Source organism: Capnocytophaga sp. oral taxon 326 str. F0382 (genome assembly GCF_000318295.1).
GTDB lineage: Bacteria > Bacteroidota > Bacteroidia > Flavobacteriales > Flavobacteriaceae > Capnocytophaga > Capnocytophaga periodontitidis.
This window is the reverse complement of the sequence record NZ_KB291464.1, coordinates 1-57,671: the sequence shown is the minus strand read 5'-3', so window position 1 is coordinate 57,671 and position 57,671 is coordinate 1. Positions and strand designations below refer to the sequence as shown.

Here is a 57,671-nt window from a genome sequence, read left to right as displayed (position 1 = left end):
TTTGCAAAATAGATAAATCGACAAATAAATATGATTCAAAAAACAGAAATCCCCGAAAACTGGGCTGTCTATATCGGTAGAGTAGAAGATAAACCCGCTGTGTTTCGTGTCAATTTAGGTATAGGCGAAACCGATTCCCCTATAGAGGGTTATACCCAATGCGTAAGGCTAAACCTTGTCCTTAAAGCACCCGATGAGTATGGTTTTACTACCGATGAGGAAAGAGAACGTCTCTATAACATTGAAGATATTATAATGCCTTCACTAAAAGAGACCGATTTTTTAGCAGGAGTTGTAACTTATCAGGGCAATACAACTTGGTTTTACTACACCCAAGAGGCTCCTCTATTGGCAGTTAATATCGAGAAGGCTTTCACAAATATCACCGATTACGAACCTGAAATACGTATCGTAGATGACCCCAATTGGGAAATATACTCCGACTATCTTTACCCCAATATCTACGAACATCAAAGCATCAAAAACAGTGCAGTACGTCGCCATTGTGAGCAGTCTGGTGACCATACCGATCAAGAGCGCCCTATAGACCACTGGTTGTATTTCAACACTGAAAAGGATATGGCAGAAGCTATCGATAAGGTGAAAGCCTTAGGCTATGAAATACAAGAAAGTCGCAAAATAGAACCCGAAGAAGGCGATGACCCTAACGAAGATTTAGGCTACCAATTGATAATTACCAAAGTAAATACTGTAGAGGCTATCGACCCCGATACTTGGGACTTGATAGATGTAGCTCTTGATACCAACGGCCAGTACGACGGCTGGGAAACCGTTTTAGTAAAATAACAAATTGCCCGTGTGGCTCGCACCAAATTGACAAATTATCCAATGAATTTAGAAACCCAAAAAACAATCGTCCCCAAGAGTGCTAAAGACCTCTTTGCTCTCTTAGAAAAAATAGAAACCTTTGAACGCTTGATGCCCGACAACATCAGCAAATTTGAAAAACTAAGCGACACTTCTTTTGTGTTTGCCTTAAAAGGAATGCCTGAGATTTATTTAGAAAAGAAAAGTAGTACCCCCCATAGCCAGCTGGTATTAGGGGAAGCAAATGGTAAAATCCCCTTCCAGCTCACTACCAATATTGCTGAAATATCAGATAAAGAAAGTGAAGTGCAACTACTCTTCAAAGGGGATTTTAACCCCATAATGGCAATGATGGTCAAAACACCTATCAGTAAGTTTATAGAGGTATTAGTAACAAAAATGAAAGACTTATAATGGCAGGCAATAGCTTTGGCACACTTTTTAGGCTCACCTCCTTTGGCGAGTCGCACGGCGAGGCATTAGGAGGCATTATTGATGGCTGTCCCCCTAATATTCTTTTAAATTTTGAAGCCATACAGCACGAACTCGACCGCCGCCGTCCGGGGCAGTCAGCTATTGTTACTCAGCGAAAAGAGGGCGACAAGGTACGTTTCCTTTCGGGTATTTTAAACGGCAAGACTACAGGCACCCCTATTGGCTTTATTATTGAAAACGAAAATCAACATTCAGCCGATTATGCCCATATAGCCGAGGTATACCGTCCCAGTCACGCCGATTATGTATATCAACAGAAATACGGTATTCGTGACTATCGTGGAGGCGGACGCTCATCAGCACGCGAGACCGTAAGCCGTGTAGTAGCAGGAGCTATAGCCAAACAAGTACTCAAAGGAATACAAATCAACGCTTATGTATCGAGTGTAGGCGAGCTTTCCCTTACTAAACCCTATACCGACCTCGATTTGGCCATAGCTGAAACCAATGCCGTGCGCTGTCCCGATCCTATCTTAGCAGAACAAATGGAAGCCTATATCAAGGCTATTCGCAAAGAAGGCGACACAGTGGGCGGAGTAGTAAGTTGTGTAGTAAAAGGAGTGCTTATAGGTTGGGGCGAACCTGTGTTCGACAAGCTCCACGCACAACTCGGCAAGGCGATGCTCTCTATCAATGCTGTAAAAGGCTTTGAATATGGTAGTGGCTTTGCAGGTACTACAATGCGTGGTAGTCAGCACAACGACCTTTTCAATCCCGATGGCTCTACACAAACCAACTATTCAGGCGGTATACAAGGGGGCATCAGCAACGGTATGGATATTTATTTTAGAGTAGCTTTTAAGCCCGTAGCTACCCTTATGCAAGAACAACCTGCCCTCGATAGCAAAGGCAACATAGTAACAATGCAAGGTAAAGGCAGGCACGACCCCTGTGTAGTACCCCGTGCCGTACCTATTGTCGAGGCAATGACCGCAATGGTGCTATTAGATTTTTGTTTGTTAAATAAAAAACACTAAATTATTTTGATAGTTCAATAGAATTTTTATATCTTTGCAGTCTCAAATTGAAAACTAATTATATCTTAATAAAGAAATGGCACATAACATTAAAAAAGGCGTAATTCTTGGAAAAGAAGTACAAGAAGTATTCAAATACGCCAAAGAAAAAGGCTTTGCTCTTCCTGCAGCCAACGTTATCAGTTCTAACTCTATCAATGCTGCTTTAGAAACCGCTGTAGCAGTAAACGCCCCAATGATTATCCAATTCTCTAATGGCGGCGCTCAGTTTATGGCTGGTAAAGGTCTCTCTAACGACAACCAACGTGCTTCTGTTCTTGGAGCTGTAGCTGGAGCAAAACACGTTCACCAACTCGCCGAAGCTTACGGCGCTTCTATCATCTTGCATACTGACCACTGTGCTAAAAAATTGCTTCCTTGGTTAGACGGTATGCTCGAAGCTTCTGAAAAACACTTCAAAGAAACAGGAAAACCTCTTTTTAGCTCTCATATGATTGACCTCTCTGAAGAGCCTATCAAAGAAAATATCGAAACTTGCAAACGTTACCTCGAACGTATGAGCAAAATGGATATGACTTTGGAAATCGAACTCGGTATGACTGGTGGTGAAGAAGATGGAGTGGATAACTCTCACGTTGATAGCAACAAACTCTTTACACAACCTGAAGATGTAGCTTTCGCTTATGAAGAACTTTCTAAAGTAAGCTCTCAATTCACTATTGCGGCTGCTTTTGGTAACGTTCACGGTGTATACAAACCTGGTAACGTAAAATTAACTCCTAAAATCTTAAGAGATTCTCAAGACTACGTTTCTAAAAAATACAACTTAGGTCATAACGCCCTTGACCTCGTATTCCACGGCGGTTCTGGATCTACTCTCGAAGAAATCCGCGAGGCTATTTCTTACGGTGTTATCAAAATGAACATCGATACCGACTTGCAATACGCTTTCACCGAAGGTGTTCGCGACTATATGAAAGCCAAAGCTGCTTACTTGCAAGGTCAAATAGGTAACCCTGAAGGTCCTGAAGCTCCTAACAAAAAATATTACGATCCTCGTGTATGGCTTCGTGAAGGTGAAAAAACTTTCGTTACCCGCTTGAAAAAAGCTTTCGAAGATCTTAACAACGTAAATACTTTATAGTATTCCCTTGATAAACTTTGTCAAAAGGCTACTCAGTATCAGGGTAGATCTTTTGGCAAAGTTTTTGATTTACTAAAAAACAAATACTTTTTAAATAGAATTTTATGAGCAACAACAATTACAATCTAAACAACAATAGTAATAGCAATAATGGCTATAACTTAAATTTCAACAACAACTACAATACTAACTATCAGAACAACAACACTCCTGAATTAGTATCGTATGCAACTAATATAGAACAAGCTACTTTCTATCGTAAAACCTACTCTCACGTAGCAATAGCACTTTTGGCTTTTATAGTAGTAGAAGCTATTTTGATAAATACAGTGCCTGAAAGTTTAATTTTCTCTATGGTTAGTAGTCCTTTCGTATGGTTATTTATTTTAGGCGGGTTCTGGTTAGGCTCTATGCTTGCTAATAAATGGACTCAAGCACAAGATAAAAGTACCCAATATAGAGGCTTAGGCATTTATGTACTTTTAGAAGCTATCATCTTCTTACCGATGATTTATATAGCAATAGATCTTAGTGATGGCTTAGCTATCATTTCGCAAGCGGGTATCATTACCTTATCATTGTTTGCGGGACTTACCGCTGTAGTGTTTCTCACTCGTGTAGATTTCTCATTCTTGCGTAGTGTATTGGTAGTAGGTGGTTTTTTAGCCTTAGGATTAATCGTTGCAGGAGCTTTGTTTAGTTTTGACTTAGGACTTTGGTTTTCAGTAGCAATGGTAGCTTTAGCTGCTGGAGGAATTCTATACGAAACCTATAACATCAAAAACGTATATAGCACCGACCAATATGTAGCTGCAGCCTTACAATTGTTCTCATCAGTAATGTTACTATTCTGGTACGTATTGAGAATCTTACTATCAAGAAGAAACTAAGAATTAACCGATTTGCTAATTAGCTAATTTGCTAATGAAAAACAACTTATTGAAACTTTGCTAAAGGTCGTCCTTTAGCAAAGTTTTTGTTTTATAAAGTTTGCTAATTTATAAATTATATACTACTTTTGCACCTTATTATTTTGTTTATGAAAATAAAAGAATCTAAATATTACCACCCTGTTAATATCCTACAACTCGATAATGACGACCATATAGAAGTATGTGATAAATATTGCCTCCTTACTTTTTCAAATCCGTTTCGCTCTTTGCTCGATGATTTGATGGCTCACATCTATCTGGGAAGTGATGATTTAGTAATCCAACGTGATAAACTGAAACATTTTGAAAAATGCACAGATTATTACACTATAGACTATGCCTCTAAACAAAATGAACTTTACGAATCCGAAGAATGCTATTATCATCCTGACTTAGAAGTTTTTCTATTGATTGACAAAAATCTTTCTAATGAGTATGACAATCAGATTTTTGAAGATGGACTTTACAGAGTGAGTTGTGTACATTACCAAAATACCAATCCTAAAGCAAAGGAACATCTCAACGCCCTGTTTTCTGAATATATCGAAAAATATGTTTCTAAAGATTCTAAGGTATCTATCTTATTAAAAACCCAAGTGGGGCTCGAAGTGAGAACACATACTATCAAGCCTTATCGCATTGATTTCGAGACAATGTATAATGATGATTTCTTTGAGATACACAATAGAGTGAAAAACGCTCTTACCAATGAGAATAAAGGAGTCGTACTCTTTCACGGAATTGCAGGATCAGGAAAAACTAATTATATCAAATGGCTTACAAGTCAAATCCCTAATAAGAAATTTATCTTTGTGCCTACCTCAATGATTGGATCTCTTACCGACCCTGCCTTTATCGGTTTGCTAATAGACAATAAAAATTCAGTATTAGTACTCGAAGACTGTGAAAACTACATAGCCGAACGCACTGCTCTCAATAGCAATACTGATGTCGTATCCTCTATCCTAAACATTGCCGATGGTATGCTCTCCGATGTCTTGGAATGCCAATTGATATGTACTTTCAATTCCGATATTTCTAAAATAGACTCTGCCTTATTGCGCAAAGGAAGATTAATAGCCGAATATAAGTTTAAAGAACTAACTGTCGAAAAATGCAATAAGTATTTACAATCTACTGATAGAGACTTCATCATAGATAAACCTTATTCTTTGGCTGAACTCACCAATATAGATGTAAAAGAACTAAAAGAACAAAACAAACAAACTAAAATAGGTTTTAAATGATACGCATATTACTCACTTTTCTCTTCTTTTCAATAACCTTTGCTCAAGAAACTGGCAGCCGAATGTCGTTGCTCTTTATGGGGGATGTAATGGGGCATATCCCTCAAGTAGAAGGAGCTTACAATGCTGATACTAAGCAATATGACTATATGCCCGTGTTTGACAAAATTAAACACAAATTCGCTCAAGTAGACTTTGCAATTGCCAATCTGGAGGTTACTTTAGCAGGAAAACCTTACAAAGGATACCCTCAATTCTCCTCTCCCGATGCCTTGGCTGCCGCCTGTAGAGATAGCGGGATAGATGTGTTAGTAACTGCTAACAATCACACCTGTGATAGAGGTAAAAAAGGAATCATCCGCACTTTAAATGTGCTCGACTCTCTTAAAATAGCTCATACAGGCACTTTCCGCAACAAAGCTGAGTTTGATAAAAAAAACCTTTTAGTGCTTTCTAAAAATGGCATTTCAGTAGGTATTCTCAACTACACCTATGGCACCAATGGCTTACCCGTCCCCGAACCTACTGTCGTAAACCGTATAGACTTCAACCTGATGAAACAAGACATTGAGAAAGCTAAAAAAGCACAGCTCGACAAACTGATAGTAGTGATTCATTGGGGAATAGAATACCAACAAAAACAAAACAAAAATCAAGAAGAAGTAGCTCAATTCCTTTTTGATAATGGTGTCGATATCATCATAGGTGGGCACCCTCACGTGCTACAACCTATGTACTATTATCCACAAACAGGACTTCATAAGGAACAGCTTGTTGTCTATTCTCTCGGTAATTTTATATCTAACCAACGTAAATCTCCTTCCGATGGAGGCGCTATGGTAGAACTAACTCTCTTTAAGGACGAGCGAGGCACTCACATCGCCGATAAAGGATATTATTTAGTTTGGGTGAATCGTACCCTTAAAACTAATAAAAAATACCTTTTTGAAATATTGCCTTGCAAAGAATATGAAACAGCTTCCTACAAAGAGCTTTCCGAGACTGCCAAAGATAGTATGAATATCTTTATAGACAACTCGCGTAAACTATTTAAAAAGAATATTTTTATCAACGAAAAAGAATAATCATCATCAATCATTCACAATTATGAAAAATTTTTTATTTTTAGCATCAGCGATTTGCTTGATAGCTTGTAAAAATCCTGAAGCTCCAAAACCTGTGGGAGCTCTTCCTCCTTCATATCAATTACCTTGGCACGAAATGGAGTACTACGCTTTTATCCATTTCAATATGAACACTTTCACCGATATGGAATGGGGTACAGGGGGTGAAGATCCTACCTTGTTTAACCCCACCGAGTTAGATGTAAATCAATGGGTGAAAGTAATTAAAGATGCTGGTATGAAAGGGGTTATTATTACCGCTAAACACCACGATGGCTTCTGCTTATGGCCATCAAAATACACAGAGCATTCTGTAAAAAACTCCCCTTGGAAAAACGGTAAAGGCGATGTAATTAGAGAACTTTCCGATGCTTGCAAAAAAGCAGGACTCAAGTTCGGTGTATACCTCTCCCCTTGGGATAGAAACCACGCCGAGTATGGAAGACCCGAATATGTAACCTATTTCCATAACCAACTCCGAGAATTACTCACCAATTATGGCGAAATATTTGAAGTATGGTTCGATGGAGCTAATGGCGGTTCTGGTTATTATGGTGGTGCTAACGAAACCCGCACTATCGATGCTCATACATATTACCAATGGGATAAAACATTCGCTATAGTACGCGAATTACAGCCCAATGCCACTATTTTCGGCGATGAAGGTCCTAATATCCGATGGATAGGCAATGAGTTAGGCTATGGTACACCTACTAATTGGAATCCTTTTACCTCTAACCCTTCCTTACAAGGAAAAGACCACCTACATCACTTAGGCGAAGGCGATGAAAATGGCATCAATTGGATTCCCGCTGAAGCCGATGTGTCTATCCGTCCAGGTTGGTATTACCACGCACGTGAAGACCACCAAGTGCGTCCATTAGAAAAAATGGTTGATATATACTACGCTTCAGTAGGTCGTGGTTACAATTTATTGCTGAATCTCCCTGTTGATAGACGCGGTTTAGTACACGAAAACGACATCAAGAGATTAATGGAACTCAAAAAAGTTATAGAAGCAGATTTTGCACATAACCTCGTAACTGATGCCTCTATAACGGCTTCTAATATTCGCGAAAATCACAAGTTTTTCAGCGCTGAAAAAACTATCGACAACGATAAAAATACCTATTGGGCAACTGATGAAGGCCTAACCAAAGCTTCCATTGATATAAACTTTACCAAGCCTACAACCTTCAATCGATTTATGGCTCAAGAATACATCCCATTAGGACAACGCGTAAAGAAATTCAAATTAGAATACCAAAAAGATGGAAAATGGGAAACTATAGATGAACAAACTACTATTGGCTACAAGCGCTTATTGCGTTTTCCGCCTGTAACAGCTACTAAAGTACGCTTTACAATATTAGACGCCAAAGCCTCTCCTCTCATTAGCAACATAGGGTTGTATAATGCTCCTGCCCTATTAGTAACACCTCAGTTCAGCCGTGATAAAAACGGACAAGTAACTCTTACCCCAGCCGATGAATCTACCGAAATTTTTTACACTTTAGACGGCAGTAAACCTACCGATAAATCGTTGCGTTACACTACTCCTTTCTCTGTTACTCATCCTACAACTCTCAAGTTTGTAGCCTACGACCAAAGTAAAAAAATGTATAGTGAAGTAGCTTCTTATTCCTTAGATATTCCTAAAACAAAATGGAAAGTACTCTCTACTATCAATGATATTCAAAAAATAGTAGATGAAGACCCCATTTCTTGGTTTATCCAAGAAAAAAGCAAAACTCCTACAGCTGTTACTATTGATTTAGGAGAAATTTTAAACCTAAAAGGATTTATCTATTTACCTTCACAAGACCGTTGGGCAGAAGGAACTATCAGCCATTATATTTTTGAAGTAAGTACTGATAATATTCATTGGAAGAAAGTAAGCGAAGGAGAGTTTGGTAATATAAAAAACAATCCTATTGAACAACGTATTACATTTGCTGAAGAAAAAGCTCGTTACATCAAACTCACAGCTGTAAAAACAGTCGATGATACCAATAGAGTATCGTATGCCGAAATAGGAATCATTACACAATAAAGTAAAGTTATGTATCTTACAAACGGAAGATTATCACAAAGCCCAAAATGGCTTTATATTATAGTTCCAACCCTGTTCTTTGCTTTTACAGGGTTGAACTTTTTTGTAGCACGATTTTTAGACACTACAGCACTTATCCAGCAAGAAATTTCTCAAAAAGGAGAATTACAATTCTTATTTGAAAATTTAGTAGTCTTTGCTATTTTCTTAGGATTATTATTGTTATGGGTAAAATACGTTCATCGTCAGCCGTTAGTAGCCCTCATCACCGCCCGACCAAGCATCAGTTGGAAACGATTTTGGTTTGCTTTTGGGCTATGGGGAAGCATAACCATTGCAATGACTTGTGTAGACTATTTATTCATCAGTCCCAATGATTATATTTGGAACTTCCAATGGATACCTTTCTTAAAATTACTTGTAATAGTAGTATTGTTTATACCTTTACAAACAAGTTTTGAAGAAATATTCTTTAGAGGCTATTTAATGCAAGGCTTAGGACTTGCAACGCGCGGTGCGTGGTTTCCGTTGCTTTTCACCTCTATTACTTTTGGTTTAATGCATATAGCCAACCCCGAAGTAGAAATATTAGGCTACAGTTTACTTATTTATTACATCGGTACAGGTCTGTTTTTAGGTATCACAACCCTAATGGATGACGGTTTAGAATTAGCCTTAGGGTTTCACACCGCTAATAACCTTTTTACTGCCCTTTTAGTCACCTCCGATTGGACAGTATTTCAAGTACCTTCCATACTACGCGATATTTCAGAACCAACCTTAGGTTTCAGTATTTGGATGCCTTTAATATTGTGTTTTCCCCTTTTATTGTATATCTATGCTAAGAAATACAATTGGAAAGAATGGAAAAAGAAACTTTTTAATCCTTAGTAACTCTGTCGATTACATTTTCATTAGAGAGTATAATCAAAAGGTCATCTTTATTGAGTTTAACATTAGGGTCAGGGGTAACATTCATTTTGCCATCAGAATGTTTTACCGCAAGAATATTTATCTCATATTTGTGCCTCAAATTGAGTTCCATCAACGATTTTCCCACGTAACTTTTCGGTACTTTTACTTCGTAAATAAAATAATCTTCAGCAAATTTAAAATATTCTATAATGGTAGGTCTCAAAACCGAATAGGCTACTTTTTCGCCCATTAATTCTTCAGGAAATACTACTTGTGTAGCACCTATTTTGTATAAAACCTTTTCTTGGGTGTGGTTTACAGCTTTGCAAATCACATTCTTCACTCCCATTTCTTTCAACTGTAGTGTGATAAGAATACTTGCCTGAATATTATCACCTACACTTACAAAAGCAGTGTCAAAATCGTCTCGCACCACTTTTTTTAAAGCTATCTCATCTGTAGCATCTAAAATGATTGCTTCTTCAATCATTCCCTCGTTGAGAGCTTGTTTGATTACGCCTTCACGCGAATCTATTGCCAATACCGTGGCTTTGTTTTTATAGAGCGTTTTAGCTACCGATTTGCCAAACTCTCCTAATCCTATAACTAAAAAATTTTTCATAATCTATCCTATTAAAATATTTTCTTTGGGATATTTGTAATTTCCTTCAGCACGTGGTCTTGAAAAGGCAAGCATAATAGTAAGAGGCCCTACCCTACCAATAAACATCGTAAAAATCAATATTAACTTAGAAAAAGTACACAATTCTGGAGTAATTCCCGTTGAAAGCCCACAAGTACTAAATGCCGAAATAAGCTCAAAAGCTATTTTGGTAAATTCTATGTTAGGTTCTAAAGCGGTAAGAACGATAATCATCGTTAGCACATACATCATCGCTATAAAAACAAGAGCTGAAGCTTTGTTAAAAAGTTTCCAAGAAATACGCCTTTTAGAAAATTCAATATAATTCTTGTTAAACAACGCTGTTTTTATCCCTAAAAACAAAATACCAATAGTAGTAGTTTTAACCCCAGAACCTGTTGAATTAGGTGAGGCTCCTATAAACATAAAAGTTACACAAAATAGAATAGTAGCACTACTCAAATGTTCTAACGGAATGGTATCAAAACCTGCTGTACGCAAACTCACCGAATGAAAAAAACTAATAAGCAAACGATTGAAAGTACTCTTACCATATAAAGTGTAATAATTACCGTATTCCAAAGTAAAAAACAGAAAAGTCCCCGCTAAAAGCAATATAATTGTAGTAATAATCGAAAACTGTGAATTGATATCCAACCTCCGACGCTTTTTGCGTAAATATTCATACGATTGAATAATAGTAGTAAAACCTAAACCTCCAAAAATAATGAGTAAAGCAATCACCCCATTCACAAAAATATTATAGGTATAGCCCTCAAAACTATTAGAAAATAACGAAATCCCAGCATTACAAAATGCCGAAACCGAGTGAAATACCGCCATAAACAATGCGTGCGCAAAGGAATAGTCCTGAATAAATGAACAAAACAAAAATAACGCCCCTACAGCCTCAAAAAGTAGAGTTATAAGCACTACACGCTTAGTAATCGCATAAATATCATAAGTCTTGTTGTGGTTGAGCCCTTCAGCAACCAAACGTTTAGTATAAAATCCAATACGTTTAGCTATAAGTAACACCAAAACAGAAGAAATAGTAAGCACTCCCAATCCTCCAAACTGAATGAGCACTAACAAGATAAGTTTTCCCCAAATAGTGAATGTAGCCCCAATATTTATCACCGAAAGCCCTGTAACTGTCACTGCCGAAGTAGCCGTAAAAAATGCCTCTAAAAAAGATAGGTCTTTTTCTGCTATGTGTGCAAAAGGCATCATCAGCAGTAAAGCTCCTAACACTATCAAAGCAAAAAAGGAAAGCATTATTAGCGTATAAGGGGATATTCTTTTTAACATCTGTTACATTTATTTTCAGCAGGCAAAAGTACAAAATAATTTCAAAACACAAGACTAATTTGTTAATCAATAAGTTATTTTTACTAATCTTCTATTCAAAATACCAACTGTAAAATGTTAGTTAACTAAAGTAACCAAGTGTTTTTCAAAAGAAAATAACAACTATCTCTATCCAAAATAAAAATGAATTATTTAGGTATTAAAAATAAAAATACCTTTTTCGCTTGTTTTCTTAAATTATATTATTACCTTTGCAACTTATAACATTTAACACTAAAAAGTAAATAAAAAATGAATAAATCTGTTTATGTCATTGCTGCAAATACCCATAGTGGTAAGTCGGTAGTGAGTTTGGGAGGCTTGCCAACGATTAAGCGCAACACTGCCAAGGTAGGTTACTTTAGACCTATTGTAGAAAGTAAATCTAAAAAAGATACTTTCATCGAAACTGTTTTAGAACATTTTAAACTCGATATGAGTTATGATGATGCCTATGCCTACACACGTCAAGAGGTTATCGCTCTTAAAAACGAAGGTAATATAGGCGAAGTGTATGATACTATCATCAAAAAATACAAAGCCTTAGAAAGTAAGTTTGACTTTGTATTAGTCGATAGCTCAAGTGCCGTAGACGATAGCTATTTCGATGCAAACTTCAATGCTTCAGTAGCTCAAAGTCTCAACATTCCTGCATTGGTTGTTCTTAAAGATAATTTTGCTTCAGAAGATGAACTCGCTAACCAAGTACAAGCTACCCTAAACAATTTTATAGAAAAAGATGTTCGCGTACTCAGCGTGTTTGTAAACAAAGCTACTAATGCTACTGCTGCTACTATCAACCGTTTAGAACAGCGCTTCAGCGATACTACTTTTACCGTTATTCCGCGCAAAGAAGAACTCTCTCGCCCTACCATTCGCGAGATTGCTAACGCTCTCAATGCCGAATTCCTTTATAAAGGTGATAATATCGACGTTACCACCAAACGCACTATTGTAGGAGCTATGCAGTTATCTAACTATTTAGCCAAGCTAAACGAAGATACTTTGGCAGTACTCCCTATCGACCGCATCGACCTCATAGCAGGTTCTTTGGTAGCTAACTATTCTAACTTCTCTAACATCAAAGGGGTAGTGCTCTACGGCGACCTACCTCTCAACCCTTCTATGAGTAAGATTTTCGACGGTATCCAAAAGAATATCCCTATAATGGTAGCTAAAACTGATACTTTCGAAACTGCTAATATCATCGGTAATACCCAAGCTCATATCTACCCTGAAAATACTGAAAAAGTAAAAATGCTTCTTCAACTATTTGATGAAAATGTAGATGCCGAAAAACTCAACAACAGTATCGCTTCTTTCAAATCAGAAACTATTACCCCTCGTATGTTCCAATACAATATGGTACAGAAAGCTCGTGCCGGACAAAAACGCATCGTGCTCCCTGAGGGTACTGACGACCGTATTCTTACAGCTGCCTCACAATTAGCCGAAGATGAACTCGTTTACCTCACTATCTTGGGAGAACCCGAAGCCATTAAAACTCGCGCTAAAAACATTTTGGGCTTGAAATGGAACGAAGAACGTATCAGTATTATCAATCCCGCTGAGAGTGATAAATATGAGGCGTATGCCGAAAAACTATACGAATTGCGCAAGAGCAAAGGTTTGGAACTTTCACAAGCTAAAGATCTAATGCTCGATGCATCTTATTTTGGTACAATGATGGTATTCCTCGGTGATGCCGATGGTATGGTATCAGGAGCAGTGAATACTACTGGTCACACTATCCGTCCGTCTTTGCAATTTGTAAAAACTAAACCAGGGGTAAATACCGTTTCCTCTGTATTCTTTATGCTCTTGCACGACCGCGTATTGGTATATGGCGACTGTGCCGTAGTGCCTAACCCTACCGCTGAACAGTTGGCTGATATTGCTATCAGCTCTGCCGACTCTGCTATTGCCTTTGGCATCGAACCTAAAGTAGCCCTCCTCTCCTACTCTTCTGGTAATTCTGGTAGTGGTGCCGATGTTGATAAAGTGCGTGAAGCAACAGCCCTTGTAAAAGAGCGTCGCCCCGAGTTACTCGTAGAAGGACCTATACAATATGACGCTGCGGTAGACCCTAAAGTAGGAAAACAAAAAATGCCAAATTCACCCGTGGCAGGACAAGCCAATGTGCTTATTTTCCCAGACCTTAACACCGGTAACAACACCTATAAAGCGGTGCAACGTGAAACAGGAGGTTTAGCCATAGGCCCTATGTTACAAGGTTTGAAAAAACCTGTAAACGACCTCAGTCGTGGGGCTCTTATCCCTGATATTTACAACACTGTACTTATCACTGCAATACAATCAGAATTTTAGTATATCCTCCCTACCCCCTCTCTAAAAGAGGGGGAAACTAACGACTAATAACAAAAGACTAAAATGGAAATATTAATCATTAATTCAGGGAGTTCATCTCTCAAATATCAGCTTATCGACTCTAAAACAGGAGAATCAAAAGCAAAAGGAATTGTAGACCGCATCAATATTAACGGTAGCTACGTGAAATATGTAGCTGTGAAAAACGGCAAAGAAGTAGAAGTAAAAAAAGAGCAACCTATCCCTACTCACGAAGTGGGTATGAATTTGGTAGCTGAACTTCTTACAGACCCCGAAGTAGGCGTTATCCACAACCCTAACGAAATCAAAGGGGTAGGACACCGAGTAGTACACGGAGGTGAAAATTTCGTACAACCTACTGTAATTACCGATGAGGTAGTAGCCGAAATCAAACGCCTTATTCCTCTATCTCCTTTGCACAACCCAGGACATTTAGAAGGAATACGCGTAGCACAAAAACTTTTTGACAAAGCTACCCACGTAGCCGTGTTTGACACTGCTTTCCACCAAACTATGCCTGCTAAAGCCTTCCGCTATGCCATTCCTAATGAATACTATGAAAAATACGGATTGCGCGCTTATGGATTCCACGGTACCAGTCATAAATATGTAGACGCTCAAGCTCGTAAATACCTCAACAACCCACATATCAAAAACATTACTATTCACTTGGGAAATGGAGCGAGTATGGCTGCTGTAAACGAAAAAGGACAATGTGTAGATACCTCAATGGGACTTACTCCACTCGATGGACTCATTATGGGAACTCGCACTGGGCAGATAGATGCCTCTGTAGTTTTCTTCTTGGGACAAGAATTAGGTATGAACTATGAAGAAGTGAAAACACTCTTTAACAAGAAGAGTGGTATGCTTGGGCTCACAGGACATTCTGATGCTCGTGATGTAGCAGCTCTATATCGTTCAGGTGATGCCAATGCAGCTCTTTGCTATGAGATGTACGGCTACCGCATTCAGAAGTTTATAGGCGCTTATACAGCAGCTCTTAATGGTTTGGATAGTATTGTATTTACCGCAGGTTTGGGCGAAAACGATGCTCTTACCCGTTCATTTGCTTGTAAGAATATGGATTTCTTCGGAATCAAACTCGATGAGAAAAAAAACGAAGAACTCAATCATCCTACTAAACCCGTAGAGATTCAAGCTGCTGATAGCCGCGTGAAGATACTTATCATCCCTACTAATGAAGAATTGCAAATAGTAAATGAGATAGTAAATTTGGTTAAATAACAAAAATAACAAATCATTAGACTATACTGAGGCTTACCCAAAAGTCTCAAAATTGCCTTTATGACACTAAACTTTGCCAAAGTTTTACACTTTGGCAAAGTTAATTATACTGATAATCAATTATTATTAGTTATATTATAGAGGGTTAGCAAATCGCCCTCGCAAAACAAAACTCTTCGAATAGCCTCTTTTTTCATTAAATGTTTAAGCCATTAAAAAATACTCCTATTTCCCAACGATTCTTATAAAGATTAGCCATCTGAAGTTGACTTAAGGCATTAGTTAAGAAATTAATTCACATTTTCTCTTCTTCTACACAAAACTTTATAAGTCTTATTACTTTTAGGTATAGTAATACACCACGAAAACTTTCGCGATTACTTAGTATAGCAAAAAGTAGATTCCAACAAGAATAATGTTTAACATATATGCTGTCAGAATAGCTATCAACTATATTCTATTAAGCTTAATGCAATTGAAAAAAGATATTAGTTGTATAAAAATGTAATTATCTTAACACGTAGCTGATTGTTTTATTTGCAATATAAACAAAATATATTCAAGTATATTTGACTAAAAATCAATATAACTTACTAATAATTAGCTGGTTAAAAAGGATTTCTTTTTTTTTAAACAGAATAGTAGTAGACTTTATTATATCTAAAACCTAATTTTTTGTTAAAATATTTTTTCCATCGTATAATAATATTTCATATCTTTGCAACCGATATATTAAATAACGTCAGTTCAATATAACAAAACACTGATTTACAACTATGAAAATCAATAAATTACTTACATTGAACTCACGTTAAATAACAAAAGGCGATAACCCGAAAAGCCTTTAACAGAGTAGGGAAGTAATTTTAATTTTCAGTTTTTATGGAAGAAAATACAACTTCAACACAAGAACAAACAGTATCTCAGGCACAGCAACAAGCTCAACAAGTTGCTAAAGAAAACAATCCTCCTACTATCATTATCCAAAATACCCATTCTTCTAATAGTAATGGGATAGGTACAGCTGGTTTTATATTAGCTTTAATAGCTATCTTTTTAGTATGGGTTCCTTTCTTAGGATGGATCGTTTGGATTTTAGGACTTATTCTATCAGGAATAGGCGTTACCAAAACACCTAGAGGATTAGCTATCGCAGGACTTGCTATTTCTCTAATAGGTCTTATTTTCCTTATCCTTTTAGCTACTTTTTTTGTAGCAAGTACTGCTGTTTCTTAACTTATACTCAAACTAAAAATACCTCCAAAATTCAAATTTTGGAGGTATTTTTCATTATTTTCAAATTAAAAAAAATATAAAACTTTATTCAAACCCCGAAAAAATCAAGGATAAGTAATGCTTTTCTATTTTATAATCTTTTGATAATTAATTACTTTTATATTTTTCATATTTCGAAATCAAAAATAAATAAATATTTCTTTGGTAGTAAAAAAAAAAAGTAGTACCTTTGCAACCGCAAAAGAGAAAAAGATATAGATTAATGGCGAGGTAGCTCAGGTGGTTAGAGCGTTGGATTCATAACCCAAAGGTCACGGGTTCAAATCCCGTCTTCGCTACAAAATAGGCGTAATTAGTTTGATAATCAACTAATTACGCCAAGTTTTTTTTAAAATAGCTGTGTCAGTTTTTAGATTTCTCTATGTTCATTATCACTTTTTCAAATGTTCTGCTATAAGTTCTAATTCTTTATACCATTCTTCTCCAAATTTTCTAATAAGGGCTTCTTTTACAAACTTATAAATTGGCATCTCTAACTCTTTCCCTAAAGTACAAGCTTCATCACATATAGGACTCCAACGATGATAATTTACCGCTGTAAATGAACTATACTCTTGCAAACGTATGGGATATAAATGACAAGATATAGGTTTCTTCCATTCTATTTTTTTATCATTATATGCTTGTTCAATAGCACAAAGTGCCCAACCTTTTTCATTTCGTACTACATAAGCACATTCTCCCCTATTTATCAATGGGGTTTCCCATTCTCCGTCTTCTCCTTTTACATATATTCCTTGCTCCTCTATAGCTCTCTTTCCTTCTTCAGTAAGGTATGGTGCCACTTCTGGATAAATACGTTTCATTATATTGAGTTCTCGCTCTTCTATAGGCGCTCCCGCATCTCCTTCTATACAACAAGCTCCTTTGCAGGCGCTAAGGTTACAAACAAAATCTCTTTCTACTATATCTTCTGAAATAATAGTATTAGCTACTTGTATCATTTTATTAAATTATTATGTTAACAATAAAAAAATAAAAGAGTAAAATGTTACTTTTAACTCTTTTATCTGTTTTAAAATTTTTAAAATCAATATACTGACCTATTCTTTATTTAGATTTTCTTAAGTTGTTGTTGCATCATTCTTATTTGTTCGGTCATAAGATTTTGCTTGTCTAACTTTTTAGCTTCTGTAAGAAGCTCTTGGGCTTCGCGTTTTTTGCGTTTTTGCATCATTATACCTGCTAAACTCAATTTTGCCATTGCTACATCGTAATTCATTGTGAGCCCTAATTGTAAGGCTTTACGAAAGTATTTTTCAGCTTGTGTAAGGTTTTTTTGCGAATAAATAATTCCGTACATATAGTTGTAATACCCTTGTTGTTTGCGTAATAAGGCTGTTTCTGGGTCTACGATTTTGCCAAGCCATTTTTCCATTCCTGCAAAATCTTGTTTTCGCAAACGCAAAAAGGTAAGCAATATAAACTCATTGCGAAAATACAATAAAATAGGAATAAGTGATAGAAAAATGAGAGCAATACCATTCCCTATATTTCCTCGAGTGAATTGATATACTGCCCAAGCTACAATAAGGACAGCTACAACTATTTTTAAGTATTTGTTTTGTAGATATTTCATTTATAGTTTTATTTAAAAAGTTTGCAAAAGTAGTGAATTTCACTGAATAATACTAATATTTAATTGATTTTTTGAATAAAAAGATCTTCAGGATACTCTATATGAGTGAGAAACAATCCACAAGCTGGCACTGATGCTCCTGCTTTATTTCTATTCTTGCTGAGAATAATATCTTCAAAGTCTGTAAGTGATAGCTTTTGTAATCCAACATCTATAAGAGTTCCTACAATAGCACGCACCATATTGCGCAAGAAACGATCGGCTGTGATGGTAAAGATAAGTTGTTTGTCTATTTTCTCCCAATGTGCTTTATAAATTCTGCATATAAAAGTCTTTACATCGGTATGAGTTTTAGAAAAACATTGAAAATCGCTATAATCAAGGAGTATTTGAGCAGCTTCATTCATTATTGCTACATTTAATGGATGAGTGAAAAACATTGCATAATCATACGCAAACACATCTTTTTGAGTACTAATATGATACTGATAGGTACGTTTGAGAGCATCAAATCGGGTATGAGCATTTGGTTTCATCTCATATATGTTGTGAACAGCAATATCTTTTGGTAAGAAAGCGTTTAATCTGTGTACAAAGTTGGTAGGTAAAGGTTCGGTTACATCAAAATGAGCAAACATTTGTGAAGCATGTACACCACTATCAGTACGTCCTGCTCCTACTACACTTACAGGAGTTCGAAGTATTGTTGAAAGTCCTTGCTCTAAAACTTCTTGCACAGAAATAGCCTTCGGTTGAGATTGCCAACCGTGATAGTTTTTACCAAAGAAAGAGAGTTCTATAAAATAACGCATTTCGACAAAATAGAATATTTTATTGAATAGGAATAAAAAAATAGGAATTAGAGAGAAAAGTCTAATTCCTATTTTTTATTTTCATAGGATTCAATTATTGTCCTAAAAGTTTTTTTACACGTTGGAAATTAGCACTATCTCCTAAAGCTCCATAGATGTTTTTCAATTGTTCTAAGATGTTTTCAACATTACCATTTGCTTTGGTATAGTTTTCTAATACTTCAGCACCTTTTTTGAATAAACTATCTTTTTGATCTCTCAATGCTTCAAATTTAGCAATATCAGCTTTAGAGTTTCCTAATTTGTTCATTTGCTCAATCAAACTATTTCCCTCGTTGATGTAGGTAGTAGAGATATTCAAAGCGGCATCGGCGTAGTTAGGTTTAATTTTAAGCGCTTGTTCAAAACCTTTGCGAGCTTCTAAAATATTACCTTGTTGCATATTGATTACCCCAATATTGTAGTGAAGGTCAGCATTATTTGGATCAAGTTGAGCAGCTTCTTGCATTAGTTGTTTAAATTTTTCTTTATTGTCTAACTGCAAGTATACATTAGCTTCAGCAAGGATGATGTTCGCATCTTTAGGATATGCTTTTTTAGCATCTTCAAATGCTTTGATAGCCTCATCAACTTTCTTTTGTTCTACATAGATAAAGGCTATGTTTTTTATGATATCGGCACGTTTAGAAGGCGTTTTTTCAACTCTTGCTTTTTCGTGAGTCCCTGCTTTTACCATTAGTTCAGCTTGGTTTTTATCAGCGAAAGTCTCATCTTGTTTAGTTTGTTTATTGGTTGCGATATAAAGTGTTTCAGCTCCATCATAACCAAGGTCTTTAAGTTCTGAGTACAATTTCACGGCTTTATCATAGTCTTTACCTTCCACTGCTACTACAGCAGCATTGTACAAGAACACAGTATCGCGAGCGCTAAGACGATATACTTGTTCAAAAGCTATTGAAGCATTTTTGTAATCCTTAACTTTGTACTTCTCTTGAGCTTGCCCTACTGCAAAGTTTATAGCTTCATCAGCTAATGATTGTAACTGATTAGTATATTTTCCTTTACCGCCTTCTAATTGTTTTACTTTAGCAAAAGCAGCGGTAGCGTTTTGCAAAGAAGCCAAACTTTTGTTTTTTTTAGTAAGCTCAATATTAGCTTGAGCTTCTAAGAAATAGAACTGAGGAGCGAACTCAGTACCTTCTATACTTCCTTTAATGGCATTTAAACCACTTTGAGCTGATGTTAAATCACCTTTACGGATTTGTTTTTCAATCTCTTTAAGTTCTTTTTTTTGTCCGAATGCGACTGCCGAAATAAGTAGAGCAGCAGCCATTAATAATGGTTTTCTCATATTGTTTTGCAATTTTAAAACAGTTTTTTGTTTTATGTATTCATTTATAAGTCGCAAATGTAGTGCTTTATTTTAAAAATACCAAATATTTTTAACTTTTTATTTAGAAACAAATATTATACCAATTGTATTATTTTGATTATTAGATTATTGCTTTTTCAAAGGAATAGACTACATTCCTAAGAACCTCATCACTTTGTTGTTATGACGGGTAGTAACATTGAGTTGTTGTGTGAAACTAATTCTAAAAGTAGAGTTTTTAATACTTACAAGGTCGGAATCATTAAAATATACACGCTTGTTGTTATGCAATATTGAAAAATCTATTGTTGAACTTTTAATTTTGTAAGTAAGAGCTATGTTATATCTAAAATTTACATATTGATTGATTTTCATTTTACTTATAGGAGCTGTTTCTCCACCAAAATAAAATCCTAATCCTATTAAGCCGCTAAAAGTGAGATTGGGGGCAAGTTGCCAAAGATTGGCTACCCCTCCACTAAATCCAGCTTGTATATGTTTAAAATCGTCAGTTCTATCTGGATCCACAAGAGGCAAGCTGAGTTTATGATGGAAAACACCTCCTCCAAAATAGAAACTGAAAAAAGGTTTTAGTGGTTCACCTTCTGGATTAAATATATTTTTTAAAGAGGTTTCTCTCCATTTGGTAAAATACAAAAATTCACTTCCTATCTGTTGTACACGAGCATCTTTGAGAAGGTGTATATTTTGACCATTTTCATAATAGAAACCTTTATAACTTTGATAATAAATATCTAACAAAAACTTATTGCTAATAAAGGAATGTAATTGAAAATCAAAATAGCTCGTTTTTCCATATTTATTTTCGTTGCGCAAAGGCATTAAACCTCTAGCATAATCAAGGTTTACATAGGTATTATGTACTCCTAACCCCAACCCCATTGTAAGAGGATAGTTAGGTAATATTGTTTTATTTTTCAAATCTTTATTAATAGGAGCGTCTTCTATATCAACTGCGAGATAATTGATACTCAATGAAGGTTTTATCCACACTTTATAGTGGTATCTTTTAGTAGCTGTGGTATCTTGTGCCCATAAAGTAGTGATTGATAAGAAAAAAAGAATTATGTATTTCATTTTGTCAGAAGTTAAAGAAAAAGGAGTTAGGGCTTGTAGAACCTTTGTCAAAGTCGTAAAGGACTTTGACAAAGGTTCTACAAAGTTTATACCTTAAATTTTAGTAACCTAAGATTTTTAGCATTTCATCAGCTTTTTGTTGTTCCATAAAGAGACGGGAGGTAAGGTTACCATTTTTATCTTTATCGATAAGTACGATTTTAGGTTGTGGAATGAGGCAGTGTTGCAATCCCCCTACCCCACCAATACTATCTTGGTATGCTCCTGTATTGAAGAAACCTATATAGAGTGGTTTATTTTTGTTATATTTAGGCAGATAGATAGCGTTCATATTTTGTTCGCTGTTGTAATAATCATCACCATCACAAGTGAGTCCACCGAGGAGTACGCGTTCGTACTCATCATTCCAACGGTTGATAGGTAATAATACAAAACGTTTATTAATAGCCCAAGAATCGGGTAAAGTAGTAATGAAAGAGGAATTAATCATATTCCATTTCTCGCGGTCGTTTTGTTGTTTTTGGTACATTATCTCGTAGATAGCGCCTCCTGCCTCACCCACTGTAAAACTACCAAATTCAGTAAAAATGTTGGGTACGGGTACTTTTTCTTGGTCGCAAGTAATTTTTATCTGACGGATAATCTCATCAACCATATAGGCGTAGTCGTACTCAAAAGCTAACGAACTCTTGATAGGGAAACCTCCACCTATATTAAGGCTATCAAGTTCAGGAGCTACTTTTTTAAGTTGGATATAGACGCGCAAACACTTCAAGAGTTCATTCCAATAGTAAGCATTATCTTTAATACCTGTATTGATAAAGAAATGCAACATTTTGAGGCGTACTTTAGGGTTATCTTTAATCTCACGATTGTAGAAAGGTACAATATTTTTGTAGCCAATACCTAAACGACTGGTATAGAACTCAGAACGAGGGTCTTCTTCAGAAGCAATACGAATACCAATATTGTATGAGCCTTTTATTTTTTCTTCAAACAAATTGATTTCCTCATAGTTATCAATGATAGGAATACAATTTTGATAGCCACGATTGATAAGATCGGCAATGCCATCAATATAAGCATCGCGTTTGAAGCCATTACACAAAATATAATTCTCTTTGGTAATCAATCCTTCGCTGATAAGGTTGTTGATAATGTTGATATCAAAAGCTGAAGAGGTTTCCATGTGGATATCATTCTTCAAAGCTTCTACCATTACGTGTTTGAAATGAGAACTTTTGGTGCAATAACAGTAGTTATAAGCCCCTTTGTATTTGTGTTTTTTAATAGCTTTTTCAAACCATTTTTTGGCACGTTGAATATTCTCGGATATTCTGGGTAGATACATAAATTTGAGGGGAGCTCCATACTTGCGTACAAGTTCCATCAAATCAATATTGTGAAAGCGAAGTTCATCGCCATCTAAAGTAAATTCATCTTGTGGAAAATAGTAGGTTTGGTCAATTAGGTCGATATATTTATTTTTCATTTGTACAGTGTAAATTAAATAATGAGTAATTTTCTATAAAAAAACATTTGAGGCAACCTTAATTTGTTACCTATTTATTACCTAACTACACCTGATTCAAATACGAAGTGGTGAAAGACTACTTTTAGCCTTAAATTTAATTTGTAGAGAATGAGTGCGTGCAGAGTGAAAATAACTTAAAAATAAAATGTTCATTTTCAACGACCAAAGGTTTTAGTAATTAAATTATCTTATACTTCAGAAATAGTATATTACTATTTGAGTGCAAAAATAATTATTATTTTTGAATTACAAACACATTGGATAGAAAAAAGTGAGGAATATTTTATAGTCTGGAACATTCATTTAGATATTTTTAAGGTTCAAGTTGTGGAATATACTCATTTTATAGAGGACAAAAATACCTCCAGAAAGGATAAAATTTCTTGGAGGTATTTTTTATAAAAACAAATACTATTTTGATTTTCCTTGATTTGCAACGCTGTTAATAGCAGCTGCAATTGCTTCTTGGTCACCTAAGTAATAGTGTTTGATAGGTTTTAAGTTAGCATCAAGTTCATACACCAAAGGTACCCCTGTAGGGATGTTAAGTTTAAGGATTTCATCCTCAGAAAGTCCATCGAGGTATTGAACTAATGAGCGCAAACTATTACCGTGAGCTGCAATGATCACACTTTTACCAGCTTTGATGTCAGGAGCTATCTCGTTGAACCATATAGGCAACATACGATCATAGCAATCTTTAAGGCTCTCTCCGGGAGTTTTTTCCTCTTTAGTAAGTGAGTTGTAACGACGGTCGTGTGAAGGGTGACGTTCATCGGATTCTTCGATAAATGGAGGGCGTACATCGTAAGAGCGACGCCATAAAAGTACTTGGTCTTCACCATATTTAGCAGCTGTTTCAGCTTTGTTTAAGCCTTGTAATGCTCCATAACTTTTCTCGTTGAGTCTCCAGCTTTTGTGAGTAGGTACCCAAAGGTCACCCATTGCTTCTAAAGCATTGTTCAAGGTTTTGATAGCTCTTTTAAGTACAGATGTGTAGGCAACATCGAATTTGAAACCTTCTTCTTTCATAACACGTCCTGCTTCACGAGCTTCTTGTACTCCTTGCTCAGTTAAATCTACATCTTGCCACCCTGTGAATAGGTTGAGCTTGTTCCATTCACTTTGTCCGTGGCGTAAAAGTACTACTTTATACATATATAATTCAATTAATTTTGTTTTTATTCGCCTTCATTTTTTCCTCCTAAGCCTTTAAGGAAGTTACCTAATTGTTTTTTAGCTTCCTTTTTAGCCTCTTCTTTGGCTTTTTCTTTCACTTTAGTCATTGTGCTATCTCTGTTTTTCATCAGTCCACCAACAGTTTTTGTGATTTCGCCTGCTGTACCTGAACTGGTTTTACCTCCTAAAGCCTTTTGTAATGCGTCGGTGCCTTTAGCGGTAAGGTTGTTAATTTGGTTTTTAGCTATTTGGGTAGCCAAATCTTTTACTACGGTTTTGGCATCAGTGCTTACTTGAGGTTTTTTGAAAGTTCCACCTACGGTTGCTACCACAGGCAAGTTGGTTATTTTTTTCTGATTTTCAGGAGTGAGTTTTGACAACAAACCTTCAGCCTCTTTACCTAACATTTGAGGAGGAACATTGAAAGTGAGCTTATAATTCATCTGTTGGTCAAATCCGTGAGAACCTGCTACTTCTATGGCTACATCTTTATATTTGATAGTAAAAGGTTTAATTTTTACTTTTCCATCCTCAAAATCAACCGCTGCTTTTACATCTTTCAGGTTGAGATTGGCTAAATTTAATCCTGTAAACTGACTGTCTAAGGCTGAGAGTAGAGGAGAACCGTGGCTGTCAATCTTAGAGTCTATAAGCGCGGCAAATAGGTCGCCAGAGATACTGTTAATTTCAGGAGTTAAATCGTTTTTCAAATTACCTTTTACATTGATAACTGTATTCACTTTTCCTTGTACGGCTTTTGCAATAGGAGCTATCTTTTCGAGCATAGTAATTTGTGTAAAAGCATCGGATATGTTAAGGCGATTGAGGTTCAAGTCTACGTCAAAGGTAGGTATTTTTTCTTTGGTAGACACATCACCTGTAAGTGCTATATTCCCTCCAAAAATATCTGATTTTAAGTTTTCTAAAGCCACTTTTTGGTCTTTTATAATTAGCTTACCTGATACGTTGCTTAATTTTAAATTGTCGTATAACACCGTATTAGCTTTGGCAGTAAGTGCACAATCTAAGAAAGCGGGTACTTTTATAGCTGATTGAGCAGGAGCTTTAGCAGTTGTTTTAGGGGCTTCTTTAGTTTCTTGTTTAGGAGTTGCTGTTTCGGCAGTAGCAGGTTGCATAAAATCATTTACCACCAATTTGTTAGAAGAAAGGTTAAAGTTCCCTTTGAGGATTTCTTTTCTGAAAGCAAAACCATATAGATTATCGATTGTTCCTGTGAGATGCAAATCGGTTTCACCCGTACGGGCATCGAATTGAGACAGCCCAATGTGTGAAGGACTAAATGCTACATTCAAATTATCGATATGGAAAGGTTTTACAAACTCTTCGCCCGCGTATACAAATTGAGAAAGCGACAAATTACCCTGCGCTTTGATATTTTGGTAGTTTTTAGTTTCTACTGATTTCATATCCAACTGTGTAGCGATATCGGCACGAAGAATACCGGAGAACTTCTTATCCAACGAAATAGGATAAGCTTGTGATAAGTTAGCCAAATTGATAGTACCTTTTATCGCTAAATCAACAAATGGATTTACTACCATATTGCTCACATTGGCACGGGCTGAGAAGTGGTCTTGGTCGATACTCATTGTAAATTTATTGAGGTTTACTTTGGTATCATTAGTAATACCTGTAGCATTATTCACTTTGAGGTCGATAGTGATATCACGCACTGTTTTAGGGAGGTTTGGATATTTGAAAGAAGCATTATCAGCATACATTTCAAGACCAAAAGTAGGGATTTTATCACCTACCATATCTCCCTTAGCAAAGCCTTTGAGTGTGAGATTACCTGTAGTTTTTACATTTTCAATACTTTTAGCATACTCTTCAGGGATAAGAGCTAAGAAGTTTTGAAATGAATTAGTAGGGGTGCTAAAAGTAAGGTCGTAATGTTGTCCTTCCTCTAACAGTTGAATAAAACCATCAAATACTAAATCTAATCGATTTACGGTAGCTTTATTTTGTTTGAAAGTGTACTTTTGATTTTTTAGGTCGATGCCTAAAATAGCTTGAAGTGTAATGGGGACTTGTTTCATAAAAGTACTTTTATCCATTGCAAAAGTTACATTGGCTTTAGTTTGTGTATCTAAATCTAATACTTCTTCAGCAAAGTTACCTTTTCCGCTATGGTAGATGTCGGCTACTTCCATAAATAGGTTACCATCATCCATTTTGAAAGTGAATTTCAAATTCTCGATGTTGTATTGTTGAATATCAAGTTTAATAGGGGCAGATTCTTCTTCAGGTTTATCGGAAGGGATAGCGATATCAAAGTTACCAGCTCCTTCTTTATTGAGGTGGATGTATACAGAAGCATCTTTTACATTAGCTCCTAACAAATTATAGTTACCCGCTAATAAATCTTTGATACTCAAAGTTACATCAATATGTTTAGCAGCAAAAAGGGTATCGCCTACAAAAGGCTCTTTGTTTACCAAAACAAAATCGTTGAGAGTAACGTGTGCCTTAGGAAAGTTTTTGAATAGACTGATATCTACATCTTGTAAAGCAATATTCGCTTTCAAATTCTCGTTTGCCATCTCAATCACCTTTTCTTTGATAGTATCTTTAAAGAAAAAAGGGATAGCAAGCATTGCAATAATGAGGAGTAAAAGTGAGATACCTCCCCATTTCAGTATTTTTTTAGCTATTTTCATTGTGTTTATGATTATGTTTTATAGAGGGCAAAAGTACAAAATAATTTTGAATTGTTACAATCGTTCTACAAATAAAACAGTATCGTCTACAGAAATTATTTTCACGATGGTGTTAGAAGGGAGGCGTTCACCGGTGGTCATAGCATCTAATTCGTGTATAGTACCGCGCACACTAATGGTTACTTTGCCTCTTCCCTGTTTGTATTCAGGAATAGGGATATAAACCTCGGCAGTTTTGCCTATGGTTTCAGAGAATTTGAAAGTATTATCTTCTGAAAGTTTCATCAGAGCTCTGATAATAAGGAAGAAAAGATATACAAACAAAGCTCCTACTATAGTAGCTAAAGCTATGAGTAAGAGCTGATTGTGTATAATTTTATAAAATGAAATACCAGTCCAGCTAAATCCTAACAAGAAGTTAATCAAATTGCGGAAAGAGAAAAGCTGGAAAGGTGTGTCGCCTCCGTTGAGATCACCGTCAAAATCGGCAGAAGTACCATCGGAGGCGTCACTTCCTATGAATGTAAGAATCATTTGAATGATAAAAATCACTGAAGTAGGAATTGCTATCATCCAAAATCCTTTTAAAAGAGTATCAAGGTTATTGAAAACTTCTAACATAGTATATTGTTTTTTATGGTTATTTATCGTATTGATTTAGGATCTACGCCTGTATTGATAATCGCTTGACGAATATCGGTAAAAGTTTTTAGATTTGCTTTTCCTTTTACAATATCGAAATTATTTCCTTTTTTAAGGAAATAAATAATATTTGATTGTCCACCAAAATAAGGAGGTTTAAGATTATCAATACTACCTCCTGTTCTTACAGCTGTAAAGAAAGCTACGTATTGTTTGACACGTTCTTCGATTTCGTTTTTATTTTGGTTAAAATCGTAAGATACCACTTCCCAGTCACTATTGCTTAGGCGTTTTGCATTGATTTTTACCTTATCTACCACACTTTCAGAGCAAGATGGAGAGTTGAAACGTTTCAAATCAGCAATAAACTCTTCGGTAAGGCTTACATTTGTAGCTTGAGGTCTTGCACCTGTTCTGATGTGTCTCACTACAGTTTTACCATCAGTTTTTTCTACTATAGTTGTAGTAGTTCTTTCGACAGGGGGAGTATTCTTAGGTTCAGGATTATTTTTAGGAGCTGCAATAGGTTTAGGTTCTCTTGTAGGTTCAGGTGCAGGAGTAGCTATTTCAACTACATTATCCTCCTGGTTTTCACGGTTTTTAGTTTGAGAAATAATTTGCTCTAAATCTTTTTGATAAGATTTCAACTCTGAAGCTCCACCTCTTAAATAAGGGCGTAACAAGCTATCAACTTGTTCGCTATTATAAGCAGAATAATCAAAATCTTTTAAGAAATTTTCCCATACAGCTTTTTCAAATTCAGGGCGCAATTTTTCGGTGAGGTAATTGCGTTTTTTTGCTTCGGCTAAGAAAAGAGTTCCTTTAGGGTCGGCATGAGTACTTTTCCAATTCTGCACTTCAGCAAGGAAGAAACGAGCTGGAGATACTACATCAATTTTAAGAGTATCTTTATTGCCTTCCTGTACCATTGTAGCTAATTTAGCAAGTTGTTCTTTATTGAACACAACAGTATCTTTTCCTTCTTCAGCAAAAGTAATTACCAATTTAGTTTCAGTTTCAGGTAAGCCTTTTTTGAGACGAATGTAAGTACTATCAATTTCATAATTATGTTCGTCTATGTTTGTTAAGAAATGGATATCTTCGATTTTGCTTTCCGATTTGAAAGCAATGTATGCCTTGGTAGGGTCTTTAAGCATAGGGAAAATAAACCAATAACCTATTCCCACTAATGCCAAAACAAACACCACTATAGATGCTATTTTGAGCCAGAAGAAGCGAGATTTGTGTATAGGTTCATTTTTATTGTCACCCACAGTAGCTAAGCTGTTGTTTATCACAGCAAGTTGATTTTTTGCTCTAGGACTTTCGGAAGCAAGCATTTGAGGATTGTGTACATTACCCTCGATTTCATAGTTTATTTCACCACTTTTAGAGATACTTATCACTCTTTTAGTTTCTTGATTTTCAAACTCAAAGTGATACAAGTGTTCAGGAAGAACTATCTCTATAGGCGAATCGCTACGCAAAGAAGTGCTAAACACAATCCCGTTGATTTTCAATGCTACAGCTACTATTTTATTAGAAACGACTGTAAAGTGATATTGCTCAAAAGGTATAGTGAGAGGGATTCTCTCATCCACTACATAATTACTTCTAAAGACAATACCATTATAGCTAATATTAAATATTTTTTGAGCCTCATCACCTTTGAAAAGGAAATAAAAGCCTTTGCTATCACTATGAGGTTTTATCTTGAAACTACCACTTTCTAAGGACAAGAAAGTGATGTATTTTTGGAAGTCGTACTGAGGAGTTTCTACATAGAGTTTGGTTTCCTTTTCTACAAAAGGAATAAATTCTAAGCTATAACTATTATTAGTACGCTTGATATATCCTTTTTTGATTGCTTTCTTAACGGTATCGTTATAGGAGAACATTTGGTAATACTTAGACTTCTCAAGGAGTAACTCTATAGTATCATCATCAGAGAAAATCTCGCTTTCATAAGTAGTACTCACATCTCTACCATTTCTCATAAAAGCCAGAACTTTGATTCTCTTGTCGGCAATAGTAAAGTGAGATGTACCACTATTATTAGTAGTTGCAGTTGTATTTTGCTGAGTTCTATATTCAGGAAAGAAAAGTTCTATACTATAAGCACGAGGATTCTCTACAAATTCTTTTCTCAAGAAAACAACGTCCTGAATATTATCGAACTCTGGGCGATAAGGCATATTAAAATACTTATCTACTTCATAAATATCACTATAAGAAAAAATTTTAGGAGTATATGGCATTTCTAAAGTACAAGGCTTAGGCTGAAGTTCTTCAGTAAGTTGTTTTTCATAGCCACGTAGGAGATTGAAATAAGGGAAGATATCTTCTTTTTCGTTGAGCAAAGGCGCACCATTCTCGTAATTGATATGTTCAGCGAAGTACATATCCATCAATAAGTTGAGTACTTGTCGTATTCCACGCCATTGCAAAGTGTGAGGAACATACAACGATATAGCAATATACACTCCTGTTTGACCATTTACTTCACGAGAAGAACGGTACTGGGTGTATATTTTGTAGTTTTGCGTAAATTGAAGTGTGTAGAAATCTACACGAGGAGTGTGGATACGAATAAAAGCACTAAGGTCTTTTAATCTATCTTTAACCTCTTTAAGTTGAAAATTAACTCCTTGAGAAGCTAATACTTTACAACCTTGTTTGTAGCCCCATATAGTTAGGCCGACTGTATTAATTTTTGATTCCATTGTAATAAGAAACTTGCTAAAAAACGAGGCAAAGGTAGATATTATTTTTGAGAAAAAAAAATATATTTGTAAAAAAAATACCTACCAAAGATTTTACGTCTTTAATAGGTATCAAAAATTATAATTGATATGAACTATTTACTACTTATAATTTATTAGTTTTCAGCAGATTGCTCAGTTGGAGTCTCAGTTTTAGGTTCCTCCACTTTTTCAGCAGGTTTAGCTTCAACTTTGGCTACTTCTGCTACAATTTCGAATGGGAAATCAACGATTACTTCACGGTGTAAACGGATAGCAGCGTTGTATTTACCTGTACGTTTGATAGTGTTACCTGCGATAGAGATAAATTTTTTATCGATATCGTGACCAGCTTTAGCTAATTCTTGAGCAACATCAGCGTGATTAACAGAACCGAAGAGTTTATCACCTGCACCTACTTTGGCTACAATTTTCACTGCCAAGTTAGCAAGAGCTTTAGCAGTTTTCTTAGCTTCTTCGATGATGTGTTGCTCTTTATAAGCTTTTTGTTTTAAGTTTTCAGCTAATACCTTTTTTGCTGAGGGAGTAGCTAAAATTGCGAATCCTTGCGGAATGAGGTAATTACGACCATAGCCGTTTTTTACAGTAACGACATCGTCTTTAAAACCTAAATTATGTACGTCTTGTTTAAGTATAATTTCCATAGTTTCTACTCCTTGTTATTATTTTAATAAATCGGCTACATAAGGCATTAAAGCTAAGTGGCGAGCTCTTTTCACAGCGGTAGCCACTTTGCGTTGGAACTTCAATGAAGTACCAGTAAGGCGACGAGGTAGCAATTTACCTTGTTCGTTCACAAACTTCAAGAGGAAGTCAGCATCTTTGTAATCAATGTATTTAATACCTGATTTTTTAAAGCGACAATATTTCTTTTGTTTAGAAGTGTCGATGTTTAGTGGAGTGAGGTATTTGATATCTCCTTTTTTTTGTTCTACTGCCATTTTCTTACGCTTTTTTAGTGTTTAACTTAGCTCTTCTTTTTTCAGCCCACTCGATGGCGTGCTTGTCTAATTTCACAGTGAGGTAACGCATAACACGTTCGTCACGACGGAATTCCAATTCGAAAGCGTCGATTACTTCACCAGCTACTTTAAATTCAAAGAGGTGATAAAATCCGCTTTTTTTGTTTTGGATTGGGTAAGCTAATTTTTTCAAGCCCCAATTCTCTTTTGCTACAAATTCTGCCCCCCTTGAAGTAAGAAAATTTTCAAACTTTTCTACTGCTTCCTTTATCTGTGTTTCAGATAAAACGGGATTCAAAATGAAAACAGTTTCGTATTGATTCATAAAAATAAAATGATTAAATGATTTTTAATTCAGGGCGCAAAAGTAGTATATTTATTTGAAGTAACAAAATAAAATACATTTTTTTTTTGCAATAAATCAAATTAATTAACTGATAATAAATATATTAATATTCTATTTCTTTCTCTATTAACATCTCTCCCCTATATATTTTTTGGTAACGAATGAGTAGCTCCTCTTTGTAATAACCTATATAGTAGGCACGTTCTTCTTGGTGTGCCTCAGCATCCTGTTGGCTTACTTCATCATATAGGTAGGTAGGGCGATTTGTTTCTTTTTTGTGTAGGTCAGAACAGCTAAGGAAATAACGTTGTACAATATTGTCCTTATACAAATAAAGTTTTTGTCCATTCATAGGGATTTCGGCAAAGACTCTTTCTTGTTCAACGGGGGTAATAGGTATTTTAGGCTCAAAAGGGGGATCAGCGTGGAAGGCATATTGAGGATCAATGTGTATTTCTGAGCTTTTTACTTTGAACACTTTACGCTCCCATTGGTTGCCTAATAAGAAATATTGGAAGCCGTCCTTTTCTCCGCAATATTCATAGGTGAGTAGGGATTGCAGGGGAAAGGCTTCGGTGGTTTTTCGCTCTTCTGGGGAACTTTTGCAAGAAAATAGGGCTAATAAAGAGGCTAATAAGGTCATTTTTTTCATTCTTTTCTACTAAATATATAGATGTCAGCTTCTTCAAAGTTCGGATATTCCCCTCCAAAGACTTCTCTTATTACACTCTTACCGAGGTAACGTTCAAAGGTAAGTAAATATCCTTAGCATCTGTACAAACAAACTCTAAATAAGGCATTTTCAGCAAAGGAGAGGCATCCTTTATAGGGTTAAAACATATCTTTAAGTTCCGAAGGGTCTCTATACCTACCAAATCACTAAGGTCTTCTATCTTGTTTTGCTCTAAGTTCAATTCCTCTAAAGATAAATGCTTCAAAGGAGAAAGGTCTTTTACTTCATTGTGATACAAATATAAGGTATTGAGCTTCTTAAGGGCTTTCAATGGAGATAAATCACTGATTTGGATACTCTCTAATTGCAAATATTCAAGATTGGGCAGCCACGCCAAAGGAGATATATCTGTAATTTGGTTTCTATCCAACCAAAGTTCGGTAAGGTTTTGTAATCGTTGTATGCCCTCCAAAGAAATGAGTTTATTGCACGATAGTTTTAACTCTTTCAGTTTCGTAAGTTCACAAAAAGGAGTTATATCGCTCACCCCACTATCATAAACCTCTACTTTTTTAAGTTTTTTGTACTTAGCAAGAGGTGTATAATCCGTTGTCTTGACACTTAGATAGAGTTTTTGTAGTTTCTCCAAGGGAGGCAAGGCTTCCAAGTGGGTTATATTGTCCGACAACAACTGTAATTCCTTTATATTGGGGAACATTTGCAAGTCGGCTAAGTCCTCCGAGTGCAAATCATCGTTATGAATAAGCATTTTGGTAATCAAAGGGGCGCTTTCTTCTTTGACCAATACTCTCCTTCCGTCTTTTACAAGAAGGTCAGCGTGTTTCTTTTTCAGATATTGCTTTACTTTTTGCTCTATGAGCTTGCTTTTAAAGGTTATGTAACTCATTTAGTTTAATTTCAATACTTCTTCAAAACTAAGTATCTCGTATTCTTCGTTCAAGTGATATTTTTCTTTGGTTTGCTTATACCAAACATCGTATTCTTCCTGAAAGCCATTAGTATCAGAGGGCGTTCCGTCCTGCCAATACATATTTCCTTTGGCTATCTCCATTGCGTTGTGATAGGTGAGCTCGTGCGTAATGCAAAATAGATTATCAAGATCTTTAGGTGGGGTTGTAAACAGGCTATTTTGAGCTAATTTTTCAGTAGCATCTTCCCTGCTAAGTCCTGCATAGTGCATCATATTGTGCTTAAGCCATTCGCAATAGGAATAGTGGTTATAAATCCAATAACATTGGTCTTCTGAGTCTTCATATACTATTCCATCACACAAGCCATTTTCGTGAGGTTCCGTTCCTATTTGTGCTAATCGTTTTTGTAAGGCATTCATTTAGTTGTTTTTCTAAAAGTAATTCCATAAAATTTGTTATTCCAGAACAATTCTGTTTTCTTTTCAGTCACTGACGCTGGGATACATTGTTCTATGGCGTTCAAATCAATCGTTTTGCCTTCAAAATAGGATTTAGAAAAGACGCTTTTCTTGTATTGGGTCTCCACAAAGTCGGCTGTCTCATCAGCGATAAGGAGTTTACTACCTGGTTTGGCAACTCGGAGCATTTCGTTCATAGCAAGGGCTTTATCGTTGAAAAAATTGATGCCTCCGTTGTGAAACACAATATCAAAAGTATTATCGGCAAAAGGCAATTCCTCGGCGGGACATTGCACAAGGGTAAGGTTTGTTTTCTTTTGCCACTGCTTCTTACATCTTTTGAGCATTCCCATAGAAATATCGGCTCCTACAAGGTTTATTGTTTTCAGATCAATCCCTTGGGGTAGATAACGCAAGTCCGCTCCTGTACCTATGGAAACATAAAGCACAGAAATATTATTTTTCCATTCCAAACGGCTCATCAATTCCGTACGTAGGTGGTCAATGGCGTTTCCATACTTGATTTTTCCTATCCATTTTTCTCCAAAATCATAAAAGAAAGACATCCAATCGTACATTTTCATATACTTTTGATTGTCTCCACTGACAAAATGGTCATTCATACAGCAAAAAATACCATTTTCTTGTCTCACATTTTCTATTTTTATGTCTGATTTAAATATTTGAGATATATCTTTCATTGTATTTATATTTTTGAATTATCTTTTCTTAATCAAAATATCTCCTTCACAAAGCCAAATGGGTTTATTTTCTATCTTTAACTCCTCCCACCATTGTTTTTCTTCTGTTTCAGCATCATCTACAAGACGGAAATTAGAAAAATCTGTACGAGGCGGAGGCAACACAATAATATGCTCTATCTCTTTAGGTTCCAAATGATAAGTATCCGAAAGTTTTTTGAGGAACAATAGTTGTTCTAACTCCTTTTTATAGCTTAGAAGTGCTTGTTTCTCCTCTTGCAAAAGAGAAACTTCTTTAAGCTGATGAATTATTTTCTGAAGTTCGTCTTCTATAAGTTGTTTTACTGTTTTCATTATTATAATCCGTATTTAGTCCAGCCCCCATCGTGCCATTGACATTCGTCAATGTTCCACTCCCCCTCTTTTCTGATGATGAGAAAGCGAAACTGACAATTATGTCTGTCTTGAGTGTAGAGGTATATCTTATTCTTAGTAACCACCTCACTATCGATAATTTGATGTTCACCATAGGTACCACCTTTATCTAAAGAATAACTAATTCCTTCAGGGCGATAGCCTGCCCTACGCTTGTCGGTACAATACTTTTTGAAGAGGACTTTGCATTTTTCTCTTACCAAAAGATCGCCCTCTCGGGTATCGTCATTTTTGGTAGCGAAAGCCTCCCACTCGGTCATTGCCACAAAGAAATCTAAGAGTAATTGCTTTACTACAGGCAGATCATCGGTAGGAGTTGTCGTTGGTTTCTTCTTGCCTGCGGTGCGTTGGGCTTGTTCAAAGGCTTTTATCTGATCGGCGGTGAAAGGTTTATCAAGGTAGAAACTCACCTTGTTGTAATGTGCCGCAGCCATTAGCCCCTCAAAAGTAACCCGTGTTCTCTTTAGCGAAAGAGACTTTAGGCGTGGTACTTGTAGGACAATTTTTAGTGTCTCATCAGTTACGGGGCAACCGTCCAGCGAGATATGGTTGATAGGTTTGTCGACAAAGTACTTAAAGCCTTCGCCTGTAACTTGCTTATTACCCTCTAAGAAAAGGAGTTTTAGTTTGGGCAAAGTCGCCAAGTATTGTAGTGCTTCATCAGTAATCGCGGTATTGATAAAGCCCATATTGACCAACGACTTTACTTGCACGATCTGTTCAACCATCTCGTCGGTTAGGGCAACATCTTTGTAATGATGTCCTTTACAAAAGCGCTCCTCGGTTACTTCTTTGAGCGCGGTTTCTAAGGTAATGGGGCGTTTGTATGTTGCCATAATATTTTATTTTTCTTTTATAGCATTGTAGTAAAGAGCTTCATACATCGGTATAATTTTCTCTTCATCAAAACGTGCTGCTACTTTTCGAGCATTCTGTTTAAATTGTGCCAAGCGGTCTTTGTCACTCAAAATATAAATAGCTTTTTCAGCCATTGTTTGCACATCGCCTATTGGACATAAATAACCTGATACACCTTCTTCATTTACCTCCGATAAGCCTCCTGCATTACTTGATACTACGGGTACACCTGCAGCCATTGCCTCTAAGGCTGAAAGTCCAAAGCTTTCGGATTCTGAGGGGAGTAAAAACAAATCTGTAAAACATAATATACGGCCTATATCAGATGTATTTCCCAAGAAAAGCACCTTTTTCTTAATACCTAAATCCTTACATAGCTGGTCGGCTATCTCACGCTCAGGTCCGTCACCTACCATTATCAATTTGGCAGGAAGTTGTTGCTGAATGCCATAGAATACCCTTACCACATCGTCTACACGCTTCACTTTCCTAAAGTTGCTAATATGAGTTACAATTACCTCATCGGGAGTTGCCATTACTGTTCGTTTGCAAGGAGAAATAGATTCAGTTTTTTTTAAGGCAATAAAGTTTGGAATAACTTTTATATCTTTATTTACATTGAAAAGGCGCAATGTATCTCGTTTCAAACTCTCGGATACCGAGGTTACTACATCCGATTCGTTGATGCTAAACGTTACCGCTTCTTTATAAGTAGGGTGATTACCTACAAGAGTAATATCTGTGCCGTGTAAAGTGGTAATCATAGGCACTTCTATCCCTTCACGTTTGAGCATCTGCTTTGCCATATAGCCTGCATAAGCGTGTGGAATAGCGTAATGCACGTGCAAAATATCAATGTTGTAAGTCTTTACCACATAAGCCATTTTGCTTGATAACGCTAATTCGTAAGGTTGATAATGAAACAAGGGGTACTCCTCTACGTGTACTTCGTGAAAGTGAATGTTCATTTCCAAGAAGTCTAAACGCACAGGATAACTATAAGTAATAAAGTGTACCTGATGACCTTTACGGGCTAAGGCGATTCCTAATTCGGTAGCAACTACACCGCTACCTCCAAAGGTAGGATAACACACTATGGCTATATTCATTTTTTTGATGTATTAGATAGGCAAAAGTACTATTTTTCTGTTGGGTATAAAAAATATTAACAAAAAATTATATCTTTGCAGTTGAGTAACAAGTTATAAAATGAAAAAAACAGCTTCTTTTTTAAACATTCATAATGGAGATTTCCTTCTCATAGAAAGTGAAACTATTACAACTAATACAACTTTTTCTAATCTTAGAGAACGTTTTCCAAATAATAAAATATGGGAGGTAGGTACAGGATACTATTGGCTATATTTTTACAATTGTTCTTTTGAAGGAAAACTCTTTGATGTTTCACTTTGTTTTAAAGGTGAGCAACTTGAATGTTTATGTTTTTTGATGAACGAACGACAGACTTCGTGGGAAGATTGGAGTGAAGAATACGAATTGAAAACTGAAAAATATTACAAACAATGGCTCACAGCCCACATTGGTGATAATCACTCTTTTGATTGGGGAAAGATTGAGGCTCTTTATGACCGTAAAGGAGGGGGTACAGCTATTTGGTTAAGTTACAAAAGATGAAATATTCAAACAAATTAAGTCCTTATATAGAAGAAGCCTATAGCTTTTTTTCTTATTTGATTGATAAACATTTATCAGTATGTGATTGTGACAATTGCATTACTCCTGCTGAAATAGATGATTTATGCCCTATCCCCTTTAGAAGCTCTCACTTCAACAAATTAGCACCTATGTAGAAGCTATATTAGTGAGTATAGTTAAGGCTATTGTAGAAGTTCATTATTTTTTACCACGTATGCTTGAACTCCTTTGTGAGGGTAAAATATTTTATATAGACGAGGGATTATCGCTCTCTAAATGCTATTTTGAACGTCTTGACTTGTGGGAAGCTCCCGAAATAGATTTTTAAAAGCGGTTTTCTCTTGCTTTTTTTAAAGTTTTCAGTGAAAGACACTCTGAAATCACCAATGCTGAAGATTGGTTGGTTTGTTTTGGATTAGCAGGATTGCCCATTCAGCCTTTATTAGACTGCTGGATGGCTAATGCTTATAAAATGAATGCAATTCGTTATTTTGAAGAAATTTTTATGTATAGCTTACAAGCTAGAGGAATAGAGTATCATCATACCTATTTTAAAGACAGACACAGAGAACTGAATGTACAAATTACAGAATGGCTTAACAACTGTAAATCATTAAAGATTTTTTATAAAGCTGTAGAAAAATTATTATTATCAGATATGTTTTAAATAAAAAAGTAGTATATCAACTTGAAAATATGTATAATATATTAGAATTTGAAATAAAAAATCGCTAATCATCAATTATTAATAATAAAAAAATCCATTATAACACTTTATTTTGTTATAATGGATTTTTTTGCGGAGAGAGAGGGACTAAACTTTAATACTAATAAAAACTAATAAAGAATAAAATGATTGATTTTAAGTTACTTATAAAAAAATAAACACTAATAGAAACTAATAAACACTAATAAAGATAACTATTTTTAGTCCCTGATTTTTCTAATAGGGACACAAATGAACTCTACAAAAGATTAAATTTTGACATAGCGTTTGCTTTGGTTTCATCGGCTATATCAATATAAGGTTTCATAGCTTTGTAATCACTGTGTCCTGTCCATTTCATAACTACTTGAGGGGGTATACCTAAAGACAGTGCATTACAAATAAATGTACGTCTTCCTGCGTGAGTACTCAATAATGCATACTTAGGAATTACCTCATCAAAGCGTTTGCTTCCTATGTAATAAGTCTCTCGAATAGGTTCATCAATACCCGCTAATTGAGCTAATTCTTTTAAGTAGTCATTCATTCTTTGATTTGTGATAACAGGTAAAGCTCGTTCTTTTTTATCTTGGTAGTCTTTGTATTTATCTAGTATTTTTTTACTATGTTCATTCAATTCTATTGTCAAACTATCATTAGTTTTCACAGTAGTTATTTCTATGAATTTATCTTTTACATCACTCCTTTTCAAGTTTTCCACATCCGAATACCGTAACCCAGTAAAACATTGAAATAAGAATACATCACGTACTTTTTCAAGATAACTATTTTCTTTTGGAATTTCAAACTCTCTAAATTGTTTAAATTCTGAAGGAGTCAAGAAAATAATCTTCTTTTGTGTAGTCTTTAACTTAGGTTTGAAGTTTTCAAAGAAAATATTTGTATTATATCCTTTCTTATTACTCCAACGTAAAAAGCATTTTACAAAAGATATATTTTTTAAAACAGAAGAATTTTTTTGCTTCAATTCTTCTTGTAAATAATTAAGATATTCTACTAATTTCTCTTCAGTGAATTTTTCAAAAGTAAGTTCAGGGTCAAAGTTAAATAAATGATTTTTTATAACGTGAAGTTTCTTTTTAGTAGCAACTGTCCATTGATTAAAAGCTCCCTCCTCAGCCATAAAATCATCATAATACTGGAAGAATGATTTTTCTAATACTACATTCTTCTCTCTACCAATATTGGAATTAAAAACAGATTGAAATTGCTCTTTAGTAGGTATTACTTTCTGAATTTCAAAATACTTAATAGTATCTTCACAGGCCTGTTCAAATAGTTGTAATTTTCTATTGATAACACTTGCAGGAACTTTCTTTTTTCCGTGTGTAGTATTGGTTTTACAACGCTGTATCTCATAACTCCATTTCTCCACTTCGATGCGATAACCAAGATTGAAGGCAACAATATTACCTCCCCACTTTATGCGATAACGAGTACGAGCATCAGATTTATCCTTTTCCTTATCTAATAGAAATTGAGAATGATATTTTAAGTTCATTTTTTATTTTCTTTTATAGCTATTAAAATTGTTTTAGCTTTCCAACCATTTTCCGTTTTTATATATTGTATATTTCCTTCTATATTTAAAACCTCATCTTTGTATACAAGCCTAAAAAGACCTCCATTGGAATAGAAATCACCATTATTATCTATTACTTCTAGAAAACTATTTTTTGCACTATTAAGAAATGGCATAAGCTGAATATTTCCATTCTTTAAAAATTGTATTTTCCCTATAAACTTTATAGAGTAATAGGGAATATCATTTTTCACTTTCTTAACTCCATCTTCTTTTTCAAACGAAGTTAGTTTAGCTTTTTCTTTACTTTCTTTAAAGATGGTTTTAGCCAAATCTTCTTGTGCTTTCTCTGTGCTAATTTGAGAATAAGCAATAACGTTTAGTAAAAATGCTAAAAATAAAAGTACTACATTTTTGAATTTCATTTTTGAGTATTTTTTAAAATTTCCAACAATGTACTCATTTGTTCTTGACTTGTTTTAAGTCGTTCGGTAAGTTCCTTATGTTGTTCTATTATTTTAGAAACATCTTCATTTGAAATAGAAATTGTTACATTTCCACCAGTGATATTATTAGCGACGAAGCTATTTTTTGATTTGACATTAGAATTATCAATGACTACAGTCCCTTTTTTTAGCATTTCTCCTTCTCCTAATAACAACCACAAAGGTTCTATTTCAGGATAAGACTTTAATATTTTAACTAAATTATCAGTTCCCACGCTTTTATTTTTATCTAAAAATCCGTTAGAAAGCCCAACTTCTCTATAAAAAGCCAACTTACTAATTCCTTTATATTCAATAAATTGTAAAATTCTCTCCACCATAGCGAAAAATATTTTATTAGCTTTTTATCTAATTTTCTTTTGTATTTAGTTTTTAATCTATATATTTGCAGCCGAAATACAAATCTATTTAGGTTTAAAATGCAATTACTAAATAATTGGCAAATATATAAATAAAAAATGAAAGTAAGTAAAATTATCATCGAAAAAATTTTGAACGACAACAATTTTAGCATTGAGTTAGCTAAAAGACTAGGTAACCAACAGCAATCAGTATTAGGATTGGCACGCAGAAACAGTCGTAATTTGACTCTTTGGGAAGCTGTTCTATTTTACAAAGAACAAGGCTTCACCGAAGAGCAAATCTTCCACGATTTTAGTTCTGAAAAACCTGTAATTGTAGGCAAAGAGCTAAGCAATTAAGGTTAGATTAAAAACAATAAACTATCCAAGAATCAATTGTGCAATAAATTTAGAAGTAAAGCTACTTTTAAAGGTCGTAATGTTTTTGTACAACAAGAGTATAGATATTGTTGGTGAAATTTACTTAGGTAAAATTCCGAATACAATGGTATCTCATCTTATTGATAGAGCACAAAGAGCCCGTGATCAATACAAAAATAATGAATTAGGATGGATTGATTTTATTCGGCATCTTGACAGAGAAAACTGTCAAACATTAGCTGAATATGTGTTTAACAAAAAAATAACACCTTTATGAAAATAACACATAACACAGAAGTAACAGTAAGAGAACAACTTATTGAAATACAATCAAAAATAGTAAATATATTAGCTTTTTTATCCTCTGACACAGAGGGAACAGAAACTATTGAAGTAAGTTCTTTTTCTAAAGATAAATCTTTAGAAAAGAAATACGTATATGGTTTAAAAGGTCTTGCATCCATATTGGGATGTTCTAAATCACACGCACAAAACATTAAAAATTCTGGAATATTAGATAAGGCTATTATTCAGAATGGACGCAAAATAATAGTTGATGCTGAAATGGCTATAACTCTATTTCAAAAACGTTATGAATAACTTAGATCCCAATACACCTTTGTTTAAACTTACCCTACAAGAACTAAAAGCAGAACTTATAGTAGAAATTCAGAATCAATTCTCGACTCTCTTCCCTAAGAAAAAATACGAGTATGGTATAAAAGGGTTAGCTAAAATATTAGGTTGTTCACGTGCAAAAGCAAGTAAAATTAAAAACTCAGGCATCATAGATGAGGCTATATTTCAGAATGGAAAAATAATTGTTATTGACATAGAAAAAGCCTTAGAACTCTTGAATAAGAATAAAGAATAGCAATGGAATATCTTGAACTAATAAAGAAATATTGGAGAATGAATGAGGAATTTCCTCAAAGCTATTCTATTACTTGTATGTATCTTTTTCTATTAGAAACTTGGGACAAAAACAATAAAGAAGATTTCGAAATATCGGATTATGATATTTCAAAAAAACTGATAATCACAAGAGTTTCCGTTAGAAAAAATAGAAAAAAACTTAGAGATTTAGGCCTTATCAACTATCAAATTAGTAAAGGGTTTCCTACGATATACAAAATCATATCTGACTATATTATTCGTAAAGGAAAAGAAGTTGTTTCTATCGCAGAAAAAGAAAAAACAGTAGATAAGAAATCTATAGCCCCTGCTATTCCTGTTATACCTTTGGTTCAAGAACCTATACCAGTAGCCTCCCCTTCTTTGAAATCTAAGGAAAAACAAACTCCTATGATGCCTTTTAACATTCCTTCTTTTGAAGAATTTATGAACTTTGCTAGAACTTTAGATATTTATGAAGAGGGGTTAGATGTACACTTAAAAATAAAATATGAAACTTGGAAAGATGATGGCTGGGTAAGTGGTTATAACAAACCTATTGTAAATTGGAAGCAAACTCTTAAAAACACTATGCCTTATCTGAGGTCAAACAATAAAAACATCTTTAATGTTCCAAAAATAAACAGACCTAAATCTACTTACAATGAATGAAAACATCGATATAGATATAGAAAAATACGTACTTGGCAATCTTGTGAGTGAGTCCCAACTCATTGCACAATACTATAATATGCTGAGTGTTTATCTTTTTTCTGTACCACAACATCAAGCTATTTACGAAACTATTGTGCGAGTTTGGAAACAATACGGCACTGTAGATTTAATACTATTAGGAAAAGAATTTGAGAAGAAGAAACTAAATTCATACACTGTTTACTGTATTGATTTGGCTAATTTTGCGATTTTATCTGCTAATATAGAGTACCATATAATGCTTTTGGTACAAGAATCTGTAAAACAGGATTTTATCAATAAATTCTCCCTACTTCTCAGTATGGCTCAAAAGAAAGAGAATGATATATTCGACATACGCGATAAGGCTTTTCAATACTTTAATAACCTTTTTATTGATAAGTTTATTGAAAATAACCGTCAAACGCGTGAGTTTCCTGAATTAGTAGAGGCTGTGCAAAAGAATTTCGAGAGTATTCATCAAGGGAAGCTCACAGGATTACAAAGTTCTCTAACTATTATCAATAAAGTATTTGGAGGTTGGCAGAAATCTAATCTTACCATTGTTGCAGGTCGCCCTGGTATGGGGAAAACTACTTTTTTAGTACAACAAATTGTAGATATGGTAGCTCAAGGATATTCGGTAGGGGTATTTTCGTTGGAAATGTCGGCAGAGCAAATTGCCTCTAAAATTATTACTAATTATACTGATATTCCTAATTCTTCCATTCTTCGCAAAGGACTTAAAGACGAGGAAGTGTATCGCTATATCTCTCTGAAAGACAATCTTACCCAAATGAAAATACATATAGATGACACTTCGTCTATTTCAATTGAAAATCTTAAAATGAAAGCAAAGTCAATGGCTCTTCGCTATCATATCAACATATTGTTTGTTGACTATCTACAGCTTATTACCTATCCCAAAGCTGGTAATAGAGAGCAGGAAATTTCCTTTATTTCTCGCAGTTTGAAAGGACTTGCAAAAGAGCTCAATATCCCTGTGATTGCTCTTTCTCAGCTGTCACGAAATGTAGAGCAGCGCACAGACAAGCGTCCTTTTCTTTCTGACCTAAGAGACTCTGGCGCTATTGAACAAGATGCCGATGAAGTGGTATTCCTCTATCGCCCTGAATATTACGGTATTGACCATTGGGATAAGGAATACAATAATGAAAGTACTAAAAATGAGGTAGAAATTATCATTTCCAAGAACCGACACGGGGGCATTCTTTCTGAGCGTTGTGTTGTGAGTATGGCTACTTCAAAGTTTAGAGATTTGAAAAAGGAAATTAACCTAATGTAGAGCAATTCTAAAACGGTACAGCTCTCTTGTTGATAAAAATAGGAAGCCTTATGCAAGTGTAACAGATATAGTGAACTACCTTACTGAAACTTCTGGAAAATCTTTTTGAGAATGATGAGGTTTACAACCGTTCTTGTATGTCTTTTTATAATGGGCTGTGTGAGTAGGCGGTTTAGTAAAAAAAATCACAAAGAGTGGAGGTATTTAAAATAATATTGTATCTTTGAAAAATATTTTGAATATTCACTATGAAATTTTATCTCCTAATTATACTATTAAGTTGTTCTTATGTTTTCTCACAAGAGAAAGAACAGCCCATTACTACGGCATTTCCTTTTTTACTTATAAGTCCTGATGCTATAGCCTCAGGCAGAGGAGATATAGGGGGCGCTTCCTCTCCTGATGTTTTTTCGCAATATTGGAATTCATCAAAGTATGTTTTCTCTCTGCAAAAATCAGGGATAGGAATAAGTTATACACCTTACTTAAATAAGTTATCTCGTGATATTTTTCTAGCTAATTTGAGTTATTATAGAAAGGGAAGTAGAAGTGCTTGGGGAGGTAGTCTTCGTTATTTTAGTATAGGAGAAGTCCAACAAACTCAACTTTTTGGAAGTGATATATATAGATTAGGAAACTTTTTACCATCTGAGTGGCTATTAGATCTTTCATATAATCTGAAATTAAGTGAATATTATTCAATGGGAATTACGGCTCGTTATCTGCATTCCAATTTACGATCACCCGCAGAAGAAAAAGCTACTGCCCAAGGGATAGCATTTGATATTTCAGGTTACTATACTTCTGAAAAACATCTTGTAGGTAATCATTTTGGAAGCTATTCATTAGGTTTCCAAATTTCCAATATAGGAAGCAAAATCAAATACGAGGACTTAGGTCAATCGTTTTTCCTGCCCACTAATCTTAAACTCAGTGGGAGTTACACCCTATCAGTAGATAGCGAAAATGATATTTCTCTACTTGTAGAGCTCAACAAATTATTAGTCCCTTCTGATACACAGAAACATAAAAAGACTGATTTTTTAGAAGGCATTTTTACTTCGTTTACAGATGCTCCCAATGGTTTTTCAGAAGAGATGCGAGAAATTTCTTGGGGTTTGGGGTTTGAATATACCTATTTACAACATTGGTGTTTGCGTACAGGCTATTTCTACCAGCATAAAAACAAAGGGGATAAAAAATATCTTACTATAGGCACAGGATTTAATATACAACATTGGCAACTTGATTTTTCTTACCTTTTTTCTACTGCTCAAACGGTTAATCCTTTAAGTAATTCTCTTAGAATTTCATTACAATACACTTTTTAACCACATTCTCTTTTGATAATATAACGAAAACTCCTGTAAGTAACAGGAGTTTTTGTAAAAATAAAGGAGTAATACTAATCATCAATAGGATTTTTAAACATCTGTAATGCTTCTGATGATTTTTTATCCCCTGGTAAAGTATATATGAGTTTGATGTAATAATCGCCTTTTCTCATAGGTATAAAAGAAGTATTTTTTAGAAATTGATGTGCTGGACTTGAGAAAGATATTATGCCTTTACTTAAATCATTGGTAATCTGCCTAAAGACATCTACAAAATCCATCTTATAAGCTAATGCTAAATCATATTGATAAGGAAAATAATTTTCTACTTCTTGTGAGAAAATTTCGTTTTGTACATTAGTTAAATACTTATTATCAATAGAAATTGCTTTTGAGGGTATTTGTCCCCACTCTTTTGTATCTCTTCTTAACTGATATTTTCCAGCAATTGGCAATTGGCTATAGAAAGTAGGATTTATGTATTGTTTAAAATAAGCATCCTGCAAAGTAGCTTCTACTGCAATTAGAGGTTTTTTCTTAGAATACTCATTACCTACAAGGTCTACTACTTCAAAAGGTTCTGATTTTTGAAGAGTATTAGCAAGAGAAATTGCATTAGAGTGACGTATTACAAAATTGTAATGAGAAACTTTGATAGCTTTTATTTTCTCATTAAATGTTTTATACTTACTGGTACTAAAATCATACGTTAATCGTTCTATCTCACCTTCTTTACTTAATGATTGTGCTTGTTTTTGCAAGACCTCATAATCATTACCCTCTTCTTGAGTTCTCTTTACATTTTCAGTAACTTTTCTCTTTTCATTTTTTGTATTAGTTTTTACAGGCTTACTGAAAAAGCTAACTTTATAAACTGACTTTGTCTGTAATTTAGGCATAGCAAAAGTAATCTCATTAGCATCTTTGTTATAGATAAATGCTACCTCTTGTACTTTATGGGTTTGATTATCTATAATTTTTACTCCATTCTCCCATTGATTACCTTCAAATAGATAGTCTTGTCCTTGTATGAGTTTTACATACCCTTGTTCAAACTCGTCTTTTAAGAAAAATTTTTGTGATACTACGGGATAAGCGTATTCTATATTTTGTAATGGGATATAATTAGGAGCTGTGCCTGTTGTAAATGTACGTTCTTCAAACTCTTTAGCTACTTGTCCGTTTTGGGTAATAGGTCTAAATATACCTCCCTCCTGCTTTTGGAAACTAACCTCTACTTGTACTTTAAATTTCTTTTGAGGAGCTAAAATATCTTCAGGGATGAAGTTAGCTCTATCTTTCAACTGAGACCATTCTAATCTACCTTTAACTTGTTGATTTTTATCATCAAGGACATTAAATTTTTCAAGAACTACTCTATAAGTACTTTTTCCATTATCTTCAGGAATTTCAAAAGGTTCGTTTACTTTCATTGAGAAAGTGGCTTGAGGTACAGCAAATACATCTACATCATTGCTATTGTTTTTAGGAGATACATCAGCAATGAGTTTCATTCCTTCAAAAGCACCTCCTGCTGCTCCAAAGTCACATTGTTCACCAATAGTAACTTTGAAATTGAACTTTCCTTTGATAAGTCCGCCTAAGACATTCATTTCACCTCTTACATAACCTCGTAACCATACAGGATTAGGTAATTTAGCTTGCATTAATACAGCTACTCTTGATGATATAATAGGAATTCTCATATTTATAAAAAGCAACTTTACACGTACTCCTAATTCACCTTGTAAGAAAGCATAAGATTGTCCGTTAGCATACCAACCGTCTATACCTACTTGTTTGCCTGTATTTCTACACGATGCTTCTCCGTAATTCTTAAGCATTATATCAAATCCAACACCTGCTTTGAAATTAGCATAGAAAATTAGGAATGATAAATCACCAGTATCTATACTTAAATCAGAGCCAAAGGCAAAACCTCCTGCATTGGCTAAAGCATTTTCATCACGCATATAATTGAGTTCCTGAGCTTGTACTCCTAAAAAGCTCGCTACATTGGGAGGAGGCGGTGGAGAAGCAGGTAATTTTGTACCAGCCATAAGATAAGAAGTTGTTTTAAGAGAAACACCTGCTACTCCCATTTTTATACCAACTCTGTCATCAGGTGTACCAATGTGTAGATACCAATCGTTAGGGTCTTTATGAAAAACAGCCCAACCTGCTCTACCTCCTTCACCTACCCCTGAGATGAACCCTGCATTGATATAGACATCAAGAGTACCGTGTGTAGTTTGATTGACTATATCAAACTGAATAGCTGTCTTGAATTGGATAGTAGCCTTATTATCAGGAGTAGTAGGTATTGCTTTTTCAGCAAGAGGTAAGAAACGTTTTTCAAAACCTGTACGTTTATCGTTATTACTTTCTAAACCTAAGAAAGAGGCTTTATTTTCTAAACTTCCTGATACTTTTGAAACTAAATTCTGTATATTTTCTATTCCAGGTATATCAGCTAAGACATTTCCTTTTCCATAGATGGCTGCAAAATCTAATCCTCCATTTTTGTTGAATAACATTTCAAAAGCAGCTTCTCCATTGAAAGCCTTGTCTGAACCTATAGCAAAACTCACTAATGCTTTTAGTCCCAACCCTCCTTCACGGTAAGGTTTATAAGTAAGTCCTGAAGGAGAAAATTCAGCAGGGTCAACGAGTGCATTTCGTTTCATATTATAATAAGCCCCTCCACCAAAACCATTAATGAAATAACCCGTTGATATCTTGGCACTGGCATCAAAATACCAATATCTAAATTCTTTTTTTCCAAAAATAGCTTTAGCTTTTACCTTGCAAGCCCCTTTGATTTCTACTTTTAAATCGGCATTAAATCCGTTGCCATATATAGGGTGATTTTCGAGTAAATCAAGTCGACCATCCATAGAAAATCCACAGAAAGAACCTTTTATAGCTATAGCAGAAAGGTCTAAGCCTTTGAATTTATAGTTGTAAGTGTGATTTTCTGAAGTTAGCTCACCTAAAATACCAATATTAGCTCGTGCAGAAAGTTCACTTTTATCCATTAGGTTCAGTGCTACATCAAAATACACATCTGCTCTGTTATCTAAAGTTCTCACTTCTACGCTTTTAATACTTACAGGAAAGTTGCTAAAAGAAACCTCATTTTTATATCTCATATTTCCCACAGAAATCATAGGAGAAACTGTTTGTAATTTCAAATTTTCAAAAGTAATTCCTTTAAAATCTACGGTTTTGCTTTCCTCCTGATTTTCCTGTGTTTCTTTTTCTGCAGTTTTGTTGGCGGCAAAGTTTATATTACCGTGTAAAACAGCTTTAGGAAGAAAACGATTGTTCTCTACTTTTAGTTCTATGGAACTATTTTTATAAAGAGAGGCTTTTGCTTGCCAAAGGTCAAATTGTATTTCATCAGTGGTCGTTACATTCAAGCTGTATCTTTCTTCTGAAATCAGTCCGTCGTATTGCAAGCCCAACTGTTCTATATTTTTGTTCTTGGAGGCATTGGTAATAGGAAGTAGTATTTTTCCATTAAAATTTGCTTTTACAAATTCGCCTGTTTCTATTTGTACTTCAATATGCTCTAATGAGTATGCCCAAGCATTGTTCTTATCAGTAATTCCTTCTTTCAAAGGAAATATATTTTCTGCAGAAAAGACCCCCGAAACGCCAAACTTATCTATAAGAAGTCCTTTGGCAGAAAACTCTATACGTTTACCATTTTCAGCGGTTGATTTTGTTTTAAACTCAGAGGGGAGACCTATTGAAAAGTTCTCGACATACACTCCTTTCCAACTCTCTTGCGCAGGAAAGAGTAGCCCTTTGGTATTGTACATATTTGGGAAAACAACAGAAGGGTCATTCTTTATATCACTTACATCGAGTATAGCTTTTGAGACTAAAAACTGAAAATTGCCATCGTAGTCTCTTCCATTTTGTTTTTTAGCTAATACAAAAGGCGAAAGAGATACATTCATTATCAAATCATTCCAAGCGGAAGCTGTGATGCTAAAATCACCTCTTACTCTGTTGGGAGCTTCAACAACACGTCCATTAGACAAAGTTACTGCTACGGTTTGTTTGGCTTCATTCACCATTCCATTTTCTATAGGAAGAATAAGTTCTCTTGAGAACTCAACAGCTCCTGAGAGGCGAAATTCTTTAAAACCATCACAATCAATTACTGCATAAGTCAAATCTTCAGTTTGACCTGTTTGTTTGTTAAACCCGCCATAGAGGGTAAGTTGCCAAGCATCTTTATGGATAGGAATGGCTATATCTCCCAGCAAAGCCAATTTGGCATCTCCTATGATACCCCCACTATGAGAGAGTTTGATGTTGTTTGCTCCAAAAAATAAAGAAATAGGGCGACCATCATCCCCTTTTTGAGGAATATCTACTTTGGCAAACACTTGTAACTCGGTATAATCAGAGTGCAGTGTAGCCTTTATAATACCTATTGAATAAGTAGCGTTATCCGCAGCATTCTCACCTCTCTTACGCGTTTTTATACCGATGGGCAAAGAGGTAATATTCTGTAAAGACAAATTATCTACCCACAATTCCTTCCTTTCTATTTTCTGCATTTGTTGTGCAGCATATTCAGGAGTAAGTTCATTGTTATCAGTATTTTGCCCTAAGAGAGAAGAACTCCAGAGGCTAAAAAAAACAAAAGGTATGGATAAAAATATATTTCGCATTGTATGTTATTTTTTAAGGTGAAACTATTTTAAAAGCTATAGCTATAATTTATATTAAGCGTTATATCCTCAGCAGATTTTTGCTGTGAGTGCCTAAACATCTGCATTCCATAGAATGAAAAATTGTGTTTTTCAAGTAGTACATACGACACATTGCACTTGATACCTAAAACACTATTTCCAAAAGTGTCATTTGTTCGATTATAAAGCGTTCCTAAACTTGTATTGAGCTTATTTTCAAAGAATTTTTTGGCGATTGTAACACTCCCACCGTAAAAATCGGTTATCTCTCTCCCTACTTTGTTTTGAGTGTAGTTGGCAGAAGTATTTACATTCATTTGCAGAGATGAAAAGCTAATGGTATGAGCAGCATTGTAATTCTGCACTAAGCTAGCTTGCCCTCTACCTATAATACCTCCTTGTTCATTGGCTTGTCCTGCAATAGAATAGTTGAAATTTACATTCTGACTTTTATCTTTTCCAAAAACATAATTCATATTCACATTTCCGTTTTGAGAAAGCTGGCGATAAGTAAGTGTATCAGCAGGATTCATATTGGGGGTGTTGATATAGTCGAACTCGTTTAAACGGCGGTTAGTAGTGGATGTAAAATTAGAGTATGAACCTGATACATTTAGTTTTTCTGAAATCTTTGCATTCAGATTTGCACTTCCTACCAGTCTCACAGAGGTTTGATTTTTCTGTTCTTTTAAATTGTCGCGTTGGTATCCCAATTGAGTAGCTATACTTATACGATCTTTAAAAAACGGACGGGCAAATGTAAGAGAAATATTCTCTAAATCATTATTGAAATACATAGCTCCAAAAGTACGATAAGTAGGATCGATATTTTCGTATACAATTCCTACATTTGCTTTTCCTATCAGATAGTTTAAACGAGCATCAAAAGCCCTACTTTTGGAGGTGGAAAGCAAATAGTCTAATGAATTATCCTCAGTTTTATGAGGGGTCTTTTCCTGAATGATAGAAAGCGCATATTGTACTTCTAAGCTCAAGTTTTTCACAAAAGTTGTGGCAAATTTTAATGCATTAGCATAATTAGACTTGGGAGAAATATCAGTAGGACGTTCCAATGAATTTTTAACGTCCCAAGCGTATAAGCTACTAAATTCTATCTTATATTTTTCTTTGTCAAAATTAAGCTTCATAGCTGAACCATATCTCTCAAAAACAGCTGCTTGACCTATATTTTTATCTTCTTCTACTGCTTTGAGCAAGCGCCCTCCCATTGTGCTAAATTTCAATGCTCCTTTAGGTGTTAATTCTAGCCCTACCCCACGAAAAGGGTGTCCGTTGAGCGTATAAGGAGAGTAAGAGAGCGTATGGTCGCCTAAGTACAATTTTATCCATTTGTACTTAGGAGCAATACTAAATCTATTAAAGTCAAAAGGGACTTTATAGTTCAGAGCATTTCCTTGATTGGTAATAGAGTAGCTCACAGGCATTGAAAATGTAAGAAAGCTAAAATTCAAACTTCCTGTAAGCATATAAGTAAAGGTACTTTTTTCAGCAGAAGAATTAAAAAACATAGCATCAGCATTGACGCCTCCACTTACTCTAAACTTTGTATCTTTAGTCATTGCTTCTATGTCTAAATCTTGAGCATTGGTACCAAAAGATATACACAAAAGTCCTCCCAAAAGCATATACTTTAATAATAGTTTCATTATCTATTTATTTTTGAACTTTTATATCACACAAAATATAGGAATTTTCTGCACCCTTACTTACAAATTGTTTTATTTTGATAGCTCCCTTTCTACCATCGTGGGTTTGAAATAACACTATTCGAGGTAATGTATTTGTAAATGCTTGTGCTCCTGCTGCCGAATGTGTAATAGAAAGTGCACGTAAAGGGCTATCATTTGTCATTGCATTGAATTCTTCTTCAGTGAAATTGATCCCGCAATTGCATATTTCTTGTGAGTTTACAAAAACTGTTGCTTTAGCTCCTGTAATAGGAAAGAAAGCATATTTTTGTGCCTCAGTTGGAGATACAAATTTATTGCTTGCAAAAGTAGGACTACCTCCTTGAAAAACTATATCTATCAAAGGGGCATTTTCAGCGGTAATATCTTTAGAGAAAAAAGATTTCTTCAGTTTTGTGGAATAGAAAGCTGCTACTTTTTCGCTGTTATGAGCATAATTAATTCCTAATTTTACATTTTCTAATACATAAATACCAGTATCAGGATATACTGTAATTTGTTTCTGTAAAGTTTGAGTTGTTTTACCATTAGAGGCTACAAGTATTATAGTATATGTGCCAGCAGCAGTATAGGTGACTTTAGGATTCGCTTCAGTAGAAGTGTTAGGAACACCCCCTTGGAACGTCCATTGATATGAAATAGCATTTTCAGTTTTATTTTGCAAGGTGATATTTACAGGCACTTGTAAATCCTCATCCTCAATAGGTGTCTGCCAAGAAAAAGCAGGTTTAATACCAGGTTTTACCTCTACAAAATCTGAAAAGGTTTGACGATCATACCCATTAGAAACTTCTAAAGTTATTTCGTGTTTGCCTTCTGTAGAAAAGACCACTGTAGGAGGTGTTTTACCTTCAAAGGTTTCAGGAGTACCTCCTTTAAAAAGCCATTTATAAGTGAGGTTCTCTCCCTGAGTAGTATTAGTAAACTTTACCGTTACAGGAGGGTAGCTATTCATTACAATCTCTTTTGTAAAGCTTGCTTTTTTGATAGCATCTTTTATTGTGATAGTTTGCTCTTGAGTATCTGATTCTTTATACTCGTTAGTAACTGTTAGCTTTACTTTGTATGAGCCGTGTTGTGTATAGAGCACTTCAGGAGATTTTTCAGTAGAGGTATTAGGAGTACCACTTTCGAACTCCCACAAGTAATGTTCTCCCCCTGAAGAGGTGTTGTTCATCTTTACATAAACGGGTACTGATTCATCACCATTTTTAAAACTCATTTGAAAAGAAGCTTTCACTGGAATTTCTGTCTCTTGATAACAAGAAACTACTGCAAAAGCTATTAAGCAAATGATAAAATATCGATATAAACTCATCGTTATTATTGATTTTTAATTAGTTAAAATCTAAATATATACTATTAGACCCATTAGTTTTCAAAAATATATAGAGTTCCTCGAGAGCTTAAGGCTCCTAATAGGTTTTCATTACCTCGAAGCTCCATAATTCTCGGTTCTGCATCTTCTTCTTTTTGAAAGTCATACTCCCAAGTGAGTTTTTTGGTAACTCTATCCAACGCTCCTATTTTACTATCAAAATGACTTGCAAAATAGATTTTGCTATCTGTTAGCACAAAATTAGCTATATCACTACGTATCTTTTTGACTGAAAGCTCATTGGTTAAATCATAGAGTTGAATCGCTCCATTAGTAGGATTTATTTCCCAATAGAATTCCCACATAAAACCGATAAGTTTATGAGTCGTTTCATCTATTTGAGTTGCTTCGGGTAGAGGAATAGCCGAGGGTAACCAACTACAATGGAAATTAGCTATTGTATGTATTTGATGTACTAAAGCCCCTGTTTCAATATCTAACGCTATGATAGTATGATGATTGAGAGCTATCCAAAGTTTTCCTTCTAACACGCCTATCAACTTTTTCACTTCCCAATCTGCCTCTTTGTTGTAATTGTCGTTATGAGGATTATTAGGAATTGAATGTAAAGGGAATTGCCAAGATAGACAATTGTCTAATGTCATCTTAATCATATCAGGAGATGAGCTATCCATATAAAAAAAGTAATCATCATATTTCATTAAGTCCAACAGACTACCCTCACAAAATAGAATTTCATTATTTATCTTTGTTTGGTTACTATTCTCATCATAAATGATATAATTATTTTGGTTTTCATAATACTCTACATATAAGTTTGTATCGTATTCTAATTCTCCTTTGTAGTTATAAACCTTACTACCAAAATCACCAAAAACAACAATACTATTTTCTTCATATTTGCTTCCCCAACAAGAATTTACTAAATGTGCAATTATTTTCTCTTTTTTATCTTGAATGCTAAACAACGTACCATTCTTGGTGTAAAAAAAATCTTTTTGAGTAATATAAAAACTTCCAACATCTGTTATTTTCATGGTGTTAAAAATATAAAATAAACCTATAAATTAAACTCTTCTCTCAAAAATACGTAAAGTATCATTACTATCTAAAATATAGATATTATTCCCAGAGATTTGCATATCTATGATGTAAGAAATTTCATTTCCTTTCTGAAGCAATTCTGATGACCATATCACTTCCTTTTTCTCTCTGTCAAGAACTGCAAAACGATTGCTATCTCTTCCTTCAAAGGCATAAATGTATTTATCATCGTACCCTCCCACATTATTCAAACACAAAACACTATCATTTTTCTCATTTTTAAACCTATAGCTATTAAAATAGTTTTTATTAGAATTTAAATCATATTCCAAATAGAAATATAAATTTAAGTTAAAAATAATACCTTTGGAAATATCCAAAACAGTATCATATCCGAAAAAACCTTTAAAATCCTCTTGGAAAGCATTACCTTTTAAAATTTTTCCATTTGATATAAAATGAGCTTCTTCTCCTGAATAAATATCTAAAACTAACAACCCATTATTGAGAACAAAGCAGATATTGTTTTTATATATCCCTAAAAATTTAATTATTTCAAGTCCTACACTCATAGAGCCTTTTTTATCTAAAGAATACTGCCAAAGGATATCATTTTCCATATTCTTTAAAATAACATTTCTTTTTAAGAATATTTGCAGTATAAAATCCTTTTCCCTAAAGAAATTACCCTCTATAAAATAATCATATTTTTTAATCTCCTTAAAAGGAATTAACTGATAAAGATACAAATCACTTAACCATTTACCTTCTTCATTTTTAAAGAAATTCTTAGAAGTTAGAAAGTTATTATTGAATAAAGTATCTTTATGAAAAAACACATCTATCTCAAAAGAGGTGTTATTGATGTAATTGAAAAATACTGTACCTCCTTCTTTTGTATGATAGCATAGATATGTATCGTAAAAGAAGTAACTTTCATTATCTTCATCTAAAAGATAACCATTGATATACAAGTGATTATTTTCATCATTGAAAGCAATGTGATTGTCTAAGACTTGAAAATTACTTATATTGCTAAATGATTGAGTATTTATAAGGTTCATACTATTCTACTTTTATAATTTTATACAATTGACTTTCCTGTTTAGATATTAATTGATGAAAATCTTCTTTCATAAGCTCTTTTAGTTTATTTTGAGAAATATTTTTTGGATAGTTAGATGTATTGAACAAATTATCTCTCAAGTTTTTGTTTTTCCAAATAGTTTTGAAAATTTCATCTTCATTATTAGTAAAGAATTTTTTAATCCCTCCTTTTATTTTACTTGCTGATATTTTTGAAATATCAAAAACATATCTTAGCTCACCTAAAGTGTTTACAGATTGTAGGTAAGATTGAAATTGGTTAAGAGATATTTTGGATGCATCTATATAACTCTTGTATTCCAAATATTTTAAATCTCCTACGTTTTTTTGAAAGAGTTCTATATCAAAACGACAATTAGAACAATCAATTTCTTTTGATTCAAAACGTGCGTCAAACCTTTTAACACTTTGTGGAGTTATTTCAGAGGTTTTACGCATTTTACCTAGCATAAAGGCAGCTCCTTCAACGGCGTAGTTAGGACTGTTGTCTTTGTTGAGCTTTTTGAGTTCTCTTATCACATCATCAAAACCATCTACTTCTTTGTACTTTGATACAAAATCTAACACATCATCTAAATACTCGTCCATATTCTTTAAAAATGAAGTAGTTGCTTTCCCACAAGTAGAACAACCAGCTCGTACATTAGCTCTTATAATAGCTTCCAATCCTTCTTCGCCACCAATAGCCTCTAATGCTTTTTTATTACTTAAAAATTCAGCTACTTTGTTTATAACTTTTGAGTCATTAGCAAATTTAGAAGCTTCACTACGAGCTTTTTTAACTAGACTTTCTGCTTTTTCTAAAAGCTCTTTAGTGACTTTTTCAGCGGTATCTTCAGCGGTGTGCGCTAATCTTGCATTTGTATCGCCACCTATAGGCGCTGTTCTACCATTGAATAGTTCTTCGGCTACATCTTCAGATACGTCCTCAAGTCTTTCGGTATTGTTTACTAATACACGTACTCTGTACAAGCCGCTTTCTAATCGTTCGGCTACTTTGCCTGTTGCATTTCTAAAGACTATCAGTAGTTTGCCTGAAGCATTCTTTATATAACGAATGCTTATGCCCATATAACGGAAGGGGTCGGCTATGCGGTCGCAGAATTGTAGGGCTTTTAGGGAGGTACTTCCTATTTTGGCTAAAACACTTTCACTTGCAGCGACATCGCCAAAACACAATACTATAATAGGACCTGCTATTGAACCTATAAACTCATTTTTTTTGCAAGGATTGTCTTTGCTAAATTGGTCGCTAATACCTTCTTTAAACAAGAACCACAATTTGCCAAATCCTAAACCTTTGCCATATATTACATTTCCATTATCGTCGGTAACTTCTATATTTTCAAGTTGTTGAACAAATTTGCTATTGTTCGCACGTCCTTTTGAAGAACCGAAAGAGTACAATAGTTTGCCTAAATCGGGTACTGTTTTTACGACATCTATCAAGCCGTTGTACATTCCACAGAAAAGGGCAAAATTTGCTTGACTTGCTTCTTTTTGTGCTTTGGATAAATTAGATTCTTCACCTGCGATTTGTTCGGTAATGAGATTGACATAGCCTGAAAGATTCAGATAACTAAAGACTTCAGCGTAAATAGGATTATAATTACTTGCTTTACAGTCCCATACAGATTCAGGTATTTTTAATTTTCCTATACCTGACCCCAACATATCAAATAGATCGTAAAACACTGTAAAATGAAAGTCTGTTATGTCTTTCCCTATATAGAATAGTTTTCCAAAGAATGAAGCTTGTTCATATTGGAATTTTTCATCCCATTGTTTGAGCGTTTTTCGCAAGTCTTGATCGAAATTATCGCCTACAACAACTTCTTTTACACTTATTTTATCATTAGAACCATCGTATTCTATCCAAAAAACAATTTCATCAGGATTTATAGCTACTTTTTCGTTACCTACATATAGTTGATCTTTTCCATTTTCGTTATGTACAGAAATTTTAGCGGTATTTTCTAAAATATTCTTGTGGGAAAGCAAAATTCTTGTATTTAGGTGGTGGTTTTCACCTGTAATAGTGTTTGTAGTGTTTCTAGCGACAATAGAATATAGCTTTTCGGCTAGGTTTTTGCTAAGTTTTTCATCTGCTATTAAGCTATAAATAGTTCCGCCATTTCCGTTGCCATTTCCTATATTAAGCCCCTTGTTTAAGGAACAATCTCTTTTAGAAAGTGTTTTACAGATATATGTATCGCCTTCTCTCACTAATATTTCTTCACCTTCAAGACAGTCTTTTCCTCTATTTGTGAAATCAGCAATGATGTATTTTCGATCAATATTTGAATATACTTTTGAACGATTAACGGTTGTTACACCATCTATGCAATCTGTACATAGTAAAAACGCAATTCCTCCTCTTGCTTTTATTTCGTTATTTTTTGTTTCAACATATTGAGTGGGGTAATATTTATTGTCTTTTTCATCAGTAACATATTGTAGAACACCACTTTTTGATATTGATAATTCTTTTATTTTTTCAGTCTCATTATCATTAAAACTAACTATTTTATTAGCTACAAAAAAACTTTTACAACTTTTTGTTATATCAAATTTAATAGAGCTACCATCTGTACTTCCTGCAATTATTACTACGCCTCCCTTCAGTTCACCCTCGCTTTGCCCTTGGAAAATACCTATTTTAAACGCAGGGTCGTTGATTTGCTTCCAATCAGCAAAGAGTAAATTCTCATCGGAGGTGTAGTCCATTAGGGAGGGGACATTGCCTTGTTGTTTTTTCTTGAATGGGTGTGCTAG

52 protein-coding genes, 1 tRNA gene and 1 pseudogene are annotated in these 57,671 nt (G+C 34.7%); 23 read left to right on the top strand and 31 right to left on the bottom strand.

Annotated features, from left to right (window positions below; genetic code table 11):
• Positions 1-33 precede the first annotated feature (33 nt).
• From HMPREF9073_RS13620 to HMPREF9073_RS13580, 9 genes are all read left to right on the top strand, one after another.
• A complete protein-coding gene (locus tag HMPREF9073_RS13620) occupies positions 34-807 on the top strand; it encodes a DUF695 domain-containing protein (protein ID WP_034556002.1) in 774 nt (257 codons plus the stop codon).
• A gap of 42 nt (positions 808-849) precedes the next feature.
• Positions 850-1,242, top strand: a complete 393-nt coding sequence (locus HMPREF9073_RS13615) for a hypothetical protein (RefSeq protein WP_009751060.1) — start codon at positions 850-852, stop codon at positions 1,240-1,242.
• Positions 1,242-2,300 (top strand): chorismate synthase, encoded by a 1,059-nt coding sequence (gene aroC, locus HMPREF9073_RS13610; RefSeq protein ID WP_009751059.1) that lies wholly within the window; start codon positions 1,242-1,244, stop codon positions 2,298-2,300. The genes HMPREF9073_RS13615 and aroC overlap by 1 nt, the downstream gene beginning before the upstream one ends.
• A gap of 76 nt (positions 2,301-2,376) precedes the next feature.
• Positions 2,377-3,444 (top strand): class II fructose-bisphosphate aldolase, encoded by a 1,068-nt coding sequence (gene fbaA / locus HMPREF9073_RS13605; protein ID WP_002678943.1) that lies wholly within the window; start codon positions 2,377-2,379, stop codon positions 3,442-3,444.
• Between the two features lie 104 nt (positions 3,445-3,548).
• A complete protein-coding gene (locus HMPREF9073_RS13600; RefSeq protein WP_009751058.1) occupies positions 3,549-4,334 on the top strand; it encodes a Bax inhibitor-1 family protein in 786 nt (261 codons plus the stop codon).
• Positions 4,335-4,483: 149 nt separating this feature from the next.
• Positions 4,484-5,623, top strand: a complete 1,140-nt coding sequence (locus HMPREF9073_RS13595; protein ID WP_009751057.1) for an AAA family ATPase — start codon at positions 4,484-4,486, stop codon at positions 5,621-5,623.
• Positions 5,620-6,708, top strand: a complete 1,089-nt coding sequence (locus HMPREF9073_RS13590; protein WP_009751056.1) for a CapA family protein — start codon at positions 5,620-5,622, stop codon at positions 6,706-6,708. The genes HMPREF9073_RS13595 and HMPREF9073_RS13590 overlap by 4 nt, the downstream gene beginning before the upstream one ends.
• A 22-nt stretch (positions 6,709-6,730) precedes the next feature.
• Complete coding sequence (locus HMPREF9073_RS13585) at positions 6,731-8,800, top strand: alpha-L-fucosidase (protein ID WP_009751055.1); 2,070 nt, start codon at positions 6,731-6,733, stop codon at positions 8,798-8,800.
• A 9-nt stretch (positions 8,801-8,809) separates the two neighbouring features.
• Positions 8,810-9,691, top strand: a complete 882-nt coding sequence (locus tag HMPREF9073_RS13580; RefSeq protein ID WP_009751054.1) for a CPBP family intramembrane glutamic endopeptidase — start codon at positions 8,810-8,812, stop codon at positions 9,689-9,691.
• On the opposite strand, the gene HMPREF9073_RS13575 is transcribed toward HMPREF9073_RS13580, so the two are convergent.
• Both HMPREF9073_RS13575 and HMPREF9073_RS13570 read right to left on the bottom strand, forming a co-directional pair.
• A complete protein-coding gene (locus tag HMPREF9073_RS13575) occupies positions 9,681-10,337 on the bottom strand; it encodes a TrkA family potassium uptake protein (protein WP_009751053.1) in 657 nt (218 codons plus the stop codon). The two genes, HMPREF9073_RS13580 and HMPREF9073_RS13575, sit on opposite strands and share 11 nt — an antisense overlap.
• A 3-nt stretch (positions 10,338-10,340) precedes the next feature.
• Positions 10,341-11,669 (bottom strand): TrkH family potassium uptake protein, encoded by a 1,329-nt coding sequence (locus HMPREF9073_RS13570; protein ID WP_034555982.1) that lies wholly within the window; start codon positions 11,667-11,669, stop codon positions 10,341-10,343.
• A 291-nt stretch (positions 11,670-11,960) separates the two neighbouring features.
• Between HMPREF9073_RS13570 and pta the strand changes: the two genes are divergently transcribed.
• From pta to HMPREF9073_RS13550, 4 genes are all read left to right on the top strand, one after another.
• Positions 11,961-14,036, top strand: a complete 2,076-nt coding sequence (gene pta, locus HMPREF9073_RS13565; RefSeq protein WP_009751051.1) for a phosphate acetyltransferase — start codon at positions 11,961-11,963, stop codon at positions 14,034-14,036.
• A 63-nt stretch (positions 14,037-14,099) separates the two neighbouring features.
• Positions 14,100-15,305 (top strand): acetate/propionate family kinase, encoded by a 1,206-nt coding sequence (locus HMPREF9073_RS13560; protein WP_009751050.1) that lies wholly within the window; start codon positions 14,100-14,102, stop codon positions 15,303-15,305.
• Positions 15,306-16,187: 882 nt separating this feature from the next.
• Positions 16,188-16,541 carry a hypothetical protein gene (locus HMPREF9073_RS13555; RefSeq protein ID WP_009751049.1) on the top strand — a complete coding sequence of 118 codons (354 nt, stop codon included), beginning with the start codon at positions 16,188-16,190 and terminating at the stop codon, positions 16,539-16,541.
• 264 nt (positions 16,542-16,805) lie between these two features.
• Positions 16,806-16,879: transfer RNA gene (locus HMPREF9073_RS13550), tRNA-Met, on the top strand.
• A 93-nt stretch (positions 16,880-16,972) separates the two neighbouring features.
• On the opposite strand, the gene HMPREF9073_RS13545 is transcribed toward HMPREF9073_RS13550, so the two are convergent.
• The 20 genes from HMPREF9073_RS13545 to bshA all read right to left on the bottom strand — a co-directional run bounded on the left by HMPREF9073_RS13545 (position 16,973) and on the right by bshA (position 36,734).
• Complete coding sequence (locus HMPREF9073_RS13545) at positions 16,973-17,545, bottom strand: DUF3109 family protein (protein WP_009751048.1); 573 nt, start codon at positions 17,543-17,545, stop codon at positions 16,973-16,975.
• A 110-nt stretch (positions 17,546-17,655) separates the two neighbouring features.
• Positions 17,656-18,180, bottom strand: a complete 525-nt coding sequence (locus HMPREF9073_RS13540; RefSeq protein ID WP_009751047.1) for a tetratricopeptide repeat protein — start codon at positions 18,178-18,180, stop codon at positions 17,656-17,658.
• A gap of 59 nt (positions 18,181-18,239) precedes the next feature.
• Positions 18,240-18,992 carry a tRNA pseudouridine(38-40) synthase TruA gene (truA, locus tag HMPREF9073_RS13535; RefSeq protein WP_009751046.1) on the bottom strand — a complete coding sequence of 251 codons (753 nt, stop codon included), beginning with the start codon at positions 18,990-18,992 and terminating at the stop codon, positions 18,240-18,242.
• 94 nt (positions 18,993-19,086) lie between these two features.
• A complete protein-coding gene (locus HMPREF9073_RS13530; protein WP_009751045.1) occupies positions 19,087-20,343 on the bottom strand; it encodes a lipopolysaccharide assembly protein LapB in 1,257 nt (418 codons plus the stop codon).
• Between the two features lie 171 nt (positions 20,344-20,514).
• Positions 20,515-21,462, bottom strand: coding sequence for a DUF4421 family protein (locus HMPREF9073_RS13525; RefSeq protein WP_009751044.1), 948 nt, complete (start codon positions 21,460-21,462; stop codon positions 20,515-20,517).
• A gap of 100 nt (positions 21,463-21,562) precedes the next feature.
• Complete coding sequence (locus HMPREF9073_RS13520; RefSeq protein WP_009751043.1) at positions 21,563-22,954, bottom strand: Pyridoxal-dependent decarboxylase sheet domain protein; 1,392 nt, start codon at positions 22,952-22,954, stop codon at positions 21,563-21,565.
• A gap of 453 nt (positions 22,955-23,407) precedes the next feature.
• Positions 23,408-24,154, bottom strand: coding sequence for a 2,3-diphosphoglycerate-dependent phosphoglycerate mutase (gene gpmA / locus HMPREF9073_RS13515; protein ID WP_009751041.1), 747 nt, complete (start codon positions 24,152-24,154; stop codon positions 23,408-23,410).
• A 23-nt stretch (positions 24,155-24,177) separates the two neighbouring features.
• Positions 24,178-26,856: an AsmA-like C-terminal region-containing protein gene (locus HMPREF9073_RS13510; protein ID WP_009751040.1), complete on the bottom strand. Its 2,679-nt coding sequence runs from the start codon at positions 26,854-26,856 to the stop codon at positions 24,178-24,180.
• Positions 26,857-26,910: 54 nt separating this feature from the next.
• Positions 26,911-27,477, bottom strand: coding sequence for an NfeD family protein (locus HMPREF9073_RS13505; protein WP_009751039.1), 567 nt, complete (start codon positions 27,475-27,477; stop codon positions 26,911-26,913).
• A 23-nt stretch (positions 27,478-27,500) separates the two neighbouring features.
• On the bottom strand, positions 27,501-30,221 hold the full coding sequence (locus tag HMPREF9073_RS13500; RefSeq protein ID WP_009751038.1) for a hypothetical protein: 2,721 nt from the start codon (positions 30,219-30,221) through the stop codon (positions 27,501-27,503).
• A 155-nt stretch (positions 30,222-30,376) separates the two neighbouring features.
• Entirely contained in the window at positions 30,377-30,904 is a 528-nt protein-coding gene (gene rplI, locus HMPREF9073_RS13495; protein ID WP_009751037.1) for a 50S ribosomal protein L9, read from the bottom strand.
• Between the two features lie 18 nt (positions 30,905-30,922).
• Positions 30,923-31,201: a 30S ribosomal protein S18 gene (gene rpsR, locus HMPREF9073_RS13490; protein ID WP_002671374.1), complete on the bottom strand. Its 279-nt coding sequence runs from the start codon at positions 31,199-31,201 to the stop codon at positions 30,923-30,925.
• 4 nt (positions 31,202-31,205) lie between these two features.
• The gene (gene rpsF, locus HMPREF9073_RS13485) at positions 31,206-31,547 is read right to left on the bottom strand and encodes a 30S ribosomal protein S6 (protein WP_002679068.1); all 342 of its coding nucleotides are present in this window, start codon (positions 31,545-31,547) and stop codon (positions 31,206-31,208) included.
• Between the two features lie 124 nt (positions 31,548-31,671).
• Positions 31,672-32,211: a hypothetical protein gene (locus HMPREF9073_RS13480; protein ID WP_232212989.1), complete on the bottom strand. Its 540-nt coding sequence runs from the start codon at positions 32,209-32,211 to the stop codon at positions 31,672-31,674.
• A 79-nt stretch (positions 32,212-32,290) separates the two neighbouring features.
• The gene (locus tag HMPREF9073_RS13475; protein WP_009751035.1) at positions 32,291-33,148 is read right to left on the bottom strand and encodes a leucine-rich repeat domain-containing protein; all 858 of its coding nucleotides are present in this window, start codon (positions 33,146-33,148) and stop codon (positions 32,291-32,293) included.
• Complete coding sequence (locus HMPREF9073_RS13470) at positions 33,149-33,592, bottom strand: hypothetical protein (RefSeq protein WP_009751034.1); 444 nt, start codon at positions 33,590-33,592, stop codon at positions 33,149-33,151.
• Complete coding sequence (locus HMPREF9073_RS13465) at positions 33,589-34,332, bottom strand: class I SAM-dependent methyltransferase (RefSeq protein ID WP_009751033.1); 744 nt, start codon at positions 34,330-34,332, stop codon at positions 33,589-33,591. Before HMPREF9073_RS13465 ends, HMPREF9073_RS13470 begins: the two co-directional genes overlap by 4 nt.
• Before the next feature lie 18 nt (positions 34,333-34,350).
• Positions 34,351-34,686, bottom strand: coding sequence for a hypothetical protein (locus tag HMPREF9073_RS13460; RefSeq protein ID WP_009751032.1), 336 nt, complete (start codon positions 34,684-34,686; stop codon positions 34,351-34,353).
• Between the two features lie 2 nt (positions 34,687-34,688).
• Entirely contained in the window at positions 34,689-35,603 is a 915-nt protein-coding gene (locus tag HMPREF9073_RS13455; protein ID WP_009751031.1) for an NTF2 fold immunity protein, read from the bottom strand.
• 6 nt (positions 35,604-35,609) lie between these two features.
• A complete protein-coding gene (gene bshA / locus HMPREF9073_RS13450; protein WP_009751030.1) occupies positions 35,610-36,734 on the bottom strand; it encodes an N-acetyl-alpha-D-glucosaminyl L-malate synthase BshA in 1,125 nt (374 codons plus the stop codon).
• A gap of 100 nt (positions 36,735-36,834) precedes the next feature.
• On the opposite strand from bshA, the gene HMPREF9073_RS13445 reads away from it, so the two are divergent.
• The 4 genes from HMPREF9073_RS13445 to HMPREF9073_RS16435 all read left to right on the top strand — a co-directional run bounded on the left by HMPREF9073_RS13445 (position 36,835) and on the right by HMPREF9073_RS16435 (position 37,948).
• Positions 36,835-37,260: a hypothetical protein gene (locus HMPREF9073_RS13445; protein WP_009751029.1), complete on the top strand. Its 426-nt coding sequence runs from the start codon at positions 36,835-36,837 to the stop codon at positions 37,258-37,260.
• Entirely contained in the window at positions 37,257-37,436 is a 180-nt protein-coding gene (locus tag HMPREF9073_RS16445; RefSeq protein WP_009751028.1) for a hypothetical protein, read from the top strand. Before HMPREF9073_RS13445 ends, HMPREF9073_RS16445 begins: the two co-directional genes overlap by 4 nt.
• An 11-nt stretch (positions 37,437-37,447) precedes the next feature.
• Positions 37,448-37,609: a hypothetical protein gene (locus HMPREF9073_RS16440; RefSeq protein ID WP_009751027.1), complete on the top strand. Its 162-nt coding sequence runs from the start codon at positions 37,448-37,450 to the stop codon at positions 37,607-37,609.
• Positions 37,610-37,753: 144 nt separating this feature from the next.
• Positions 37,754-37,948, top strand: coding sequence for a hypothetical protein (locus HMPREF9073_RS16435; RefSeq protein WP_232212987.1), 195 nt, complete (start codon positions 37,754-37,756; stop codon positions 37,946-37,948).
• A gap of 298 nt (positions 37,949-38,246) precedes the next feature.
• Here HMPREF9073_RS16435 and HMPREF9073_RS13430 read toward each other — a convergent pair whose 3' ends face one another.
• Genes HMPREF9073_RS13430 through HMPREF9073_RS13420 form a run of 3 tightly spaced genes read right to left on the bottom strand, consistent with a single transcriptional unit; the run spans position 38,247 to position 40,356 of the window.
• Complete coding sequence (locus HMPREF9073_RS13430) at positions 38,247-39,509, bottom strand: site-specific integrase (RefSeq protein WP_009751025.1); 1,263 nt, start codon at positions 39,507-39,509, stop codon at positions 38,247-38,249.
• The gene (locus tag HMPREF9073_RS13425; RefSeq protein ID WP_009751024.1) at positions 39,506-39,955 is read right to left on the bottom strand and encodes a hypothetical protein; all 450 of its coding nucleotides are present in this window, start codon (positions 39,953-39,955) and stop codon (positions 39,506-39,508) included. The genes HMPREF9073_RS13430 and HMPREF9073_RS13425 overlap by 4 nt, the downstream gene beginning before the upstream one ends.
• Positions 39,952-40,356, bottom strand: a complete 405-nt coding sequence (locus HMPREF9073_RS13420; RefSeq protein ID WP_009751023.1) for a hypothetical protein — start codon at positions 40,354-40,356, stop codon at positions 39,952-39,954. The genes HMPREF9073_RS13425 and HMPREF9073_RS13420 overlap by 4 nt, the downstream gene beginning before the upstream one ends.
• 138 nt (positions 40,357-40,494) lie before the next feature.
• Between HMPREF9073_RS13420 and HMPREF9073_RS13415 the strand changes: the two genes are divergently transcribed.
• The 6 genes from HMPREF9073_RS13415 to porV all read left to right on the top strand — a co-directional run bounded on the left by HMPREF9073_RS13415 (position 40,495) and on the right by porV (position 44,982).
• Positions 40,495-40,737, top strand: a complete 243-nt coding sequence (locus HMPREF9073_RS13415; protein ID WP_009751022.1) for a hypothetical protein — start codon at positions 40,495-40,497, stop codon at positions 40,735-40,737.
• A gap of 294 nt (positions 40,738-41,031) precedes the next feature.
• Positions 41,032-41,358 (top strand): DUF3853 family protein, encoded by a 327-nt coding sequence (locus HMPREF9073_RS13405; RefSeq protein WP_009751020.1) that lies wholly within the window; start codon positions 41,032-41,034, stop codon positions 41,356-41,358.
• Positions 41,351-41,632: a DUF3853 family protein gene (locus HMPREF9073_RS13400; RefSeq protein ID WP_009751019.1), complete on the top strand. Its 282-nt coding sequence runs from the start codon at positions 41,351-41,353 to the stop codon at positions 41,630-41,632. Before HMPREF9073_RS13405 ends, HMPREF9073_RS13400 begins: the two co-directional genes overlap by 8 nt.
• Before the next feature lie 2 nt (positions 41,633-41,634).
• Positions 41,635-42,324 carry a hypothetical protein gene (locus HMPREF9073_RS13395; RefSeq protein WP_009751018.1) on the top strand — a complete coding sequence of 230 codons (690 nt, stop codon included), beginning with the start codon at positions 41,635-41,637 and terminating at the stop codon, positions 42,322-42,324.
• Positions 42,317-43,651, top strand: coding sequence for a DnaB-like helicase C-terminal domain-containing protein (locus HMPREF9073_RS13390; protein ID WP_009751017.1), 1,335 nt, complete (start codon positions 42,317-42,319; stop codon positions 43,649-43,651). Before HMPREF9073_RS13395 ends, HMPREF9073_RS13390 begins: the two co-directional genes overlap by 8 nt.
• A 248-nt stretch (positions 43,652-43,899) precedes the next feature.
• Complete coding sequence (porV, locus tag HMPREF9073_RS13385; RefSeq protein ID WP_009751016.1) at positions 43,900-44,982, top strand: type IX secretion system outer membrane channel protein PorV; 1,083 nt, start codon at positions 43,900-43,902, stop codon at positions 44,980-44,982.
• Positions 44,983-45,056: 74 nt separating this feature from the next.
• Here the strand turns inward: porV and HMPREF9073_RS13380 are convergent, their stop codons facing one another.
• The 6 genes and pseudogenes from HMPREF9073_RS13380 to HMPREF9073_RS16075 all read right to left on the bottom strand — a co-directional run.
• On the bottom strand, positions 45,057-49,676 hold the full coding sequence (locus HMPREF9073_RS13380; protein WP_009751015.1) for a hypothetical protein: 4,620 nt from the start codon (positions 49,674-49,676) through the stop codon (positions 45,057-45,059).
• A gap of 29 nt (positions 49,677-49,705) precedes the next feature.
• Complete coding sequence (locus HMPREF9073_RS13375) at positions 49,706-51,364, bottom strand: hypothetical protein (RefSeq protein ID WP_009751014.1); 1,659 nt, start codon at positions 51,362-51,364, stop codon at positions 49,706-49,708.
• 7 nt (positions 51,365-51,371) lie between these two features.
• Positions 51,372-52,724 carry a PKD domain-containing protein gene (locus tag HMPREF9073_RS13370; RefSeq protein ID WP_009414323.1) on the bottom strand — a complete coding sequence of 451 codons (1,353 nt, stop codon included), beginning with the start codon at positions 52,722-52,724 and terminating at the stop codon, positions 51,372-51,374.
• Positions 52,725-52,777: 53 nt separating this feature from the next.
• Positions 52,778-53,782: a hypothetical protein gene (locus HMPREF9073_RS13365; RefSeq protein WP_009414322.1), complete on the bottom strand. Its 1,005-nt coding sequence runs from the start codon at positions 53,780-53,782 to the stop codon at positions 52,778-52,780.
• 30 nt (positions 53,783-53,812) lie between these two features.
• A complete protein-coding gene (locus tag HMPREF9073_RS13360; protein WP_009414321.1) occupies positions 53,813-54,853 on the bottom strand; it encodes a hypothetical protein in 1,041 nt (346 codons plus the stop codon).
• A gap of 1 nt (position 54,854) precedes the next feature.
• Positions 54,855-57,671 (bottom strand): annotated as a pseudogene (locus HMPREF9073_RS16075) (hypothetical protein); the annotation flags it as partial.

What these genes read in the sequence shown, in the direction of transcription:
- HMPREF9073_RS13615 (WP_009751060.1), top strand. Translation starts at nt 850, where the DNA reads ATGAATTTAGAAACCCAAAAAACAATCGTCCCCAAGAGTGCTAAAGAC.
- aroC (WP_009751059.1), top strand. Translation starts at nt 1,242, where the DNA reads ATGGCAGGCAATAGCTTTGGCACACTTTTTAGGCTCACCTCCTTTGGC.
- fbaA (WP_002678943.1), top strand. Translation starts at nt 2,377, where the DNA reads ATGGCACATAACATTAAAAAAGGCGTAATTCTTGGAAAAGAAGTACAA.
- HMPREF9073_RS13600 (WP_009751058.1), top strand. Translation starts at nt 3,549, where the DNA reads ATGAGCAACAACAATTACAATCTAAACAACAATAGTAATAGCAATAAT.
- HMPREF9073_RS13595 (WP_009751057.1), top strand. Translation starts at nt 4,484, where the DNA reads ATGAAAATAAAAGAATCTAAATATTACCACCCTGTTAATATCCTACAA.
- HMPREF9073_RS13590 (WP_009751056.1), top strand. Translation starts at nt 5,620, where the DNA reads ATGATACGCATATTACTCACTTTTCTCTTCTTTTCAATAACCTTTGCT.
- HMPREF9073_RS13585 (WP_009751055.1), top strand. Translation starts at nt 6,731, where the DNA reads ATGAAAAATTTTTTATTTTTAGCATCAGCGATTTGCTTGATAGCTTGT.
- HMPREF9073_RS13580 (WP_009751054.1), top strand. Translation starts at nt 8,810, where the DNA reads ATGTATCTTACAAACGGAAGATTATCACAAAGCCCAAAATGGCTTTAT.
- HMPREF9073_RS13575 (WP_009751053.1), bottom strand. Translation starts at nt 10,337, where the DNA reads ATGAAAAATTTTTTAGTTATAGGATTAGGAGAGTTTGGCAAATCGGTA.
- HMPREF9073_RS13570 (WP_034555982.1), bottom strand. Translation starts at nt 11,669, where the DNA reads ATGTTAAAAAGAATATCCCCTTATACGCTAATAATGCTTTCCTTTTTT.
- pta (WP_009751051.1), top strand. Translation starts at nt 11,961, where the DNA reads ATGAATAAATCTGTTTATGTCATTGCTGCAAATACCCATAGTGGTAAG.
- HMPREF9073_RS13560 (WP_009751050.1), top strand. Translation starts at nt 14,100, where the DNA reads ATGGAAATATTAATCATTAATTCAGGGAGTTCATCTCTCAAATATCAG.
- HMPREF9073_RS13555 (WP_009751049.1), top strand. Translation starts at nt 16,188, where the DNA reads ATGGAAGAAAATACAACTTCAACACAAGAACAAACAGTATCTCAGGCA.
- HMPREF9073_RS13545 (WP_009751048.1), bottom strand. Translation starts at nt 17,545, where the DNA reads ATGATACAAGTAGCTAATACTATTATTTCAGAAGATATAGTAGAAAGA.
- HMPREF9073_RS13540 (WP_009751047.1), bottom strand. Translation starts at nt 18,180, where the DNA reads ATGAAATATCTACAAAACAAATACTTAAAAATAGTTGTAGCTGTCCTT.
- truA (WP_009751046.1), bottom strand. Translation starts at nt 18,992, where the DNA reads ATGCGTTATTTTATAGAACTCTCTTTCTTTGGTAAAAACTATCACGGT.
- HMPREF9073_RS13530 (WP_009751045.1), bottom strand. Translation starts at nt 20,343, where the DNA reads ATGAGAAAACCATTATTAATGGCTGCTGCTCTACTTATTTCGGCAGTC.
- HMPREF9073_RS13525 (WP_009751044.1), bottom strand. Translation starts at nt 21,462, where the DNA reads ATGAAATACATAATTCTTTTTTTCTTATCAATCACTACTTTATGGGCA.
- HMPREF9073_RS13520 (WP_009751043.1), bottom strand. Translation starts at nt 22,954, where the DNA reads ATGAAAAATAAATATATCGACCTAATTGACCAAACCTACTATTTTCCA.
- gpmA (WP_009751041.1), bottom strand. Translation starts at nt 24,154, where the DNA reads ATGTATAAAGTAGTACTTTTACGCCACGGACAAAGTGAATGGAACAAG.
- HMPREF9073_RS13510 (WP_009751040.1), bottom strand. Translation starts at nt 26,856, where the DNA reads ATGAAAATAGCTAAAAAAATACTGAAATGGGGAGGTATCTCACTTTTA.
- HMPREF9073_RS13505 (WP_009751039.1), bottom strand. Translation starts at nt 27,477, where the DNA reads ATGTTAGAAGTTTTCAATAACCTTGATACTCTTTTAAAAGGATTTTGG.
- HMPREF9073_RS13500 (WP_009751038.1), bottom strand. Translation starts at nt 30,221, where the DNA reads ATGGAATCAAAAATTAATACAGTCGGCCTAACTATATGGGGCTACAAA.
- rplI (WP_009751037.1), bottom strand. Translation starts at nt 30,904, where the DNA reads ATGGAAATTATACTTAAACAAGACGTACATAATTTAGGTTTTAAAGAC.
- rpsR (WP_002671374.1), bottom strand. Translation starts at nt 31,201, where the DNA reads ATGGCAGTAGAACAAAAAAAAGGAGATATCAAATACCTCACTCCACTA.
- rpsF (WP_002679068.1), bottom strand. Translation starts at nt 31,547, where the DNA reads ATGAATCAATACGAAACTGTTTTCATTTTGAATCCCGTTTTATCTGAA.
- HMPREF9073_RS13480 (WP_232212989.1), bottom strand. Translation starts at nt 32,211, where the DNA reads ATGACCTTATTAGCCTCTTTATTAGCCCTATTTTCTTGCAAAAGTTCC.
- HMPREF9073_RS13475 (WP_009751035.1), bottom strand. Translation starts at nt 33,148, where the DNA reads ATGAGTTACATAACCTTTAAAAGCAAGCTCATAGAGCAAAAAGTAAAG.
- HMPREF9073_RS13470 (WP_009751034.1), bottom strand. Translation starts at nt 33,592, where the DNA reads ATGAATGCCTTACAAAAACGATTAGCACAAATAGGAACGGAACCTCAC.
- HMPREF9073_RS13465 (WP_009751033.1), bottom strand. Translation starts at nt 34,332, where the DNA reads ATGAAAGATATATCTCAAATATTTAAATCAGACATAAAAATAGAAAAT.
- HMPREF9073_RS13460 (WP_009751032.1), bottom strand. Translation starts at nt 34,686, where the DNA reads ATGAAAACAGTAAAACAACTTATAGAAGACGAACTTCAGAAAATAATT.
- HMPREF9073_RS13455 (WP_009751031.1), bottom strand. Translation starts at nt 35,603, where the DNA reads ATGGCAACATACAAACGCCCCATTACCTTAGAAACCGCGCTCAAAGAA.
- bshA (WP_009751030.1), bottom strand. Translation starts at nt 36,734, where the DNA reads ATGAATATAGCCATAGTGTGTTATCCTACCTTTGGAGGTAGCGGTGTA.
- HMPREF9073_RS13445 (WP_009751029.1), top strand. Translation starts at nt 36,835, where the DNA reads ATGAAAAAAACAGCTTCTTTTTTAAACATTCATAATGGAGATTTCCTT.
- HMPREF9073_RS16445 (WP_009751028.1), top strand. Translation starts at nt 37,257, where the DNA reads ATGAAATATTCAAACAAATTAAGTCCTTATATAGAAGAAGCCTATAGC.
- HMPREF9073_RS16435 (WP_232212987.1), top strand. Translation starts at nt 37,754, where the DNA reads ATGAATGCAATTCGTTATTTTGAAGAAATTTTTATGTATAGCTTACAA.
- HMPREF9073_RS13430 (WP_009751025.1), bottom strand. Translation starts at nt 39,509, where the DNA reads ATGAACTTAAAATATCATTCTCAATTTCTATTAGATAAGGAAAAGGAT.
- HMPREF9073_RS13425 (WP_009751024.1), bottom strand. Translation starts at nt 39,955, where the DNA reads ATGAAATTCAAAAATGTAGTACTTTTATTTTTAGCATTTTTACTAAAC.
- HMPREF9073_RS13420 (WP_009751023.1), bottom strand. Translation starts at nt 40,356, where the DNA reads ATGGTGGAGAGAATTTTACAATTTATTGAATATAAAGGAATTAGTAAG.
- HMPREF9073_RS13415 (WP_009751022.1), top strand. Translation starts at nt 40,495, where the DNA reads ATGAAAGTAAGTAAAATTATCATCGAAAAAATTTTGAACGACAACAAT.
- HMPREF9073_RS13405 (WP_009751020.1), top strand. Translation starts at nt 41,032, where the DNA reads ATGAAAATAACACATAACACAGAAGTAACAGTAAGAGAACAACTTATT.
- HMPREF9073_RS13400 (WP_009751019.1), top strand. Translation starts at nt 41,351, where the DNA reads ATGAATAACTTAGATCCCAATACACCTTTGTTTAAACTTACCCTACAA.
- HMPREF9073_RS13395 (WP_009751018.1), top strand. Translation starts at nt 41,635, where the DNA reads ATGGAATATCTTGAACTAATAAAGAAATATTGGAGAATGAATGAGGAA.
- HMPREF9073_RS13390 (WP_009751017.1), top strand. Translation starts at nt 42,317, where the DNA reads ATGAATGAAAACATCGATATAGATATAGAAAAATACGTACTTGGCAAT.
- porV (WP_009751016.1), top strand. Translation starts at nt 43,900, where the DNA reads ATGAAATTTTATCTCCTAATTATACTATTAAGTTGTTCTTATGTTTTC.
- HMPREF9073_RS13380 (WP_009751015.1), bottom strand. Translation starts at nt 49,676, where the DNA reads ATGCGAAATATATTTTTATCCATACCTTTTGTTTTTTTTAGCCTCTGG.
- HMPREF9073_RS13375 (WP_009751014.1), bottom strand. Translation starts at nt 51,364, where the DNA reads ATGAAACTATTATTAAAGTATATGCTTTTGGGAGGACTTTTGTGTATA.
- HMPREF9073_RS13370 (WP_009414323.1), bottom strand. Translation starts at nt 52,724, where the DNA reads ATGAGTTTATATCGATATTTTATCATTTGCTTAATAGCTTTTGCAGTA.
- HMPREF9073_RS13365 (WP_009414322.1), bottom strand. Translation starts at nt 53,782, where the DNA reads ATGAAAATAACAGATGTTGGAAGTTTTTATATTACTCAAAAAGATTTT.
- HMPREF9073_RS13360 (WP_009414321.1), bottom strand. Translation starts at nt 54,853, where the DNA reads ATGAACCTTATAAATACTCAATCATTTAGCAATATAAGTAATTTTCAA.